This is a genomic window from Streptomyces sp. NPDC107498 (genome assembly GCF_055582805.1).
Genome location: NZ_JBVJPE010000016.1, coordinates 1 through 53245, shown reverse-complemented (window position 1 = coordinate 53245; position 53245 = coordinate 1). Strand labels below are relative to the sequence as shown.

At 74.1% G+C, this 53245-nt stretch carries 56 protein-coding genes, 2 pseudogenes and 1 riboswitch (1 of these 59 cut by a window edge); of the genes and pseudogenes, 25 read left to right on the top strand and 33 right to left on the bottom strand.

The features are described 5' to 3' along the window. From ACZ66Z_RS25785 to ACZ66Z_RS25775, 3 genes are all read left to right on the top strand, one after another. Window positions 1-1200, top strand: the 3' portion of a protein-coding gene (locus ACZ66Z_RS25785) for an ATP-dependent DNA ligase (protein ID WP_469937739.1). Its footprint begins 348 nt before the window's first position; the window shows 1200 of its 1548 coding nt (coding positions 349-1548); its start codon lies beyond the left edge, outside the window; its stop codon occupies window positions 1198-1200. Between the two features lie 51 nt (window positions 1201-1251). After that, the gene (locus tag ACZ66Z_RS25780) at window positions 1252-1695 is read left to right on the top strand and encodes a hypothetical protein (protein ID WP_469937738.1); all 444 of its coding nucleotides are present in this window, start codon (window positions 1252-1254) and stop codon (window positions 1693-1695) included. A gap of 192 nt (window positions 1696-1887) precedes the next feature. Continuing rightward, entirely contained in the window at window positions 1888-2673 is a 786-nt protein-coding gene (locus tag ACZ66Z_RS25775; protein WP_469937737.1) for a polysaccharide deacetylase family protein, read from the top strand. A gap of 240 nt (window positions 2674-2913) precedes the next feature. Here ACZ66Z_RS25775 and ACZ66Z_RS25770 read toward each other — a convergent pair whose 3' ends face one another. From ACZ66Z_RS25770 to ACZ66Z_RS25755, 4 genes are all read right to left on the bottom strand, one after another. Further along, the gene (locus ACZ66Z_RS25770) at window positions 2914-4101 is read right to left on the bottom strand and encodes a globin domain-containing protein (RefSeq protein ID WP_469937736.1); all 1188 of its coding nucleotides are present in this window, start codon (window positions 4099-4101) and stop codon (window positions 2914-2916) included. 73 nt (window positions 4102-4174) lie between these two features. After that, window positions 4175-4624 (bottom strand): RrF2 family transcriptional regulator, encoded by a 450-nt coding sequence (locus ACZ66Z_RS25765; protein ID WP_469937735.1) that lies wholly within the window; start codon window positions 4622-4624, stop codon window positions 4175-4177. Between the two features lie 218 nt (window positions 4625-4842). Next, window positions 4843-5292 (bottom strand): peroxiredoxin, encoded by a 450-nt coding sequence (locus ACZ66Z_RS25760; RefSeq protein ID WP_469937734.1) that lies wholly within the window; start codon window positions 5290-5292, stop codon window positions 4843-4845. Between the two features lie 62 nt (window positions 5293-5354). Further along, window positions 5355-5957 carry a PadR family transcriptional regulator gene (locus ACZ66Z_RS25755; RefSeq protein ID WP_469937733.1) on the bottom strand — a complete coding sequence of 201 codons (603 nt, stop codon included), beginning with the start codon at window positions 5955-5957 and terminating at the stop codon, window positions 5355-5357. A 159-nt stretch (window positions 5958-6116) separates the two neighbouring features. Here ACZ66Z_RS25755 and ACZ66Z_RS25750 point away from each other — a divergent pair, with 159 nt between their 5' ends. Together ACZ66Z_RS25750 and ACZ66Z_RS25745 are read left to right on the top strand one after the other, a co-directional pair. Further along, the gene (locus ACZ66Z_RS25750; RefSeq protein ID WP_469937732.1) at window positions 6117-6602 is read left to right on the top strand and encodes an SRPBCC family protein; all 486 of its coding nucleotides are present in this window, start codon (window positions 6117-6119) and stop codon (window positions 6600-6602) included. Between the two features lie 135 nt (window positions 6603-6737). After that, the gene (locus ACZ66Z_RS25745) at window positions 6738-8090 is read left to right on the top strand and encodes a L,D-transpeptidase (RefSeq protein WP_469937731.1); all 1353 of its coding nucleotides are present in this window, start codon (window positions 6738-6740) and stop codon (window positions 8088-8090) included. 48 nt (window positions 8091-8138) lie between these two features. On the opposite strand, the gene ACZ66Z_RS25740 is transcribed toward ACZ66Z_RS25745, so the two are convergent. The 4 genes from ACZ66Z_RS25740 to ACZ66Z_RS25725 are packed head-to-tail and all read right to left on the bottom strand — an operon-like array spanning window position 8139 to window position 12201. After that, window positions 8139-8954, bottom strand: coding sequence for an ABC transporter permease (locus ACZ66Z_RS25740; RefSeq protein WP_469937730.1), 816 nt, complete (start codon window positions 8952-8954; stop codon window positions 8139-8141). 22 nt (window positions 8955-8976) lie between these two features. Further along, window positions 8977-9900 carry an ABC transporter permease gene (locus ACZ66Z_RS25735; protein ID WP_469937729.1) on the bottom strand — a complete coding sequence of 308 codons (924 nt, stop codon included), beginning with the start codon at window positions 9898-9900 and terminating at the stop codon, window positions 8977-8979. Window positions 9901-9910: 10 nt separating this feature from the next. Beyond that, complete coding sequence (locus ACZ66Z_RS25730; RefSeq protein WP_469937728.1) at window positions 9911-11110, bottom strand: ABC transporter substrate-binding protein; 1200 nt, start codon at window positions 11108-11110, stop codon at window positions 9911-9913. A gap of 53 nt (window positions 11111-11163) precedes the next feature. Beyond that, window positions 11164-12201: an ABC transporter ATP-binding protein gene (locus tag ACZ66Z_RS25725; RefSeq protein ID WP_469937727.1), complete on the bottom strand. Its 1038-nt coding sequence runs from the start codon at window positions 12199-12201 to the stop codon at window positions 11164-11166. Window positions 12202-12332: 131 nt separating this feature from the next. Here ACZ66Z_RS25725 and ACZ66Z_RS25720 point away from each other — a divergent pair, with 131 nt between their 5' ends. Both ACZ66Z_RS25720 and ACZ66Z_RS25715 read left to right on the top strand, forming a co-directional pair. Continuing rightward, complete coding sequence (locus ACZ66Z_RS25720; RefSeq protein ID WP_469937726.1) at window positions 12333-13184, top strand: FadR/GntR family transcriptional regulator; 852 nt, start codon at window positions 12333-12335, stop codon at window positions 13182-13184. After that, window positions 13138-13923, top strand: coding sequence for a cache domain-containing protein (locus ACZ66Z_RS25715; protein ID WP_469937725.1), 786 nt, complete (start codon window positions 13138-13140; stop codon window positions 13921-13923). The genes ACZ66Z_RS25720 and ACZ66Z_RS25715 overlap by 47 nt, the downstream gene beginning before the upstream one ends. 72 nt (window positions 13924-13995) lie before the next feature. On the opposite strand, the gene ACZ66Z_RS25710 is transcribed toward ACZ66Z_RS25715, so the two are convergent. The 3 genes from ACZ66Z_RS25710 to ACZ66Z_RS25700 all read right to left on the bottom strand — a co-directional run bounded on the left by ACZ66Z_RS25710 (window position 13996) and on the right by ACZ66Z_RS25700 (window position 16290). Further along, window positions 13996-14652 carry a TOPRIM nucleotidyl transferase/hydrolase domain-containing protein gene (locus ACZ66Z_RS25710; RefSeq protein ID WP_469937724.1) on the bottom strand — a complete coding sequence of 219 codons (657 nt, stop codon included), beginning with the start codon at window positions 14650-14652 and terminating at the stop codon, window positions 13996-13998. Between the two features lie 61 nt (window positions 14653-14713). Further along, window positions 14714-15031, bottom strand: coding sequence for a cupin domain-containing protein (locus ACZ66Z_RS25705; protein ID WP_469937843.1), 318 nt, complete (start codon window positions 15029-15031; stop codon window positions 14714-14716). Then, the gene (locus tag ACZ66Z_RS25700) at window positions 15031-16290 is read right to left on the bottom strand and encodes an MFS transporter (RefSeq protein ID WP_469937723.1); all 1260 of its coding nucleotides are present in this window, start codon (window positions 16288-16290) and stop codon (window positions 15031-15033) included. The genes ACZ66Z_RS25705 and ACZ66Z_RS25700 overlap by 1 nt, the downstream gene beginning before the upstream one ends. 130 nt (window positions 16291-16420) lie before the next feature. Here ACZ66Z_RS25700 and ACZ66Z_RS25695 point away from each other — a divergent pair, with 130 nt between their 5' ends. After that, entirely contained in the window at window positions 16421-17320 is a 900-nt protein-coding gene (locus tag ACZ66Z_RS25695; RefSeq protein WP_469937722.1) for a LysR family transcriptional regulator, read from the top strand. On the opposite strand, the gene ACZ66Z_RS25690 is transcribed toward ACZ66Z_RS25695, so the two are convergent. The 4 genes from ACZ66Z_RS25690 to ACZ66Z_RS25675 form a co-directional block, all read right to left on the bottom strand. Further along, window positions 17268-18611: a M20 metallopeptidase family protein gene (locus ACZ66Z_RS25690; protein WP_469937721.1), complete on the bottom strand. Its 1344-nt coding sequence runs from the start codon at window positions 18609-18611 to the stop codon at window positions 17268-17270. The genes ACZ66Z_RS25695 and ACZ66Z_RS25690 overlap by 53 nt on opposite strands. Before the next feature lie 155 nt (window positions 18612-18766). After that, window positions 18767-20425, bottom strand: a complete 1659-nt coding sequence (locus ACZ66Z_RS25685; protein WP_469937720.1) for an acyl-CoA dehydrogenase family protein — start codon at window positions 20423-20425, stop codon at window positions 18767-18769. After that, window positions 20409-21026, bottom strand: a complete 618-nt coding sequence (locus tag ACZ66Z_RS25680; RefSeq protein ID WP_469937719.1) for a TetR/AcrR family transcriptional regulator — start codon at window positions 21024-21026, stop codon at window positions 20409-20411. The genes ACZ66Z_RS25685 and ACZ66Z_RS25680 overlap by 17 nt, the downstream gene beginning before the upstream one ends. Window positions 21027-21245: 219 nt before the next feature. Next, complete coding sequence (locus tag ACZ66Z_RS25675) at window positions 21246-21827, bottom strand: TMEM165/GDT1 family protein (RefSeq protein WP_376590590.1); 582 nt, start codon at window positions 21825-21827, stop codon at window positions 21246-21248. 297 nt (window positions 21828-22124) lie between these two features. On the opposite strand from ACZ66Z_RS25675, the gene ACZ66Z_RS25670 reads away from it, so the two are divergent. The 3 genes from ACZ66Z_RS25670 to ACZ66Z_RS25660 are packed head-to-tail and all read left to right on the top strand — an operon-like array spanning window position 22125 to window position 25286. Further along, entirely contained in the window at window positions 22125-22712 is a 588-nt protein-coding gene (locus ACZ66Z_RS25670) for a TetR/AcrR family transcriptional regulator (protein ID WP_469937718.1), read from the top strand. Further along, window positions 22709-24172 carry an MFS transporter gene (locus tag ACZ66Z_RS25665; RefSeq protein ID WP_469937717.1) on the top strand — a complete coding sequence of 488 codons (1464 nt, stop codon included), beginning with the start codon at window positions 22709-22711 and terminating at the stop codon, window positions 24170-24172. Before ACZ66Z_RS25670 ends, ACZ66Z_RS25665 begins: the two co-directional genes overlap by 4 nt. 1 nt (window position 24173) lies before the next feature. Further along, window positions 24174-25286 (top strand): PP2C family protein-serine/threonine phosphatase, encoded by a 1113-nt coding sequence (locus tag ACZ66Z_RS25660; protein WP_469937716.1) that lies wholly within the window; start codon window positions 24174-24176, stop codon window positions 25284-25286. On the opposite strand, the gene ACZ66Z_RS25655 is transcribed toward ACZ66Z_RS25660, so the two are convergent. Genes ACZ66Z_RS25655 through ACZ66Z_RS25645 form a run of 3 tightly spaced genes read right to left on the bottom strand, consistent with a single transcriptional unit; the run spans window position 25217 to window position 28048 of the window. Beyond that, complete coding sequence (locus tag ACZ66Z_RS25655) at window positions 25217-25540, bottom strand: hypothetical protein (RefSeq protein WP_469937714.1); 324 nt, start codon at window positions 25538-25540, stop codon at window positions 25217-25219. The two genes, ACZ66Z_RS25660 and ACZ66Z_RS25655, sit on opposite strands and share 70 nt — an antisense overlap. A gap of 13 nt (window positions 25541-25553) precedes the next feature. Continuing rightward, window positions 25554-26918 carry an NtaA/DmoA family FMN-dependent monooxygenase gene (locus ACZ66Z_RS25650; protein ID WP_469937712.1) on the bottom strand — a complete coding sequence of 455 codons (1365 nt, stop codon included), beginning with the start codon at window positions 26916-26918 and terminating at the stop codon, window positions 25554-25556. Then, window positions 26915-28048, bottom strand: a complete 1134-nt coding sequence (locus ACZ66Z_RS25645) for an LLM class flavin-dependent oxidoreductase (protein WP_469937710.1) — start codon at window positions 28046-28048, stop codon at window positions 26915-26917. The genes ACZ66Z_RS25650 and ACZ66Z_RS25645 overlap by 4 nt, the downstream gene beginning before the upstream one ends. A 570-nt stretch (window positions 28049-28618) precedes the next feature. Here ACZ66Z_RS25645 and ACZ66Z_RS25640 point away from each other — a divergent pair. After that, the gene (locus tag ACZ66Z_RS25640) at window positions 28619-29842 is read left to right on the top strand and encodes an alpha/beta hydrolase family protein (RefSeq protein ID WP_469937708.1); all 1224 of its coding nucleotides are present in this window, start codon (window positions 28619-28621) and stop codon (window positions 29840-29842) included. An 18-nt stretch (window positions 29843-29860) separates the two neighbouring features. Here the strand turns inward: ACZ66Z_RS25640 and ACZ66Z_RS25635 are convergent, their stop codons facing one another. From ACZ66Z_RS25635 to ACZ66Z_RS25620, 4 genes are all read right to left on the bottom strand, one after another. Further along, window positions 29861-30445 (bottom strand): nucleosidase, encoded by a 585-nt coding sequence (locus ACZ66Z_RS25635; protein WP_469937706.1) that lies wholly within the window; start codon window positions 30443-30445, stop codon window positions 29861-29863. Between the two features lie 49 nt (window positions 30446-30494). After that, window positions 30495-30704, bottom strand: a complete 210-nt coding sequence (locus tag ACZ66Z_RS25630; RefSeq protein ID WP_469937704.1) for a helix-hairpin-helix domain-containing protein — start codon at window positions 30702-30704, stop codon at window positions 30495-30497. A gap of 77 nt (window positions 30705-30781) precedes the next feature. Beyond that, window positions 30782-32176 (bottom strand): VWA domain-containing protein, encoded by a 1395-nt coding sequence (locus tag ACZ66Z_RS25625; protein ID WP_469937702.1) that lies wholly within the window; start codon window positions 32174-32176, stop codon window positions 30782-30784. Beyond that, entirely contained in the window at window positions 32173-33042 is an 870-nt protein-coding gene (locus ACZ66Z_RS25620; protein ID WP_469937700.1) for an AAA family ATPase, read from the bottom strand. Before ACZ66Z_RS25620 ends, ACZ66Z_RS25625 begins: the two co-directional genes overlap by 4 nt. Window positions 33043-33222: 180 nt before the next feature. Here ACZ66Z_RS25620 and ACZ66Z_RS25615 point away from each other — a divergent pair, with 180 nt between their 5' ends. Next, window positions 33223-34500: a PP2C family protein-serine/threonine phosphatase gene (locus ACZ66Z_RS25615; protein ID WP_469937698.1), complete on the top strand. Its 1278-nt coding sequence runs from the start codon at window positions 33223-33225 to the stop codon at window positions 34498-34500. Window positions 34501-34636: 136 nt separating this feature from the next. Next, window positions 34637-35002, top strand: coding sequence for a luciferase domain-containing protein (locus ACZ66Z_RS25610; protein WP_469937696.1), 366 nt, complete (start codon window positions 34637-34639; stop codon window positions 35000-35002). A gap of 19 nt (window positions 35003-35021) precedes the next feature. On the opposite strand, the gene ACZ66Z_RS25605 is transcribed toward ACZ66Z_RS25610, so the two are convergent. Then, the gene (locus ACZ66Z_RS25605) at window positions 35022-35513 is read right to left on the bottom strand and encodes a PaaI family thioesterase (RefSeq protein WP_469937694.1); all 492 of its coding nucleotides are present in this window, start codon (window positions 35511-35513) and stop codon (window positions 35022-35024) included. A 97-nt stretch (window positions 35514-35610) separates the two neighbouring features. On the opposite strand from ACZ66Z_RS25605, the gene ACZ66Z_RS25600 reads away from it, so the two are divergent. Continuing rightward, window positions 35611-36087: a winged helix-turn-helix transcriptional regulator gene (locus tag ACZ66Z_RS25600; RefSeq protein ID WP_469937692.1), complete on the top strand. Its 477-nt coding sequence runs from the start codon at window positions 35611-35613 to the stop codon at window positions 36085-36087. A gap of 75 nt (window positions 36088-36162) precedes the next feature. Continuing rightward, a complete protein-coding gene (locus ACZ66Z_RS25595) occupies window positions 36163-37020 on the top strand; it encodes a YhjD/YihY/BrkB family envelope integrity protein (RefSeq protein WP_469937690.1) in 858 nt (285 codons plus the stop codon). A gap of 3 nt (window positions 37021-37023) precedes the next feature. On the opposite strand, the gene ACZ66Z_RS25590 is transcribed toward ACZ66Z_RS25595, so the two are convergent. The 3 genes and pseudogenes from ACZ66Z_RS25590 to ACZ66Z_RS25580 form a co-directional block, all read right to left on the bottom strand. Continuing rightward, window positions 37024-37536 carry a hypothetical protein gene (locus ACZ66Z_RS25590; protein WP_469937688.1) on the bottom strand — a complete coding sequence of 171 codons (513 nt, stop codon included), beginning with the start codon at window positions 37534-37536 and terminating at the stop codon, window positions 37024-37026. Beyond that, the gene (locus ACZ66Z_RS25585) at window positions 37533-37865 is read right to left on the bottom strand and encodes a hypothetical protein (RefSeq protein WP_469937686.1); all 333 of its coding nucleotides are present in this window, start codon (window positions 37863-37865) and stop codon (window positions 37533-37535) included. Before ACZ66Z_RS25585 ends, ACZ66Z_RS25590 begins: the two co-directional genes overlap by 4 nt. Continuing rightward, window positions 37862-38419, bottom strand: a pseudogene (locus ACZ66Z_RS25580) (AAA family ATPase); the annotation flags it as partial. The gene ACZ66Z_RS25585 and the pseudogene ACZ66Z_RS25580, both read right to left, overlap by 4 nt. Here ACZ66Z_RS25580 and ACZ66Z_RS25575 point away from each other — a divergent pair. Further along, window positions 38420-38629: pseudogene (locus tag ACZ66Z_RS25575) on the top strand (response regulator transcription factor); the annotation flags it as partial. Window positions 38630-38741: 112 nt separating this feature from the next. Continuing rightward, on the top strand, window positions 38742-39245 hold the full coding sequence (locus ACZ66Z_RS25570; RefSeq protein WP_469937684.1) for an NUDIX domain-containing protein: 504 nt from the start codon (window positions 38742-38744) through the stop codon (window positions 39243-39245). A 41-nt stretch (window positions 39246-39286) separates the two neighbouring features. On the opposite strand, the gene ACZ66Z_RS25565 is transcribed toward ACZ66Z_RS25570, so the two are convergent. Then, a complete protein-coding gene (locus ACZ66Z_RS25565) occupies window positions 39287-39811 on the bottom strand; it encodes an AMIN-like domain-containing (lipo)protein (RefSeq protein WP_469937683.1) in 525 nt (174 codons plus the stop codon). A gap of 109 nt (window positions 39812-39920) precedes the next feature. On the opposite strand from ACZ66Z_RS25565, the gene ACZ66Z_RS25560 reads away from it, so the two are divergent. The 3 genes from ACZ66Z_RS25560 to ACZ66Z_RS25550 all read left to right on the top strand — a co-directional run bounded on the left by ACZ66Z_RS25560 (window position 39921) and on the right by ACZ66Z_RS25550 (window position 41436). After that, window positions 39921-40568 (top strand): DUF6629 family protein, encoded by a 648-nt coding sequence (locus ACZ66Z_RS25560; RefSeq protein WP_469937681.1) that lies wholly within the window; start codon window positions 39921-39923, stop codon window positions 40566-40568. Window positions 40569-40598: 30 nt separating this feature from the next. Next, the gene (locus ACZ66Z_RS25555) at window positions 40599-40811 is read left to right on the top strand and encodes a hypothetical protein (protein ID WP_469937679.1); all 213 of its coding nucleotides are present in this window, start codon (window positions 40599-40601) and stop codon (window positions 40809-40811) included. Between the two features lie 124 nt (window positions 40812-40935). Continuing rightward, on the top strand, window positions 40936-41436 hold the full coding sequence (locus ACZ66Z_RS25550; protein ID WP_469937677.1) for a peptidylprolyl isomerase: 501 nt from the start codon (window positions 40936-40938) through the stop codon (window positions 41434-41436). 242 nt (window positions 41437-41678) lie between these two features. Here ACZ66Z_RS25550 and ACZ66Z_RS25545 read toward each other — a convergent pair whose 3' ends face one another. The 4 genes from ACZ66Z_RS25545 to ACZ66Z_RS25530 form a co-directional block, all read right to left on the bottom strand. After that, a complete protein-coding gene (locus ACZ66Z_RS25545; protein WP_469937675.1) occupies window positions 41679-41918 on the bottom strand; it encodes a hypothetical protein in 240 nt (79 codons plus the stop codon). Window positions 41919-41922: 4 nt separating this feature from the next. After that, the gene (locus tag ACZ66Z_RS25540; protein ID WP_469937673.1) at window positions 41923-42096 is read right to left on the bottom strand and encodes a hypothetical protein; all 174 of its coding nucleotides are present in this window, start codon (window positions 42094-42096) and stop codon (window positions 41923-41925) included. A 162-nt stretch (window positions 42097-42258) separates the two neighbouring features. Further along, a complete protein-coding gene (locus tag ACZ66Z_RS25535) occupies window positions 42259-42507 on the bottom strand; it encodes a type B 50S ribosomal protein L31 (protein ID WP_469937671.1) in 249 nt (82 codons plus the stop codon). A gap of 123 nt (window positions 42508-42630) precedes the next feature. Beyond that, complete coding sequence (locus ACZ66Z_RS25530) at window positions 42631-45279, bottom strand: SpoIIE family protein phosphatase (protein ID WP_469937669.1); 2649 nt, start codon at window positions 45277-45279, stop codon at window positions 42631-42633. A gap of 259 nt (window positions 45280-45538) precedes the next feature. Between ACZ66Z_RS25530 and ACZ66Z_RS25525 the strand changes: the two genes are divergently transcribed. From ACZ66Z_RS25525 to ACZ66Z_RS25515, 3 genes are all read left to right on the top strand, one after another. After that, complete coding sequence (locus tag ACZ66Z_RS25525) at window positions 45539-46303, top strand: alpha/beta fold hydrolase (protein ID WP_469937667.1); 765 nt, start codon at window positions 45539-45541, stop codon at window positions 46301-46303. Window positions 46304-46550: 247 nt separating this feature from the next. After that, entirely contained in the window at window positions 46551-47147 is a 597-nt protein-coding gene (locus ACZ66Z_RS25520) for an LURP-one-related family protein (protein WP_469937665.1), read from the top strand. Between the two features lie 159 nt (window positions 47148-47306). Then, on the top strand, window positions 47307-48614 hold the full coding sequence (locus tag ACZ66Z_RS25515) for a phosphoribosyltransferase family protein (protein WP_469937663.1): 1308 nt from the start codon (window positions 47307-47309) through the stop codon (window positions 48612-48614). Here ACZ66Z_RS25515 and ACZ66Z_RS25510 read toward each other — a convergent pair. Then, window positions 48598-49488, bottom strand: a complete 891-nt coding sequence (locus ACZ66Z_RS25510) for a LysM peptidoglycan-binding domain-containing protein (RefSeq protein ID WP_469937661.1) — start codon at window positions 49486-49488, stop codon at window positions 48598-48600. The two genes, ACZ66Z_RS25515 and ACZ66Z_RS25510, sit on opposite strands and share 17 nt — an antisense overlap. A 2-nt stretch (window positions 49489-49490) precedes the next feature. After that, a riboswitch (cyclic di-AMP (ydaO/yuaA leader) is annotated at window positions 49491-49649 on the bottom strand. Window positions 49650-50056: 407 nt separating this feature from the next. Between ACZ66Z_RS25510 and ACZ66Z_RS25505 the strand changes: the two genes are divergently transcribed. Continuing rightward, window positions 50057-50659 (top strand): DUF6197 family protein, encoded by a 603-nt coding sequence (locus tag ACZ66Z_RS25505; RefSeq protein WP_469937659.1) that lies wholly within the window; start codon window positions 50057-50059, stop codon window positions 50657-50659. A gap of 71 nt (window positions 50660-50730) precedes the next feature. Here the strand turns inward: ACZ66Z_RS25505 and ACZ66Z_RS25500 are convergent, their stop codons facing one another. Next, entirely contained in the window at window positions 50731-52755 is a 2025-nt protein-coding gene (locus ACZ66Z_RS25500; protein ID WP_469937657.1) for a phosphocholine-specific phospholipase C, read from the bottom strand. Window positions 52756-53245: the final 490 nt, after the last annotated feature.

Sequence of the window (53245 nt, the reverse complement as noted above, 5' to 3'; positions counted from 1 at the left end):
CAGGAACTCCTGGTGCGGTTGCTGACGGGAGAGGTGCGGCAGGGGGCCCTCGGCGCCATCGCCCTGGAAGGGGTCGCGCGGGCCGCCGGGGTGCCCGCCCTCGAACTGCGGCGTGCCGTGATGCTCGAGGGCTCGCTGCCGCCGGTCGCCCAGGCCGTGCTGGCCGAAGGGGCCTCCGCGCTGGAGCGGTTCACCCTGCGGGTCGGCGGTCCCGTGCAGCCCATGCTCGCCCACACCGCCGCTTCCGTCGCCGGGGCGATCGCGGCCCTGGGGTCGTGCGCGGTCGAGGAGAAGCTCGACGGGATCCGCATCCAGGTGCATCGGCGCGGCGACGACGTCCGGGTGTACACCCGTTCGCTCGACGACATCACCGACCGTCTCCCCGAGGTGGTCGCGACGGCCCGCGCGGTCGCCGCCGACGGGTTCGTCCTGGACGGCGAGGTGATCGCACTCGATGCCGGGAGCGGGAGACCCATGTCCTTCCAGACGATCTCCGCCCGGGTCGGCTCCCGGATCGACGTGGCCGGTGCGCGTGCCGCCCTTCCCCTCACGGCGGTCTTCTTCGACGTCCTGGCGGTGGAGGGGAAGGAGCTGATCGACCGGCCGGGTCTGGAGCGGCACGCCGTCCTCGCCGGTCTGCTGCCGGAGTCGCACCGGGTCCGCCGCACCGTCGTCACCGATCCGGCCGACCCCGCGCAGACCGGAGCCGCCGAGCGGTTCTACGCGGACACCCTGGCCCGGGGACACGAGGGCGTGCTCGTCAAGGCGTTGGAGGCGCCCTACGTGGCCGGTCGCCGGGGGCGTACCTGGCTGAAGGTGAAGCCCGTCCACACCGTCGACCTCGTCGTGCTCGCCGCGGAGTGGGGGCACGGCCGCAGGACCGGGCTGCTCTCCAACCTCCACCTCGGCGCGCGGACGGCCGACGGCGACTTCGTCATGCTCGGGAAGACCTTCAAGGGGCTCACCGACGAGATGCTGCGCCGACAGACCGAGCGGCTGCGGGAACTCGCCGTGTCGGACGACGGCTTCACCGTGCGCGTGCGGCCCGAGCTCGTCGTGGAGATCGCGTACGACGGACTCCAGGTCTCGACGCGCTATCCGGCGGGCGTCACGCTCCGCTTCGCCCGGGTCGTACGGTACCGGCCCGACAAACGCGCCTCGGAGGCCGACACCGTCGAGAGCGTCGTCGAGGGCCGCTGACCGAGGGCGACGGCCCTCGCGGGGCGGCCGCCCGAGAGGGATGCTGGAGGCGTGGCACGACGAGTGCCCGGCACGAGGAGCGCGTGGGACCCCGACAGGCCGGCGGGCCGCGAGGAGATGAGCGACGTGTACGACTTGCACATCGACACCGACGTCACCGTGCAGCTCAACGACTGCTGCAAGGAGGACGCCCAGGCCGTGTTCGACGTCCTCGACCGGGTGTATCGGCTGGAGGACACGACGACACCGAACCCCCAGGCGGCCACGGGACCGGCTCCCACTGTCTGGACCGCCACGTTCGACACGGCCGGCGGACGGTACGAGGAAGTGGGTCCCGTCCATCTGACCGCCCCGGTCGGGGTCACGCTCACCGGCGGCTACCGAGCCGTCGACGAGGTCGAGAAGGTGCTCGCCACCGGCTTCGACATCCAGTCCCTGCAGGCCGTCTCCGGTGACCAGGAGACCGAGGCCCGGCTGTTGCTCGCGTCCCGCTGAGAGCGGGACGCGCGGATGCTCCGGGCGGCGCGGACGGGCGCCGCCCGGGGTTCTCGTGTGCCCGTGAACGGTCGGCGGACCCCGCCGACATCCCCGGTATACACCGTGTGTAGAGTGCCTCCCGGCCGCGCGCACCGCCCTGACCAGCGGTGACGGCCACATCGAAGGCACTACGGGGAAAGCGGGTCCACCATGTTCCGATCCAGGCCTGGCCGCGGCAAAGCGGTGAGCACGGCACTGCTCGCCGCGGTGTCGCTGATGCTGACGCTGAGCGCCTGCGGAGTCGACCCGGTCACCCCGCAGGACGCCCGCCGGGAGGGCGGAACGGACGACAAGGCGGGGGGCGCGCCCCGCCGCGTCGACTGCGCCGAGGTCGCGTGCATAGCCCTGACCTTCGATGCGGGACCGGGGAAGGACACCCCCCACCTCCTCGACGTCCTCAAGGAGAAGCAGGTGCCCGCCACCTTCTTCCTCCTCGGCAGCAAGCACGTCGACCGCTACCCCGACGTGGTCAGGCGCATCGCCGACGAGGGCCACGAGGTCGCCAACCACACCTGGTCGCACCGGATCCTCACCGACCTCGACGAGTCCGAGATCCGCGAAGAGCTCTCGCGCACCCAGGACGCCATAGAGAAGATCACCGGCCGGAAGCCGACCCTCATGCGCCCGCCGCAGGGCCGCACCGACGGCACGGTGTCCGACGTCGGTCGGGACCTCGGACTCGCCCAGGTCCTGTGGAGCGTCACGGCCAAGGACTACTCCACCACCGACTCGGCGCTCATACGGCAACGCGTGCTCGAGAACGCGCACCGCGACGGGATCATCCTCCTCCACGACATCTACGACGGGACGGTGCCGGCCGTGCCCTCGATCATCGACGAGCTGAAGCGGCGAGGTTTCACGTTCGTGACGGTGCCGGAGCTCCTCGCGCCCGGAAGGGCCGAGCCCGGCACCGTCTACCGCCCCGAGAAGGACTGACGTACCCGGCGAAAACGGGTGAGGTGACTCACATCGCCCACCTGGGGCGCCCCGGAACATTCGGGAAAGGTTTACCGTTCATATGTACGTGACGGCGAAGGGGTCCGGTCCCCAAGGTCCCCCCCCCGAGAGGTGACCGCTCTTCGCCCCGTCACGGCGATCGGCCCCGGTTGGAATCCCCCGTCCAACCGGGGCTTCGTCGTTCCCCGCGCCCGTCCGTCAGTCGACCGGGAGGGCGGGTCAGCCCTCGGTGCCGAGCCACAGGTCGGGACCGAACACCTCGTAGTGGATGTCCGCCGCCGCGACGCCCCGGCCGAGGAGGTCGCCGCGCACCGCACGCAGGAAGGGCAGCGGCCCGCACAGGTACGCGGTGGTGCCCGCCGGAAGGTCGAGGAGCGTGACGTCCGCCCGGCCCGTCCGGGCGTCGGACCCGTCCGGGACCTCGTACCAGAGGTGCAGCGTCCCCTGCGGCAGCGCGTCCACGAGTCGTCGCAGCTCGTCGGCGTGCGCGTGGGAGGCGGGGGCGCGGTCGGCGTGCGCCACGACGACCGGACGGTTCGACCCCGTGGCGACCAGGTGGTCGAGCATCGCCAGCATCGGGGTGCTGCCGATTCCGGCGGAGGCGAGCAGCAGGGGGCCCTCGCCCTCGGGCAGGACCAGGTCGCCGAAGGGGGCCGAGACCTCGACGGTGTCACCCGCGCCGGCGCGGGCGTGCAGCCAGGAGGAGACCTCGCCCGCCGGATCGCCGTCGACCCGCTTCACGGTGATCCGCCACCGCGGGTGTCCGGGTGCGGAGGACAGGCTGTACTGGCGGATCTGCCGGGCGCCGTCGGGCAGGGTGACCCGGACGCTCACGTACTGGCCGGGCCGGAAGGGGGTCGTGGGGGTCCCGTCGGCGGGCCGCAGGACGAAGGACGCCGTGTCGGCCGTCTCCTCCCGCCGCTCGGCGATCTCCATGGACCGCCAGACCTGGCCCCCGGCGACACCGGCCTCCCGGTAGAGGCGGGCCTCCACGGCGACGAGCGCGTTCGCCATCAGCCAGTACACCTCGTCCCAGGCCTGTGCGACCTCGGAGGTCACCGCGTCGCCGAGGACCTCCACGATCGCGGCGAAGAGGTGTTCGTGCACGACCTTGTACTGCTCGGAGGTGACGCCGAGCGAGGCGTGCTTGTGCGCGATCCGGGCCAGCACGGCGTCGGGGCGGCCGTCCGGGTTCTCCAGCAGGGCGCCGGCGAAGGCGGCGATGGAGCCGGCGAGCGCCTTCCGCTGGTCGCCGTTGGCCTGGTTGCCCCGGTTGAACAGATCGCGCAGGAGCTCGGGGCGGGCGGCGAAGAGGCGCCCGTAGAAGCGCTCGGTGATCTCGTCGAGCGCGCCTCCGACGGCGGGCAGGGTGGCACGGACGACCGGGACGGCCTGCTCGGACAGCATGAGGACTCGCAATCTGGTAGATGATCTACGTATTAAAGGGCGTGCGCGTGCTCCCCGGAGGGGGCGGACGCCGTCAGGGCGATCGCACGGGGCGCGGGCCGAGGGTCAGCAGCAGCGGACCGGTCGGCGACTCCACGAGTTCCGTCACGGTCAAGGGATCCAGGGCGCGGTAGAAGGCCTCCTGCGCCTCGCGCAGCGCTCCGCGCAGCCGACAGGCGGTGCGCAGCGGGCACGGCGGATCGCCCTCGCAGGCGACGACCTCCTCCTCGCCCTCCAGGGTCCGGGTCAGCCAGCCCACCGAGGAGCGCCGCCCCCGTTCCGTCAGGGCCAGGCCACCGCCACGGCCGCGCCGCGCCTCGACCACGCCGAGGTGCTGGAGCCGGGTGACCACCTTCGCCATGTGGGCGTAGGGCACGTCCATCGCCTCCGCGACCTCGCGGGTGGCGACGGGCTCCGCGGGTGCGGCGACCGCCAGGTGCATCACGGCGCGGAGCGCCAGGTCGGTGAACTTCGTCAGCCTCACGGCCCGACCGTATCAAACCGGTATTTCATATTCGCATTAAGGGGGTGGTCCGGACCGCCGAGGTGTCTCCGTGCGCCTCTTGCGGGGCGAGCGGTCCGCCGCCTGCTCCGCCCCGAGGCGGGCGCGGTGCGAACCGAGCCCGTTCCGGTCACGCCCCGCGCGGGAAGCGAGGCGGCACCCTGCGGCAGGCGGCAGGCGGCAGGCGGCAGGCGGCAGGCTCAGGCGTCGCGCAGGGCGGCCAGGGCGCGGTCCGCGTGCGCGCTCATCCGCAGTTCGCTGCGGACGACCTCCCGGATCCGCCGGTCCTGGCCGATCACGAAGGTGACCCGCTTCGTCGGGGCGAGGGAGAACCCGCGCTTCACGCCGAACCGTTCCCGTACGGCGCCGTCCGCGTCGGACAGCAGGGGGTAGCCGAGCGAGTGCCGCTCGGCGAACTCCTGCTGCCGCTCCACCCCGTCGGAGCTGATGCCGACGGGCAGGGCGCCGACGGCGCGGAACTCGGACGCGAGGTCACGGAAGTGACAGGCCTCGGCGGTGCAGCCCGGCGTGAGGGCCGCCGGGTAGAAGAAGAGGACGACCGGGCCTTCGGCCAGCAGGCCGGTCAGCGAGCGCGGAGCGCCCGTCTCGTCCGGAAGGCTGAAGTCCTCGACGAGGTCACCGACGTTCATTGCAGGCCCGCCCGATCCGTCCCTGTGTCGCCTCCGGTGCCTCCGGCGGCCGGGCGGTGACGTTACCGCAGAGTAGAAGCGGCGTCATCCCTCCGCGGGACCGCGTCCCGCGCGGCGGCACGCCGGTCGAGCACGGCGAGGGCGCGCTCGCCCCAGCGCAGGTTCTCCTCCTCGAAGAAGCGTCCGCGCATCAGCGTGAGGTACGGGCCGATCCGCTCCGCCTCACCCAGATAGGCGTCCTCGTCCCGGCCGTCGAGCATCCGCTCCCGCAGCCGGTCGTAGCGGGCCAGCTTCGCCCGGGCCGTCTCCATCCGCCGGGCCACGAACTCGCGGACGGCCGCGGTGTCGCCCTCGTCGCAGGCCTGCACCTGCACCAGCAGTTCGTCGCGGACGGCGCTCGGACGCGGCGGCGCCGTCGTGTAGGCGGCCAGATCCCGTCTGCCGGGCTCCGTGAGGCTGAACATCCGCTTGTTGGGACGACGCTCCTGCTCCACCACGCGGGCCGCGATCAGACCGGCCTCGGCGAGCCGCTCCAGCTCGCGGTAGAGCTGCTGCGGAGTGGCGGCCCAGAAGTTGGCGACGGACACGTCGAAGATCTTCGCCAGATCGTATCCGGAGGCCTCGCCCTCCAGGAGAGCTGCGAGGACGGCGTGCTTGAGGGACATCCGGACACGCTAGCAGCACGTTGAATAGTTTCCTCCGCACCTAATCAACCGACGGAGCACCTCCCGCCGGACGGGGGACCTTCGCTGGCACGTCCGTTCGGCGCCTGCCTAGGGTGGAGGGGGGCAGGCCACGGGGGAGCAGATCCGAGGGGCAGCGCGATGGACAGCGACTCGTTCGTCTACACCACCTACATCCGGACCACCCCCGAGGAGCTCTGGCAGGCGCTCACCGACCCGGAGCTCACGCGCCGCTACTGGGGCGTGGCCTTCGAGTCGGAGTGGACCCCGGGCGCGCCGATGGTCTGGGACGAGAACGGCCGCAGGACCGAGGACCCCGAGCAGGTCGTCCTCGAGGCCGTGCCCGGTCGCCTCCTCTCGTACACCTGGCACACCTTCACCCCGGCCTGGGCGGAGGCGGTCCGCCTCGAACAGGAGGCGTACGAGCGCCTCGCCCGTGAGCGCAGGTCCCGGGTCACCTTCGTGATCGAGCCGTCCGGCGACATGGTCAAGCTCACGGTCACCCATGGGGACCTGGAGCCCGACGGCACCATCAAGGGACTGATCGGCGAGGGCTGGCCCGCGCTCGTCTCCAGCCTCAAGTCCCTTCTGGAGACCGGCGAAGAGCTTCCGGAACCGGCCCGCTGACCCATTCGAGTCGTCTCGCCCCCGACTCCGCCGCCACGCCCGGTGCCTTGATCATCTTTTTCTCCTTCCATCCGCTTTGATGCTGCGGTCGGCACCGTCCGCCGACGCCACCGGATGAAGGAGAGGGTGTCCGACGTGTCGTCACGCCGATACGCACGGGGATGGGGAGCCCTCTCCCTCGCCGTCGGAGCCGTCCTCGTCGGCACGGCGGCCCAGGCGCCGGGCCGGAACTCCGGAGGTGAGCAGGGGGCCGCCGCTTCCCGCGGCGCCACCGCCGTCGTCGCGGTGGACGGCTGCGCCGCGGACGCGGGCCTGTGCTCCGACCCGGGCCGCTCGGTCGTCCTCGGCGGCGACCGCGTCCTCACGGGCCGCCCGTTCATGCTCGGCACGACGGCCACCGGGTCCGTGGAGCTCGCGCTCCGCACCCCCGGAGTGCTGGCCGACGTCACCGTCACCGACCGGCGCGGGCGCCGGATCGCCGGAGCGCAGAGCGCGGACCACACCCGGTGGACCAGCGCCGCGCCCCTGCCGGCCGGAGCCCGCTACGCCGCCCGGCTCGTCGTCGACGGGACGGGGGCCGGCGGCGCGCACCGCGCCCGCCTCGACTTCCGGACCGCCCCGATGCCCGCCGGGGAGCGGCTGACCGTCGCCTTCGGGCCCGAGGACGGCGGCACGTACGGAGTGGGCCGGCCGGTCACCGCCGAGCTCAGCCGGCCCGTACCGGAGGACGCCCCCGAGACCCGCCGCGCCGTGGAACGGGCCCTCGACGTACGGTCCGAACCCCACGTCGAAGGAGCCTGGCACTGGGTCGGACCCACCACCCTCCACTACCGGCCCCGCACGTACTGGCCCGCCCACGCCACGGTCCGCGTCCACAGCGGACTCGACGGGGCCCGCATCGGCGGCGGCCTCTACGGCGGCCCCTCGCGCCCCCTCACGTTCACCACGGGCGCCCGGATCGAGGCCGTCACCGACGTCTCCGCCCACGCGATGGCCGTCTTCCGCGACGGGGAACTCCTGCGCACCCTCCCGGTCACCACCGGCAAGGCCGGCTACCGCACCCGGGGCGGCATCAAGGTGGTCCTCGGCAAGGAGCCCCTCGTCCGCATGCGCGGCGACACCATCGGCATCACCCGCGGCAGCACCGACTTCTACGACCTCGAGGTCCACTGGGCCACCCGGGTGACCTGGAGCGGCGAGTACCTGCACGCCGCGCCCTGGTCGCTCGACGCCCAGGGCAGCGAGGACGTCAGCCACGGCTGCACGGGCATGAGCACCGAGGACGCCGCCTGGCTCTTCCATACGGTGCGCGAGGGGGATCTCGTACGGGTCGTCAACGGGTACGGGAAGCCCATGACGCCCTTCGACAACGGCTTCGGCGACTGGAATCTCAGCTGGCCCGAGTGGCTCCGGGGCAGCGCCCTCGCCACGGGCGCCGCCGACGCCGTCCCCGGGTCGCCCGCGGGCGCGCTGAGCCCGAGGCTCTGAACGAACCGGTCCGCCACCCGGTGACGGACCGGGACCGGGGCCGTCCCCTCACACCCGTCCGCCGCCCGGTGTGTCCGAGGAGAGCCGCTGCGCCGCGTAGATCGGGACCACCGAGAGCAGCACGAGTGCCGCCGCCACCACGTTCACCACCGGGGCCTGCTGAGGGCGGGTCATGTTGTTGAAGATCCACACCGGCAGGGTCTGCACCCCGGGCCCCGCCGTGAACGTCGTCACCACGATCTCGTCGAAGGACAGCGCGAAGGCGAGCAGTCCGCCCGCGAGCAGCGCCGAGCGCAGCAGCGGGAAGGTGACGTCCCGGAAGACGCGGAACGTGTGCGCCCCCAGGTCCATCGCCGCCTCCTCGTACGAGCCGGGAAGCCGCCGCAGCCGCGCCACCACGTTGTTGAAGACGACCACGATGCAGAAGGTGGCGTGGCCCACGACCACCGTGAACATCCCGAGGCCGACGCCGAGGGGTTCCAGGACCGTGCCGAAGGCCGAGTTGAGCGCGATGCCCGTGACGATGCCGGGCAGCGCGATGGGCAGCACCACCGCGAAGGAGACGGCCTCCCGCCCGAAGAAGGCGTGGCGCTGCACCGCGAAGGCGATGAGCGTGCCGAGCACCAGGGCCACCGCCGTCGCCGCGAGCCCGGCCCGGACCGAGGTCCACAGCGCCTCGCGGGCGCCCTCGTTGTCCCAGGCCGCCGCCCACCAGTCGAGCGTGAGGCCGGGCGGCGGCCAGCTCGCCGAGCGGTCCGGGTTGAGCGAGCCGAGCAGGACGAGCAGCAGCGGCAGGTAGATCGCCGCGAAGCCGAGGCCGGCCGCGGTGCGCAGCGCGATCCGCGCGGGACGGGAGAGGTTCATCGGTCGCGGTCCTTCCGGCCGGTCACAGGCTGCGCAGCGCACCGGAGCGCCGCACCGCGAGGAGGTACACCACGATGACGGCGACCGGCACGGTGCCGAGCGCGGCCGCCAGCGGCAGGTTCAGGGTGACGTTGGAGTAGACGAGGTTGCCGATCAGCTGGGTCTTGCCGCCGACGATCTGCACGGTGATGTAGTCGCCGAGGCTCAGGGAGAAGGTGAAGACGGACCCGGCCGCCACCGCCGGCCACACCAGCGGCAGCACCACCGAGACGAAGGTCCGCCAGGTCCTCGCCCCGAGGTCCGCCGAGGCGTTCAGGAGGTTGTCGGGGAGCTGGACGAGCGCGGTGTGGATCGGCAGCGCCATGTACGGCAGCCAGAGGTACGTCAGGACGAGCACCGTGGCCGTGAGCCCGTACCCCGGGCCGCTCAGGCCGAACGGCCGCAGCGCCCAGTCGAGCGGCCCCCCTTCGGAGAGGATGAGCCGCCACGCGTACACCTTCACGAGGTAGCCAGCCCACAGCGGCATGAGCAGCGCCACCACGAACAGCGGGCGGCGGCGCGGGTGCGCGACGCGCGCCGTGTAGAAGGCGAGCGGGAAGGCGATGACGGCGCAGAGCGCGGTCACGGCCAGGGCGACGCCGACGGTGCGCAGGGCGACCGTGCGGTAGACGGGGGAGCTGACGAGTTCCTCGAAGTTCTGCGAGGTCCAGATCCGGACGACCTCGGAGGTGAAGGTGTCGGTCGACCAGAAGGCGGAGAGGAACAGGGCCGCGAGGGAGCCGAGGTAGGCGAGGACCAGCCAGAGCAGCGGGGCGGTGAGCAGGACGGCGAGGCGCAGCCGGGGCCGCCGGTGCAGGGCCCCGGCGAGCCGTCGGACGGCGCCGCGGCCGGGGCCGGCGGCCCGCGTCGCGGACTCGGGGGAGAGCCCGGGGGAGAGTGCGGTCATGGCGCCGGGGTCAGCCCTTGATCTCGGTCCAGGCCTGGACCCACCGGGCGTACGGCACGCAGCGGACGTCCGTCCGGCCGTCCAGGCACTGCTCGATGGGGGTGGTCCAGAAGTGGACCCGCTTCCAGTACGCCTCGTCGGTGGCGTGGAAGACGGCGCAGTGGTTCTTGTCGGCGGTCTCGGCGCACGACTTCGCGTTGGCCGGGGCCTCGCCGAAGTACTCGGCGACCTGCGCGTTGGTCTTCGGCGAGATGATCCAGTCGAGCCACTTGTAGGCGCAGGTGGGGTGCTTGGCCCTGGCGGAGACCATCCAGGTGTCCGACCAGCCGGTGGAGCCCTCCTTCGGCAGGACCGCGTCGATCTTCGCGCCCTCGGACCTGGCGAGGTTGGCGATCACCTGCCAGCTGGTGCCGACGACCGAGTCGCCGCTCTTGAAGGCGGAGATCTCCTTGAGGTAGTCGCTCCAGTACTCGCCGACGTGCGCGTTCTGCTCCTTGAGCAGGGCCACGGCCGCGTCGAACTGCTTCTGGTCGAGGGCGTACGGGTTCTTGATGCCCAGCTCGGGCTCGGTCGCCTTGAGGTACAGGGCGGCGTCGGCGAGGTAGATGGGGGAGTCGTAGGCGGTGACCTTGCCGCTGTGCGCCGAGGCCTCGTCGAAGACGGCGGACCAGGAGTCGGGGGCCGGCCGGACCTTCTCCGTGTCGTACATGAGGAGGTTGGCGCCGCGGCCGTGCGGGACGCCGTAGGCGACGCCCTCGACGGAGTTCCACTCCTTGCCCTTGAGCCCGGCGAAGACGTCGGCGTAGTGGGGCACGAGCGCGGTGTTCACGGGGGCGGCGTCGCCGGAGGCGATCAGGCGGAGGGAGGCGTCGCCGGAGGCGGAGACGGCGTCGTACGCGCCGGTCTTCATCAGCGAGACCATCTCGTCGGAGGTGGCGGCGGTCCTGGTGTTGACCCGGCAGCCGGTCTGCTTCTCGAAGGCGCTGACCCAGTCGACCTTCGGGTCGTTCGAGCCGTCCTCGACGTATCCGGCCCAGGCGATCAGGTTGACCTCGCCCTCGGCCTTGCCGAGTGCCGTCGGCGCCTTCAGGTCGGGCGGGTTGAGGCCGCCGGACTTCCCGGACCCCGCAGGATCGGCCGATCCGCAGGCGGTGACGAGGAGCAGCCCGGAGAGGGCGGCTGCGGTCAGGAGGAAGCGGTGCGGGCGCACGTGGTTCTCCGTTGCGTGAGGGGGACGGGGGCGTGGGGCGCGGTGCGAGGGGGCTACGGGGTCTCCGGGACGCGCACGGCGTGGTCCTGGTGCCACTGGAGGCCGACCCGGGCGCCCCGGAAGGCGGCGAGGTCGGCGGAGGAGGTCTCCAGGTTCTGCTGGAGGACGGTGAGCCGGCCGCCGCCGTCGAGGTCGACCAGGAAGCGGGTGGAGTCGCCGAGGTAGACGACCTCCGCGACGGTGCCGGCGGCGGTGGCGTGCCCGGGGTCGCCGGGCGCCTTGGGGTCGGGGAGGATCCGGATCTTCTCCGGGCGGATGCTGTACGTGCCCGGCGCCCCGACCACCTGACGGGCGGTCTCCCCTGCCAGCAGGTTGGAGGTGCCGACGAAACCGGCGACGAAGGGGGTCGCGGGCCGTTCGTAGATCTCGGCGGGCGCGGCGACCTGTTCGATCCGGCCCCGGTGGAAGACGGCGATCCGGTCGCTCATCGTCAGGGCCTCCTCCTGGTCGTGGGTGACGAAGACGAAGGTGATGCCGACCTCCCGCTGGATCGCCTTGAGCTCGACCTGCATCCGCTCGCGGAGCTTGAGGTCGAGCGCGCCGAGGGGTTCGTCGAGCAGCAGCACGCGGGGGCGGCCGACGAGCGCGCGGGCCAGGGCGACCCGCTGGCGCTGGCCCCCGGAGAGCTCGGCGGGCCGGCGCCTGCCGAGGCCTTCGAGGCCGACCTGTGCGAGGGCGGCCCGGGCGCGCACCAGACGTTCGGCGCGGGCCACGCCGCGGACCTTGAGGCCGTAGGCGACGTTCTGTTCGACCGTCATGTGCGGGAAGAGCGCGTAGTCCTGGAAGACGGTGTGCACGTCCCGCTCGAAGGGGGCCAGTCGGGTGACGTCGCGGCCGGCCAGTTCGACGGCCCCGGCGGTCGGCGTCTCGAAACCGGCGATCATCCGCAGCACGGTCGTCTTCCCGGAGCCGGAGGGGCCGAGCATCGAGAAGAACTCGCCGTCCGCGATCTCCAGGTCCACCCCGGCCACGGCCTCGGTCCGGCCGTAGGTCTTGCGCAGTCCCGTCAGCCGGATCGCCATTCCCTCCATGGGCGGGAACCTTTCTGGTGCGGTGGAGCGTTGCTCGGGCGTGGGCGTAAACATATGAAGTCATAGTTCAAATCTCAAGACCCCTTTAAGGTAAAGCCTGAGTCAACGCCCGACGCGCGAGGTGGTTAACCGTGAGACCGAACGGCAGGCCGGACGAGGCAGGCGGCGCGGCCGGGACCGGCGCGGCCCGCAGGGCCGTCTTCGCCCCCGTCGACACCCGGGCCCGGGTCGACACCGTCGTCCGCCGCATCGGCGACGCCATCGAGCTCGGACTCCTCGCCGACGGGGAGCAGTTGCCCGGCGAGACCGAACTCGCCGGACAGCTCGGCGTCTCCACCGTCACCCTGCGCGAAGCCCTCATGGCCCTGCGGCAGCAAGGCCTCGTCACCACCCGCAGGGGCCGCGGCGGCGGCAGCTTCGTCACCCTGCCCGACCACCCGCCGCAGGAGCGGCTGCGCGCCCGCCTCGCCGACTGGTCCACCGAGGAACTCCGCGACCTCGGCGACCACTGGGCCGCCGTCTCCGGCGCCGCCGCCCTGCTCGCCGCCCGTCGCACCCAGCCCGGAGATCTGCGCCCCCTCACCCGTACGGTCGAGGAACTCGCCGCCGCCGGGGACCCGGCGACCCGCAGCAGGCTCTACGGCCGCTTCCACGTCGAACTCGCCGCCGCCGCCCAGTCCGCCCGCCTCACCCGCGAGGAGATCGCCCTCCAGACGGACCTGGGCGCGCTGCTCTGCCTCGTCCTCGACGACCCCGTCCATCTCGGCAATGTGTCGGATCGTCACCGCGCCGTGATCTCCGCCGTGCAGGATGAGGCCGACGAGCGGGCCAGAACGCTCGCCGAGACGTGCGTACGGGAGTCGGTGGGGCGGCTGATCGCGCTGCGCCTCGGCACCTCCGGCCGCGCAACCGAGCCTCGTCCCGAGGAGGACACGCATGGGCAGGAGCACCGGGCTCGCGGGCCCCGTGGGGGCCGTCGCTGACACCGACCCGGTCGACGCGGTCGTCGACCGCGTCGAGGACACCCTCGAAGAGGTCTTCGCCGCCGTCGCCGGGACCGGCGCCGACACGGGCGCCCTGCTCGCCGGGGCGACCGGAGCGGGCCGCGGGCCCGTCGCCGCCGACCTGACGGGCCTGCGCCCCGGACTGCACGCCCGGCTCGCGGCCCATCCGCTGGTCTCGGGCGTCGGCTTCGTCGCCGCTCCCGGACTCCTCACCGACGCACCGGGCTGGCTGGAGTGGTGGCAGCGCGGCCCCGGCGGAGCCGTCCGCCCGCTCCTCCTCGACCTCGACCCGGAGCACTCCGCCTACTCCGACTACACCCACTGGGACTGGTACACCCTGCCCCGCGAGACCGGACGCCGGGCCGTCGCCGGGCCCTACGTGGACTACCTGTGCTCCGACGAGTACAGCCTCACGCTCTCCGCGCCGGTCGCCCTCGACGGCCGGTTCGTGGGCGTGGCCGCCGCCGACGTCTACCTGCGCGACTTCGAGGCGGCCGTGCTCCCCGTGCTCCAGCGGCTGCCCGCGCCGGCCCGGCTCGTCAACGCGCGGGGCCGGGTCGCCGCCTCCACCGACCCGGCCCACCTCGCCGGATCTCTCACCAAGGGCCCCGACTTCGCCGCCGTCCTCGCGGGCCCGCCGGCCGAACACCGCACCGCGGGACTGCGCCTGCTGCCCTGCGGGGGCACGCCGCTCGTCCTGGTCACGACGGACGACTGAGCGCGCGCCGCGGGAACGGGGCCGGACGGAACCCGCGCCCCGGTCGGCGGCCCGGCGGCGCGCCCTCGGGGGTCACGCACCCGCCAGGAGGCCGTCGAGCGGCGCCGGCACCCGGTCGGCCTCCAGGGCCTCCACCAGGAGGGCGCCGTAGCGGATCTTGCGGCCCTTCTTCGTGCCGAGGAAGCGCCGCAGCTGCTGGTGCCGGGTCCGGCCGTGCTGGGCGGGCTGGGACAGGAAGGTCTGCCAGGGGCGCAGGTCGCCCTCCGTCCGGATGATCTCCTCGACCCCCGCCGGGCCCAGCGCGCGGATGAGCTCGTCCTCCAGGTCCGCCACGCAGACGAAGAAGTCCCGGGGCGGTGCTCCGGCCCGCAGCAGACCGCGCTCGTAGAAGCCCCGCTCGCGCTCGTCGCACAACCCCGTCAGGCGCAGGCCGAGTCCGGGCGGTCCGAGGAGTTCGGCGTAGCGGGCGATGTTCGTCGCGCCGCCCATGGACACCACGCACACGCCCTCCGCGGCGAGGTCCCGGCCGCGCCGCGCGGCCAGCGCCCCGACGGCCGCGAAGTCGCTCGGGCCCTCCAGGAGCACCGCCGTGCGCAGCCCCAGGCCCACGGCCAGGGCCCGCGCCGCCTCCCCGTCGGAACCGCCGGCCGCCCAGCGGCCCACCTCGTCCCGGAACGCCCCCGTGTCCGCCAACGCCCCCGTGCCCGCCCGCGCCCTCGTGTCCGCCATGGGGGCGAGTCTGCCCGCCCACCGGGCGGGGCGCAGCGAATATTCGACCGGGCCCGGTCCCTCAGTCGTTCACGGCCGTCAGGAGCACCACCGCGTCCTCCAGCGCCGTCAGCCCGTGCCGTTCCTTGGGGATCATCCGCAGTGTGCCGGCCCGCAGCTCCTCCGCGCGTCCGGCCGCCGTCAGGCTCACCCGGCCCCGCAGCACCTGGAGGCTCGCGGCCGGCGGCGCGTTGTGCTCGTCCAGGGAGGTGCCCGAGGTCAGGGCGATGACGGTCTGCCGCAGCACCCCGTCGTGCACCACCAGATGGGCGCTGCGCCCGTGCGGCGCCGTACGGGCCGCGGACAGGTGCTCGTCGGCGAGGGTGACGAGGTCCAGCATCATGACTCTCCCTGCGGGATGCGCGGACGGATACCCCCAGCCTCCCGTGTGACGTCCCGGACGCAACTCGGGACCGCCGGTCGCGCGGAGGCCGCCACGAGCCCGCCGGCGGCGACGCACGCCCCCGCCGCGAGCAGAGCGGCCGACCAGCCGTGCGCCGCGTACAGCCAGGACCCGGCGAGGGAGCCGAGCGCCCCGCCGCCGAACGTGGCCAGCATGAAGACCGTGTTGACCCGCGCCGCCACCGCCCGACCGATCCCGAAGATCCGGGCCTGGCCGGCCACCTGACACGAGCTGACCCCGACCACCAGCAGGTTCGCCCCGGCCACCAGGGCCACGGGGGAGTACGGGCCGAGTCCGGCCACCGCGAGACCGAGCCCCGCGCACCCCAGCCCCCCGGCGGTCACCGCCGAGGCGCCGTACCGGTCGGCCAGCGGCCCGGCCGCCGCCGAGAGCAACGCCGCCGGCAGGGTCAGCACCCCGAAGAGGCCCACCGCCCCCGGCCCGTACCCGAGCGGCGGGGCCGCCAGGTGGAAGGCGAGCACGGACCAGAAGACGCTGAACGCCGCGAAGACGCACGCCCCGAGCGGCGCCGAGACCCGCAGCTCCCGGTGGACCGCGAGGAGCCGCGGAAGCCCGGCCAGGAGCCCGGCGTACGAGGCGTCCCCCCGCGACCCCAACCGTTCGGGCAGTCGGCGGGGGAGTACGGGCAGCAGCGCCGCCGTCGCCACGGCCGCCACCACGTAGGCCACCCGCCAGCTGCCGCTCGCGTCGGCCACGGCACCCGAGACCGTGCGGGAGAGCGTCGAGCCCAGCGTCAGGCCCAGGCCCACCAGACCCACGACCCGGCCCTGCCGTCCGGGACCGGCGAGCACCGCCGCCACCGGGGTGAGGATCTGCGGCAGCACCGTCGTGGTGGAGAGGGCGAGGGTCGCGAGCGTGAGGGTGACCACGTCGGGCGCCGCCGCCGCGACGAGCAGGGCGGCGGCGGTCAGGGCGAGCAGCACCGAGGTGAGGCGACGCAGCCGCGCGGAGTCGGCGAGCGGCACGAGCAGCAGGATGCCGAGCGCGTACCCGATCTGGGCGGCCGAGGCGACCGCCCCCGCCGTCCGCTCCGACACGTCGAGGCCGCGCGCCACGGCGGCGAGCAGCGGCTGCGGGAAGTAGATGTTGGCCACGGCGACCGCTCCCGCCACGGCGAGGAGCAGGACGTTCACGCGCGGGGCGGAGACGGCGGGGGTGGAGGTGCGCGGGACCACGGAGGCCCTTCCGTACGGGGGAGGGGGACGCCTCCAGGCTCCCGGCCGCCACCCCGGCCGATCAAGGTGCCATCATGAAAACGGCGTTGAGCCACACTCAACGATCGACGGACGTCAAGGGGTGGGGCCGGTGCTCGAACGGTACGAACTGGAGGCGTTCCTCACGCTCGCCGAGGAACTCCACTTCGGGCGCACCGCCGAGCGCCTCGGCGTCTCCACCGGCCGGATCAGCCAGACCGTCAAGAAACTGGAGCGCCGCGTCGGCACCCCGCTCTTCGCCCGCACCAGCCGCAGCGTCCGGCTCACCCCCGTCGGCCGCACCCTGTACGAGGACCTCCTGCCCGCCCACCGGCGGATCCGGGCCGCCCTCGAACGCGCCACCGCCGCCGGGCGCGGCGTCCACGGCAGGCTGCGCGTCGGCTTCGGCACCCCCTGGGGCGGCGAGCTGCTCACCGCCGCCGCCGAGGCCGTGACCGCCCTCCACCCGGGCTGCGAGATCACCGTCCACGAGGTCCCCCTCGACGGCGGGGTCCGCCCGCTCCAGGACGGGACGCTGGACGTCCAGTGCGCCGCCTTCCCCGTCCGCGAACCGGACCTCACCACCGGCCCCGTCGTCGTCGCCGACGAGCGGGTGCTCCTCCTGCCCGTCGGCCACCCCCTGGCGGGCCGCGCGTCCCTCGGCCCGGAGGACCTCGCGGGCCTCGACCTGATCGCCCCCGGCGGCTCCCTCCCCCGCTACTGGACCGACCACCACTACCCGCGCAGCACGCCGTCCGGCGCGCCCGTCGGCCGGGGCCCGGCCGCCGCCACCTGGCAGGAGGTCCTCTCCCACGTGACCGCGGGCCGGGGCGCGTCCCCCGGCGCGGCCCGGGGCGCCCGGTACCACCCGCGCCCCGGCATCGCCTACGTCCCGGTGCGCGACGTCCCGCCCCTGGAGTACGGCCTGGTGTGGCCGACCGCCTCCGACTCGGCTCTGCTCAGGGCCTTCGTGGCGGCGGTCGGCGCGGGCCCTGGCCTTCCGGCCGCGTGACGAGAGCGCCCGTCAGATGGTCGTACGCCACGTGCGCGTGGAGACGGACGCCGGTGACGAGGGTGTCGTCGTCCGCGTAGAAGTGCGGGTTGTGGTTGGTGACGAGGCCCCGCCCGCCCTCCACCGGGACCGGCCTGCCGGAGGCGTCCAGCGTGGCGTCCTGGACGCCGAGCATCACGTACAGACCGCCGAACCGGCCGACGAACTCGGAGACGTCGTCGTACCCGAGCGTCGCCCCCGTCTCCACCACGCGTTCCCCGCCGGCCACCCGGCGGAGGGTCGGCAACCCGGCCTCCACCCACGGCCCGTCGTTGTGCACGGGCGGCACGGACTGCAGGTACTCCACCGAGGCCGTCGCGCCGTACGCCGCCGCGGAGTGCTCGGCCAGCACGGTCAGCCGGCGCTTGACCTCCGCCATGTCGGACTCCACGGCGCAGCGGACCGTGCCCCACAGGGTCACGGTCTGGCCGATGATGTTGAAGCGGCCCACGTCCTCGACGTGCCCGATCGTCACCGTCACCGCGTCGAAGGCCGAGACCTGCCGGTAGAGCTGACCGATGCCCGTCAGGACCGCGCCGGCCGCCGGCATCGGGTCCACGCCCTCCCAGGGCGTGGAGCCGTGCACCTGCTTTCCGGTGACGACGACGCGGACCAGGGCGGACGCGCCGTACTGGTTGCCGATCCTGTATCCCACGTACCCCTTCGGATACGGCGTCACGTGCATGCCGAAGACCATCGTCGGCACCGGGTCGGCGAAGGCGCCCGCCTCGACCATCGCCCGCGCCCCGCCCTCCTCCGTCACCGGCGGACCCTCCTCGGCGGGCTGGAACACGAAGAGGACCGTGCCGGGAAGCCGCTCGCGGACTCCCGCCAGCACCGTCGCCGCCCCCATCAGCATCGCCGTGTGGCAGTCGTGCCCACACGCGTGCGAGACGGGGAACGGGCCGCCCGGGTAGGCGGCGTCCACCGCCTCGGAGGCGAAGTCCGCCCCGCACAGGTCCTTCACCGGCAGGGCGTCCATGTCCGCCCGCAGCGCCACGACCCGCCCGCCGCCCGGCGCCGCTCCCGGGGCGGGCCCGCGCAGGACGCCCACGACCCCGTGGCCCGCGATGCCGGTCCGCACCTCGTCGAGGCCCAGGGCGCGCAGGTGGTCCGCCACCAGACGGGCCGTGTTCACCTCCCGGTTGGACAGCTCGGGGTGCCGGTGCAGATGGCGCCGCCAGGCCACCACCTGATCGGCCGTGTCGACCGCCCGCCCGTCCAGTTCGTCGTGGATCGCCTCGCTGCCCAACGGGGACTCCCTCTCGTACCGGCCGACGCCGCGGCCCGGGAACCGTGCGCCACCAGCCTGCCACCCGGGAGGCGCCGGGACGGGGCACGGGCCGGGCGGGCCGCGGCCGTGCCCGCGCGGGTCAGCCGTTCGGGCCATGGACGGCGCGGCACCGGTCAGACCGGCACGCCCACCGCGCCCGGGCCGCTCCGCGCGATGACGGCCGCCGTGTCCACGCCCGCCGGCAGCGTCCCGAAGGCGAGGCCCCGGTCGCCGTCGAGGCGGGAGGCGCAGAACGCGTCCGCGACCGCCGGATGGCCGTGCCGGACGAGCAGGGACCCCTGGAGGACCAGGGCGAGGCGCTCGACGAGGCGTCGCGCCCCGTACGCCGCCGCGTCCGGGTCGCCGAGCCCCGCGAGGTCCTTGCGGAGGCCCGCGACCGCCGCGTCGAGACGCCGGTCGGCGCCCGCGCCCCGGTCGACCTCCGCGAAGTACGCCTCCACCGCCTCCGGCTGACGGGACATCGCCCGCAGCACGTCGAGCGCGGCGACGTTCCCGGAACCCTCCCAGATCGACGGCAGCGGCGACTCCCGGTAGAGCCTCGGCAGGCCCGAGTCCTCGACGTAGCCGTTGCCCCCGAGGCATTCGAGGGCCTCGGCCGCGTGCGCGGGGGCCCGCTTGCACACCCAGTACTTGGTGACCGCGAGACCGAGCCGGCGCAGCTGCTCCTCCTCGGCGTCACCGCGGGCCGCCCGGTCCACCGCCCCGGCGAGCCGCAGTGCCGCGACCGTCGCGGCCTCCGCCTCCACCGCCAGGTCCGCGAGCACGTTCCGCATCAGCGGCTGGTCCACCAGGCGCGCCCCGAACGCCGTGCGGTGCGTGGCGTGGTGCACGGCCTGCACGAGCCCGAGGCGCATGCCGGAGGCGGAGCTGACGGCGCAGTCGAGCCGCGTCATGTTGACCATCCGGATGATGGTGGCCACCCCGCGGCCCTCCTCGCCGACCAGCCGGCCGAGGGCGCCCTCGTACTCGATCTCGGAGGAGGCGTTGGACCGGTTGCCCAGCTTGTCCTTGAGGCGCTGGAGCCGGATCGCGTTGCGACCGCCGTCGGGCAGCACCCGGGGCACCAGGAAGCAGGACAGACCGCCGGGGGCCTGCGCCAGGGTGAGGAAGACGTCCGACATCGGCGCCGACGTGAACCACTTGTGACCGGTCAGCGCGTACTGCCCGGGCTCTCCCGTCGGCACGGCACGGGTCGTGTTCGCCCGGACGTCCGAGCCGCCCTGCTTCTCGGTCATCGACATCCCGGCGATGATCCCGCGCTTCTCCGTCGGCACCCGCAGCCCGAAGTCGTACGCGGAGGAGGTGAGCAGCGGCTCGTACACCTCGGCCAGCTCGGGCTGGACGCGCAGCGCGGGCACCGCCGCGTACGTCATGGAGACCGGGCACAGGTGCCCCGCGTCGGCCTGCCCCCACACGAACACCTTGGCCGCGCGCGCCACGTGCGCGCCCGGCCGCCCGTCGCGCCAGGGAGCGGCGCCCAGCCCGTGCCGCACGGCCACGTCCATCAGCTCGTGCCAGTACGGATGGAACTCGACCTCGTCGATCCGGTGCCCGTACCGGTCGTGGGTGTGCAGCACGGGGGAGTGGCGCTCGGCGAGCCGCCCCCACTCCTGGGCCTCCTCGCCCCCGGCCTTCGCCCCGAGCTCGCGGACCTCGGCCTCGGCCCAGCCCGCGCCCTCCCGGCGCAGCGCCTCCAGGAGGGCGGGGTCGGCGGAGACGTCGTGACCGGTCAGCGGTGGTACCTGGTTGGTGACCTCATGCGTGGTCGGCATCGGGAACTCCCAGAGCTCGCAGGGTGAACGTGACGAGTGCGGGTACGGTCTCGGGGCCCACGGACCCCTCCGCCAGCGGTCCCACGAGCGCCTCCGCCCCCGCACCGACCAGCGCGGAGGCCGTCAGGACCGCGTCCTGGGGCGGCAGCTCGCCCGAGCGCACGCCCTCCTGGACGCGCGCGGCGAACACGTCCCGGAACGCGCGCCGGAAGACGAGCCGCTCCGCGTCCACGGCCGGGTCGACCGGTTCGGCGAGCAGCGCGTAGGCGAGGCGCGGCGACTTCAGGGCCCGCTGGGCGAAGGTCTCGATCACGGCGACCACCCGCTCGGCCGCCGAACCGTGCCCGGGGCGACCGGCCGCCTCCGAGACGGCCGCCACTTCCCGGCTCACCACCGACCTGAACAGTTCGACGGCGAGCTCGGCCTTGCTCGGGAAGTGGCGGTAGACGCTCCCGGTGGCGATCCCGGCGCGCGCGGCGACGGCGGCCATCGTGCAGCCCGCGTACCCCTGCTCGGCGAGCAGCTCGAGGGCCGCGTCGACGACCGAGGCACGCTGGGCGTCGAGCCGGGCCTGGACGGCGGGGGTGCGTCGGTAGGGCATGGAAGGAGTGAAGCAGTGATTCACTGCTTCATCAAGAGGTCGGACGCCGAAGCCCGGTGGGCCGAGGCCGGTCGTCGGTCGGGTCGGGGTTCTGTCGTCGGCGGGCCGGTCATGGCCCGGTCGTCGGCGGTGGCCGTGGGCGCGTGTTCCCGGCGGACGCAGGACGGCGCACGCCCCTTCCCCGAGGGGGGAAGGGGCGTGCGCCGGAGCCGGGCGTGCTCAGCCGGTGAAGACCTCGGTCAGCGACCAGATCGCGAGCCCCGCCATGCAGACGCCGCCGATGCGCTGCACGGTCTTGAGGGGAACGCGCTTGGCGATGAAGCGGCCGGCGACCAGGGCGAGGGCGGAGACCGTCGTCAGGGCGGCGAACGAGCCGATCGCCGTCGACCAGGTGCCGTTGGTGGCGGCCAGGTTCGCGGTGGTGATCTGGGTCAGGTCGCCCCACTCGCTGATGAAGACGGCCATGAACGCGGTCGAGAAGACGGGCCAGAAGCCGCTGACCGTCCGGCCGCCCTCGTCGGCCTCGTCGTCGCCCCCGCCCCGCAGCAGCATGAAGGCGCCGAAGCCGAACATCAGGGCCGAGACCAGTTTGACGGTCCAGCCCGGGAGCAGCCCGAGCAGGCTGCCGGCGCCCACCGCGATGGCGACGTGGGCCAGGAAGGCGGTGGAGGTGCCGATCCACACGTACAGCGGACGCATGCGCGTGCCCATGGCGAGGGACGCGAACATCGTCTTGTCGGGAAGCTCGGCGAGGAAGATCAGCCCGAAGGCGGTGAGGATCGCCAAGGGGTCGAGGTGCATACCGGGGCTCTCTGCTCGGTCCGGGCCCCGTGGCTCCGGGCGACGCCTCGGTGGGCGACGGGGGACCACTCGGCCCGGCATGACGGACCACGCCCACGGGAACGCGGACGCGGTTGTTGCCTGGCCGAAGGTCTCGCCCGTCCGCGTGATCCGCGGACCCGGTCACCGGGAACCCGGGGGTTCCAGTGTGTCGACGACCGGTTCGCAGGGCTACTCCCCTTCGCTGTCGGCCAGTGTAACGGACGAGAGCGCGCAGGTGGGTAGACACTGTCTACTCGGTCTTGGTAGACAGTGTCCATGTCACTGAAAGAGCATGAGGACGGGCTGCGCGACCGGCTCGTCCGGGTCGGCGTCGAGCTGGTGAACGCCGAGGGAGTCCAAGCCCTCTCGCTCCGCGAGATCGCCCGCCGCGCCGGCGTCTCCCACGGAGCCCCGCGGCGGTACTTCCCCAGCCACCTGGAACTGCTCTCCGCCATCGCCCGCCAGGGCTTCGCCGAACTGGCCGCCCGCGTCGCCGAGGAGGACCCCGAGGAGGCCACGGCCCGCGAGCGGATCGGGGTGCTCGCCCGCGTCTACCTCGACTACGCCGACACCCGGCGCGGCATGTACGAGCTGATGTTCCGGCACGACCTGCTGGAGAGCGGACGGCTCGGGCTGCGCGAGACCAGCCTGCCGCTCTTCGTCCACCTCGCCGGGCTCGTCGCCCGCGCCCGCCCGGCGGCCGACCCCGCCCTCCTCGCCGGCGTCCTCTGGGCCAACCTGCACGGCCTCGCCCAGCTCTGGCACTGGGGCAGCCTCCGCCTCGCCACCGGCGGCGACGACCCGGGCCCCCTCCTGGCCGCCGCGCTCGACGCCCACCTCGGCCCCGTGGAGCCCGCCCCGTGAACCGCACCCTCGCCTGCAGCGTCGTCGGCGCCGCCGTCGTCGCCCTCGACGGCACGGTCCTGACCGTCGCCCAGCCCGCCCTCCAGCACGACCTGGGCGCCGAGGTCGGGCAGGTCCAGTGGACCAGCACCGGCTACCTCGTCGCCGTGGCGGGCCTCCTCGTCCTCGCGGGCCGCCTCGGCGACCGGTACGGCCACCACCGGGTCTTCGCCGTCGGCGCCCTCGGCTTCGCCGCCGCCTCCACCGGGATCGCCCTGGCCCCCGGCATCGGCACCGTGATCGCGCTCCGCGTGCTCCAGGGCGTCTGCGGGGCGCTCCTCCAGCCCGCCACCCTCGGCATGCTGCGCACCGCCTTCCCGCCGGAGCGGCTGGCGACCCCGATCGCCGTGCGGACCGCCGCCATCGGCCTCGCCGCCGCGACCGGGCCCCTCGTCGGCGGCGCGCTGGTCTCCGCGTACGGCTGGCGCGCGGTCTTCCTCCTCGGGGTGCCCCCGACCCTCGCCATCGGCCTGCTCGCCCTGCGCCCGCCGGCCCGCCGACGCCCGAACCCTCCCGACCGCGCGACGCCCGACCCGCTCGGTGCCCCGGCCCTGCCGAGGCGCCGTCCGGCGGCCGGCCCCGGCGGGCTCGACCTGCTCGGGGCCCTGCTGCTCGCCGTCGCGCTCGGGCTGCTCGTCCGGGCGCTCGACGAGACGTCCCGTCCCGGTGGCATCGCTGCCGCCGCCCTCACCGGGGGTGCGGCCCTCGGCGCCGGAACGGCCTTCGCGCGGCACGAGCGGCGCGCCACGGACCCCCTGCTGCCCCCGGCGCTGCTCCGGAGCGTGCCGGTCGTCGCGGGCCTCGCCGTGCTCCTCGCGGCCTCCGCGGCCCTCTTCGGCGCGCTCTTCGTGACGACGTACTTCCTCCAGGACGTCCAGGGGCTCGACCCCCTCGACTGCGCGCTGCGCGTCCTGCCCCTCGCCGTCCTCATGGTCCTCGGCGCACCGCTCTGCCCGCCGCTCCAGCGCCGCTTCGGCCCCCGGCGCACCGCCACCACCGGGGCCGCGCTGCTCACGCTCGGCGTCCTGCTGCTCTCCCGGCTCGACGCGACCGCCGGCGCGGCCCCCGTCGGCGTCGCCTCCGCGCTCCTGGGCGCCGGGTTCGTCACGCTCATGGTCACCGCGACCTCCGTCGTCGTGCACCGCGCCCCCGAGGCCCATGCCGGGGTCGCCGGCGGCCTCCAGCAGACCGCGATGAACATCGGCCCGGCGCTCGGCGTCGCCACCGCGACCCTCCTCCTCGCCCTCGTCCCCGACGCCGGCTTCGTACCGGCCCGGGGTGCCGCCCTCCCGGCCCTGGCGGCGATCGCCGCGCTCGCCCTCCCGGCCGCCCTGGCCCTGCCCGGCCGGGCCGACCGCCCGGGGACACGCCCGGACCCGACGGCACCCCGGCCCGGCGGGCGACCCTGCGTACGATCATGAGATGCCCGCAGCCGGTCACCGCCGTCCCTCCGGCGCGGCGGCGCGCACCCAGTTCAACCTCGGTCGCGCGCTGCCCTTCCTGGTCCTGGTCCTGACGGTCGTCGCCGATCTCCTCGCCCCCGACCGGGAGCGTTTCGACCGACTCCTCGTCGCCGCGCCCGCGCTCGCCGCCGTCACCTGGAGCGTGCGCGGGACCGTCGGCATCGGACTGCTGGCCATGGTCATCCGCGTGCTCCTCAGCCCGGCGCAGGAGGTGGCGTCCGCCACCGAGCTCCTCGCCAGCGAGACGGTGCTCGCGGTGGCGACCGCCATCGCGGCCTGGATCAGCCGGGTCCGCACCCGCTACGAGCGGGACCTGCGGGAGGTGACCGCCGTCGCCGAGGTCGTCCAGCGGGTCGTCCTGCGCCCGCTGCCCGAGCGCCTCGGCCGCTTCGACCTGCACCTGCTGTACGTCGCGGCCGCGGCCAAGGCGAGGATCGGCGGCGACTTCTACGAGGCCGTCAGGATCCCCGGCGCGGTGCGCGTCATGCTCGGCGACGTCCAGGGCAAGGGCCTCGGCGCCGTCGAGACCGCCTCCGTCCTGCTCGGCTCCTTCCGCGCCGCCGTCAACGAGGCCCGCGACCTCGCGGACCTCGCGGACCGGCTCGACGAGGGCCTCGCCCGCTACGGCGCCTGGGACCCGGACTCCGACGCCGCCGAACGCTTCGCCACCGTCGTCCTGGTGGAGCTCCCCGACGGCCGTGACGTCGCACGGCTCCTCAGCTGCGGCCACCCCGCCCCGCTGCTCCAGCGGGCGACCGGCGTCGAACCCGTGCACTTCGCCGACCCCTCGCTGCCCGTCAACCTCTCCGGTCTCGCCGACAACCACCACCGGATCGAGGAGGTGCCCTTCGGGCCGGGGGACCGGCTGCTCCTCTACACCGACGGCGTCAGCGAGACCCGGGACCGGACCGGCACCTTCTACCCGCTGGAGCTGCGGCTGCGGGGCTGGGCCCGGGAACCGGCCGCGGAGCTGCCCGCGCTGCTCCACCGGGACCTCGCGGCCTACGGGGCGGACGGCCTCGACGACGACGTGGCCGCCGTGCTCGTGGTCCGCCCGTCGGCGGCCCCCTGACGGAGCCGCGCCGCCCGGTCGCGCGTCGGCACGGGCCGGAACGTGCCCCCGTACACGGGCAGCTCGATCCGGTCGCCGTAGCGGGCGAGCCGGTCCCAGGGCCGGTTGATGCCGGCGGAGCCGTACGCACGGACGCGGGTGACGGCGTCGAGGTCGAGGACGTCGACGAGGACCCCCTCGCCGGTGCCCGCCTGCTGGCGGACGATTCCCTCCGGGCCGACGGCGGCGCTGCGGGTGCCCGGTCCCCCGGACACCCGCAGCGAGGCGTCACACCGCCGGCGCGAGCCCCAGGTGCTCCCGCAGCGTCGTCCCCGTGTACGCCGTCCGGTACACGCCCCGCTCCTGGAGCTCCGGCACGAGCAGCTCGACGATGTCGTCGAGTCCGTCCGGCACCAGGTACGGCGAGACGTTGAAGCCGTCGACGGCCCCGTGCCGGGCGAACCGGGCGAACCTCTCCGCGAGCCCGGCCGGGGTGCCGACGTGCCCGCGCTGCGGACCGAGTTCGATGACCGTCTCGCGCAGCGACCAGCCGTTGGCGTCGGCCTTCGCCCGCCACTCGGCCACCACCTCCAGGGTTTCGCCCAGCCGGCGGGTACCGAACTTCCCGTCGTACTCGGCGACCACCGGATCCTCGGCGGGCAGCGGCCCGTCCGCGTCCCGCCCGGACAGGTCGACGCCCCACAGCCTGCTCGCGATGCCCAGGGCGACGGCGGGCGTGACCTGTTCGAGGCGCACCCAGCGGGCCTTCTCCTCCGCCTCCTTCTCGGTGGCCCCGATGACGATCTCCGTGCCCGGCAGGATCCGCAGGGCGTCCTCCGGTCGTCCGGCCGCCCGCAGCCGCCGCCGGATGTCCTCGGCGAAGGCCAGCGCGTCGTCGAAGTCCGTACCGTGCGCGGAGAAGATCACGTCCGCGTTGCGGGCCGCGAAGTCCCGCCCCTCGCCGGAGTCGCCGGCCTGGAAGATCACCGGATGCCCCTGCGCGCTGCGCGGCAGCGTCGGCGCCAGGTCGACGTCGAAGTGGTCGGTCCGCGACCGTACGCGTCCCACCGCACCCGGCACCGACCAGGACCGGGCGTCGACGGAGCCGGCGACCGCGCCCTCCGCCCAGCTGTTCCACACGGCGCGCGCGACGGAGAGGAACTCCTCGGCGCGCCGGTAGCGGTCGGCGTGGTCGAGGAAGCCGCCGCGTCGGAAGTTCTCGCCGGTCCAGGCGTTGTGGGTGGTCACCACGTTCCAGCCGGCCCGGCCGCCGGAGAGCAGGTCGAGCCCCGCGAGCCGCCGGGCGAGGTCGCCGGGCTCGTTGAAGGTGGTGTTGGACGTGGAGACGAGTCCGATCCGCTCGGTCGCGGCGGCGAGCGCCGACAGCTGGGTGATCGAGTCCGGGCGTCCGGCGACGTCCAGCTCGTGGATGCCGCCCTCCGACTCGCGCAGCCGCAGGCCGTCGCCGAGGAAGAACGCGTCGAAGAGCCCGCGTTCGGCGGTCCTGGCCACCCGCAGGAAGGACGCCGGATCGATCTGGGAACCGCTGGACGGGTCCGACCAGATCGTCCAGTGGTTGACGCCCTGGAAGAACACCCCGAAGTGCAACCGGGCGTCGGGGCGGGGGACGTCGTTCGCGTCGGCGCGGGTCATCGGGTCTCCTCCCGGACGAGCGCGGCGGCGCCGTCGGTCGTGAAGCGGCTGAGGGGCCGGGGGAGGCCCAGGGAGGTGCGCAGGGTGGTGCCGGGCAGCGGGCGCGCGGCGATCCGTCGCACGAACAGCTCAGGCAGGACGAGCCGGGACAGCACCGCCAGGTCCTCGTCGAGCACGAGCGGACGCAGCCGCACCCCGTCGACGTGGCCGCCGAGTTCCGTCAGGAGGTCCACGAGACCGGCCGCGGAACCGGCGTACCGCAGCCGGTCCGGGCCGGCTTCCCACGGGGAGTACCGCTCCAGGTCGGCGATCCGCTCCCGGGCCGTCTCGCCCGGAGTGTCCAGGGCGACCTCCAGCTCGGCGAAGGCGAGCGGCGCGCCGCCGGCCGCCGCCGCCCCGCCCGCCTCGGCGGGCGTCGCCCCGCCGACGAGGGCCACGTCGGCGAGACCGGCCGGGACGAGACCGGGGCGGGCGAGGACCACGGGCCGCCCCTGCGGCGGGCGCGGCACGATCGACGGGCCCCTCACGGAGTACGTCTCCCCCGTGAAGTCGATGGCGTGGAGCCGCGACCGGTCCAGGTAGCGGCTGGTGGCCACCGACCGGATCACCGCGTCGTCCTCCCACGAGTCCCACAGGTCCCGTACGACGCGGAGGCCGTCGTGCGCCTCACGGGCGAGTGCGTCGGCGCCCTCGACGACCGGCCGCCCCCAGGCACGCGCGGCGGACGGGTCCTCCTCGACCCCCACCACCCAGCCGGCCCGGCCGGCCGAGACGTGGTCGAGCGAGGCGAGCTGTGAGGAGACGTGGAACGGCTCGGCGTACGTGGTCGCCACGACCGGCGCCACACCGAGGACGCTCGTCGACGCCGCCACGAACGCGGCCCGCTCCACGGCGCCGATCCGGCCCACGGGACCGGGGTCGTTCCCGGGGCCGTTCCCGGAGTCGGGCGGCAGGATCGAGTCCTCCAGGGTGACCAGGGTGAAGCCGGCGTTCTCGGCGACGGCCGCGACCCGGGCGAGCCGACGCGGGGTCAGCAGCTCGCCGGGGGAGTGGGCGGCACGGCGCCACGCGGCGGGATGGGCACCGTCGCCGTCGATCTCGACGGCCAGGTGCAGGGCGGGGCGGGGCATGGGAGTCCTTCCGAACGACAGGGACGCGCGACGGCACGGCAGCGGTGCGGGGCACGGCTGCACGGGGCCGGGCGACGGGACGTCACGGGACGCGCGGACCCACGCGAGGCGGGGTCAGGCGCGAGGGGAAGGACAGATGGCCGAGGAGGTGCGGCAGAAGTCGACGTGCCGACGGCAGACCAGACGGGCACGCGAACGGGCGGGGACGTGCGCCACGGCGATGACTGCGAGCACGTGCGCCTCCCCCCGGTTCCGGTCCCGTCCGGACGGGTGGACGGGGACGCCTCACCATAGGCAGGCCGCCTTCCGCACTGTCAAGGCCGTTCCGGCCGACGGGACGTCAGGACGGCGGAAAGGGAAGGGAGTCGACCCGGCGGCCCCGACCCGGTTCCGCCGGTCCGGGCCCGATCCGTCGCTCCCGGCCCGGCCCGGTTCCGTCGGCCCCGGCCCGGGCCGGGGCCGCGCCCTCCTCCTCCTCCTCGCGCCGGATCCCGTGTCAGACCCCGGGTTGACCGAAGGCGGGCCCGGGGTCTGACGCGCGGGCCCGGCGCCGGCGCCTAGCGTGCCCGCATGATCCGATTCACCCGGGCGGCCGCGGCCGCCGTTCTCGTCTGCTCCCTCGCCTTACCGGCCGGCGTCGCCACGGCGGCCGGTCGTCCGACCGGTCCGACCGGTTCGACCGGTTCGACCGGTCCGACCGGTTCGGCGGTCGGCGCTCCGGCCGGCGCCGGTACGGCACGGGCGGCCCGGGCCGCCACGCTGCCGGCGCCCACCGGGCCGTACGCCGTCGGCAGCACGGTCCTGCCGCTCGTCGACCGCTCCCGTACCGACCCCTGGGTGCCCACCGCCGACGGCCGTGCGCTCATGGTCACGCTGCACTACCCGGCCGCCCACCCCGGCGGCGGCCGCCCCGCCCCGTACGCCACCCGGGAGGAGGCGAAGCTGCTCGCCGAGCAGCTCGGGCCCGACGTCCCCGGCGACGTGCTCGCCCGCACCCGCACCCACAGCAGGACCGGCACCCCGCCCGCGCCCGGCCGGCACCCCCTGGTGCTGCTCTCGCCGGGCTTCAGCGTCTCCCGCTGGACGCTCACCCATCTCGCCGAGGACCTCGCCTCGCGGGGTTACGTCGTGGCCTCGGTCGACCACGCCTACGAGTCGTTCGGGACCAGCCTTCCCGGCGGCCGCACCCTCACCTGCGTCGCCTGTGCGGCCCTCGAGGGCGGGGTGCACGGCAGCGTCGTCACCTCCACGCGCGCCGCGGACATGCGGTACGTCCTGGACCGGCTGACCGGACCGAAGCCCGTCCGGCGGTACGCGGACGTGATCGACCCGCGTCGCGTCGGCATGGCCGGGCACTCCATCGGCGGGGCGAGCGCGGCCACCGCCATGGTGGCCGATCCGCGCATAGACGCCGGGATCGACATGGACGGCTCCTTCTGGCAGGACCTCCCCGCGGAGGGCCTGCGGGGCCGCCCGTTCCTGATGCTCGGGACCCACGACGGCACGCACCTGCCCGGCGGGCAGGACACCAGCTGGGACCGGACGTGGACCGCGCTCGACGGCTGGAAGCGCTGGATCACGGTCGCCGGGTCCGAGCACTTCACCTTCTCCGACGGCCCCGTGATCTCACGCCACTTCGGCCTTCCCCAGCCGGAACTGCCCAGCGACCGGGCCGTCGCCGTCACCCGGACCTACGTCGCGGCCTTCTTCGACCAGCACCTGCGCGGACTCCCGCGGCCGGTCCTCGACGGCCCGACGCCCGAGAACCCGGAGGTCCACTTCCAGCACCGCTGAGCCGCTCCCGGGCGGGACTCAGGAGGGGTACGGGGTGTTCGCCGCCGCCCAGTCGGCCAGCGCCCGCGCGCACTCGGCGACCGACTCCCGCCAGGTGCGCGCGGCACCCTCGCCGGCCTCGTCGCTGACGTGCTTCACGATGCGCAGCGGTACCCCGGCGAGCGCGGCCGCCGCGGCGAGCGCGTACCCCTCCATGTCGACCAGCGGCGCCCGCTCGGCGAGCCGGGCGCGGGCCGCCTCGTCCGAGACGAACGTGTCGCCGGTGGCGAGGACCACGTCACCACCGTCCGGCAGTGCCAGCGGAGAGCCGTACGTCTCGCCGGTCAGGGTGGCGAGCAGCTCGCCGTCGAGGTCGTGCTGCACCACCGTGCCGACGACGTGCGTCCCGGTCCAGCCCGGCCGCAGGGCCCCGGCCGTCCCGAGGTTCACGATCCCGGACGGCCGCGGGCCCCGGCCGAGGACGGTGGCGAGCGCGGTCGCCGCGTTCACCTTGCCCATGCCGGTGAGCAGGACGGGCAGCTCCGTGTCGAGGAACTGCGCCTCCTCCTTGACGGCGAGGACGAACAGGGGGCGGCCGGCCGTGATCTCTCCCGAGAGTTCCATGGGGGCCACGCTAGTTCGGGGGCCCGCCCGCCGTACAACCGGGCGGTCCTCAGCCCAGGGAAAGGCCCTGCTCCGCGAGGGCCTCGCCCAGTACGCGCAGGGCCTTCGGCCCCACGCCGTGCAGCGCGGCCAGCTCGGCGGCGGGCACGCCGCCGAGCTGTGCGAGCCGGGTGTACCCGGCCGCGACGAGCGCGCGGGTCGCGGGCGCGCCGATCCCACGAGGGAGGCCGGTCTCGGGCCGGTCGGATCCGTTCGTCATGGAGCGATCGTGCCACGGGGGCGGAGCGGCGGGCGGCGGTTCGGCCCGCGGCGGGGTCCGGGGGACGGGCCCCGTCGTCACACCGGGAGCAGCCGGCCGATCAGCTCCCCCAGCTGGCGGGCGTTGCGACAGGGGCGCATCTCCACGAGCTCGGCGTAGGCCGGGGCCACCGAGTCGCCCGTGCCCCACAGCGAGGGCTGCTCGGGGTTGAGCCAGTGGACCCGGCGCGCGCGGCGCGCGATGAGCCGGAGCGCCGCCAGGTTCGGGTCGGCGCCGTTGGTGCGGGCGTCGCCGAGGACGAAGAGGACCGTGCGCGGGCCGACCGCCTCCGCGTACCGCTCGGCGAACTCCCCGAGCGCCGTCCCGTAGTCGCTCTGTCCGTGCCACCCCGTGAGCTCCGCCTCCGCGAGGATGCGGTCGCCGAGCCCCGCCGGGTCGGCCGCGCCCCGCGCGATCAGCCCGGTCACCTCGTCCACCCGGTTGACGAAGGCGAAGACCCGCACGCGGCTGAACTGGTCGTGCAGGGCCTGCACGAGCAGCATCGTGAACTGCGCGAAACCGGCCACCGAGCCCGACACGTCGCACAGCAGGACCAGCTCGGGACGTCGGGGAGGGCGTCGTCGCAGGACCGGGCGCACCGGCACGCCCCCGGTCGACAGCGAGCCGCGCAGGGTCCGCCGCAGATCGATCTCCCCGCGCGCCGCCCGGCGCCGCCGCGCCGCGAGCCGGGTGGCCAGCTTCCGCGCCAGCGGCCGTACCGTACGCCGCAGCTCGTCCAGCTGCGCCCGCCCGGCCAGCAGGAAGTCCACGCCGTCCGCCGTCCCCGCGACCGCCCGCCGCGCGACCCGGTCACGGCCCTGCCGCTCGGCGACGCGCCGCCGGGCCTCGGTCCGCACGCGCTCCCGGAAGGCCTCGATGCGCCGCCGGATCTCGTCGTCGAGCAGCCGCTCGGTGAACTCGGGGCCCTCGGCCGCGGCCGGCGCGCGCAGCCGCTCGCGCACCCGGGCGAGCAGCGTCTCGGGGCGCAGCCGGGAGAGCGCCTGGTACGAGGACCAGCCGTCCGACTCCGGGCCGGAGCCGTAGCCGCCGAACCCGCCCACCGCCTCGGCGGCCAGCCGGTCGAGTGCGGCGCCGTCCCCGGCGGCGAGGGCCTCGGCGAGCCGGTCCCGCAGTGCGGCGAGGCCCTCGGGCGTGTTCTCGTACGCCTCGGCCGGGCCGGGAGCGGCACCGAGCGGGAAGTAGAGGTCGAAGACCTGGTCGAACACCCTCCGCCGGCCCTCTCCGTGGAGCAGCGTCGCCGCCAGCGCCTCCCGGACCCGCTCCCGGTCGGCGAAGCCGACGGCTTCGAGGGCCAGTCCCGCGTCCACGGTCTCCCCGGTCCCGATCCCGAACCCGTGTGCGCGCAGCGCCGCGACGAGCCCGGTGAGCCGCACCACGGCACCCGCCGGACCGTTGCCGTCCGCCGGGCTCACACCGTGTCCAGGTCGAGCTCGGCCGCCGCCCTCACGATGTCCTCCCGGTGCTTGAGGAGGACGCCGAGGGTCTCCCGTACGACCCGTTCGTCCAGCCGGTCCGCGCCGAGCGCGAGCAGCGTGCGGGCCCAGTCGATCGTCTCCGACACGGACGGCACCTTCCGCAGGTCCATCGCCCGCAGCGCCCCGACGACCCGCACGACGGACGCGGCGAGTGCGGCGTCGAGGCCGGGGACCTTGAGGGTCACGATCCTGCGCTCCAGCTCCTCCTCGGGGAAACCGATGTGCAGGAAGAGGCAGCGGCGGCGCAGCGCCTCGGACAGCTCGCGGCTCGCGTTCGAGGTGAGCACGGTGAACGGCCGCCGCGTCGCCGTGATCGTGCCGAGTTCGGGCACGGTCACCTGGAAGTCGCCCAGCACCTCCAGGAGCAGGCCCTCCACCTCGACGTCGGCCTTGTCGGTCTCGTCGACGAGCAGCACCGTCGGCTTCTGGGAGCGGATCGCGGTGAGCAGCGGCCGGGGGAGCAGGAACTCCTCGCCGAAGATGTCCGTCCGCGTCTCGTCCCAGGACTCGCCCCGCCCGGCCGTGATGCGCAGCAGCTGCTTGGCGTGGTTCCACTCGTACAGCGCGCGGGCCTCGTCCACGCCCTCGTAGCACTGGAGCCGGACCAGGCGCGCCCCCGTGGCCTCGGTGACGGCCTGGGCGAGCTGCGTCTTGCCGACGCCGGCCGGGCCCTCGACGAGCAGCGGCTTGCCCAGCCGGTCGGCGAGGAAGACGGTGGTGGCGACGGCCGGCGACGCCAGGTAGCCGGTCGTGGCGAGCCGCTCGGCGACGTCGTCGACGGAGGTGAAGAATCCGGTCGTCATGGCTGTCCCCCGGGAAGCGGAATCTCTTACTGGCCAGTAGCCTCAGCTGTACTTGATCAGATCGGGGACCACCGCACAACCGTCCGCGTGCGCTCCGCGACGGGCACGGGGCGGTCGCGCGGTGGTGCAATGGGGGGACCGGGCACGTGACCCGGAGGCCCGCACGGCGGTGGAGGTGTCGTGACGGAACGGGACGAGGCCCTCCTGGCCAGGACGCGGGCCCTGGAGGAGGCGATCGGCGAGATCGGCACGACGCTCGACGAGACGACCACCTGCCGCGAGCTCGCGGCCTTCCTCGCCCGTCACCTCCACGGCTCCGTCACGGTCGACCTGCTCGACGAACCGGGTGCCCCGGTCCGCCGCGCGGCATCGGCCGGTCCGCCGTCCCCGGGACCCTCCGCCGCGGGTCCGGGGACCCCGGCCGCGGGGCCGACCGCCTCCGTCGCAGGCCCGGCCGCTTCCCGGGCCTCCCGCGCGGGATCGACCGTTCCCGGAGCCTCTGCCGCGATGCCGGCCGTCTCCGGAGCCTCCGCCGCGATCCCGGCCGTCCCCGAATCCTCCGTCGCGCTCCCTGGCGCCCCCGGTCTCGCCGTGTCCCTCGCCGTGCACGACGAGGAACCCGTCGGGACCGTGGCCGTCACGCGCGCGGGCCCCGATTTCTCGGCCGACGAGATCACGGTCCTCCGGCAGGCGGCCCGGCTGGCCGCCCGGCACCTCGGCCACGCCCGCCGCCTCGTCGCCACCGAGGACACCGCACTCCACCTCCAGCGCGCCCTCGTCGCCGAACCGGGCCGGCCGCACCCCAACCTGGAGATCGCGGGCGGCTACCTCCCGGCGGGCCCCCGCGCCCTCGTGGGCGGCGACTGGTTCGAGACCGTGCGCCTCCACTTCGGCCGCAGCCTCCTCGTCGTCGGCGACGTGATGGGCCACGGGCTCGACGCGGCCGTCGACATGAACGCCTACCGCACGGCGCTCCGCGAGACCGCCGCGACCGACCTGCCGCCGCACCGGGTGCTGCGCCACCTCGACTCGATGGTCGCCCAGGACGACGCCCGCCGCCCCGCCACCTGCCTGCTCGTCCGGGTGGACCCGGCCCGTGGCACCGCGACCTTCGCCAGCGCCGGCCATCTGCCGCCCGCCGTGTTCGGCCCGGACGGCTCCGCCGAGCTCGTCGACCTCCCGGTGGGGCCACCGCTGGGCACCGGCGTCGGCGGTTACGAACCCACCACGCGCCCGCTCGCCCCGGGCGAGACCCTGCTGATCTTCACCGACGGCCTCGTCGAGCGGCGCGGGGAGGACATCGACCTGTCGCTCGCCCGCCTCGCCGCCCTCCGGCTCCCCGTCGGCTCCGGCCCCGAGCAGGTCGTCGAAGAGGTGCTCCACCGCCTCGACGCGCATCACGCGGAGGACGACGTGGCCGTCCTCGCCGTCCGCGTCCGCGCCCGTCCCGCACCGTGACGCGGAGTCACCCCGTCTCCACGCGCAGCCGTGACGCACGGTCACACCGTCCCCGTCGAGGGTCTGTTTCGCGCCGCGGCGGGATTGTTGCGGCAGGACGCTTGTGCACGGCCCCGGGGCCCGGCACGCTCCTCGTATGAACACGGCCAGGCATGCCAGTGAACGTCTGATGAGCTGGCCCTCGCTGACCCCCGGCCGCGCCCATTGCGGCGCGGAGCTCGGGCTGGGCACCGGGACGCAGGAGATCGTCCACTTCCACGGCGAACACGAGGCGGACGTCCACCTCACGCGCGCCATGGTCGCGAAGCTGCGCCCGGCCCTCCTCGGATCGAGCGCGGTCCGGCTGCGGGCCGGATCGGGCTGGGTGACGGTCCGTCTGGACATGGGATCGGACATCGACCTGCTCGCCACCCTGGTGAGCGCCGCCCTCCAGGGCAACGGCGTCCCCGACGTCGCCCCGGACGGCTGCACCCGCACCCTCCCGGTCCCCGGCGCCCGCTGAACCTCCCCGGGTCCGAAGGCTACGAGGGAACCGGGAAGAGCATGCACGTGCTCGTCGCGTGGGCGAGGAGCCGGTCCTCCGCGTCGTACAGGCGCGCCTCCGCCAGTGCCGTGCGGCGCCCCTGCGACAGCACCGCGCCGACGGCCCGGACCTTGCCCGTGTCCATCGTGACCGGACGGAGGAAGCGGGTCGACAGGTCGAGCGAGGTGTACGCCGTGCCCCGCGGGAGCGTGCTGTGCACCGCGCAGCCGGCGGCCGAGTCGAGCAGGGTCGCGTAGACCCCGCCGTGCACGCTTCCGATCGGGTTGTAGTGCTCCTCGCCCGGTTCGAGCACGAACACCGCGTGTCCCGGCTCGACCTCCTCCAGGGTGAAGCCGAGCAGGGCGGCGATCGGCGGTCCGGGCAGTCGGCCCGCCACCATCTCCCGCAGGAAGTCGATGCCCGCCATCGACATCCCGGCACGCGCCGTGGCCCCGGCGTCCTCCCACTCGACCGTGCGTGAACGCCCCATCACCACTCCACTCGCTCACCGTCTGACTTTGTATGCCGAAGCTAGCTTCCGTGCCGGCTGACTGTCAACGACAGAGTCAGATGGTTAGAGTGGGCGGATGAACTGGCTGGAGACGGATACGGAGAACTGCCCGGTCCGCCGCGCCCTGGACGTCGTGGGCGAGAAATGGAGCCTGCTCATCCTGCGCGAGGCCTTCAACGGCGTCCGCCGGTACGACGAGTTCCGCCACCACCTCGGCCTCTCGGAAGCCGTCCTCGCCGACCGCCTCCGCAAGCTCGTCGCCGCCGGGGTCCTGCGCAGCGAGCCCTACCGCGACCCCGGCGCCCGCACCCGCCACGAGTACCGGCTCACCCGCAAGGGCGTCGATCTCTGGCCCGTGCTCCTCGCCCTCAAGCAGTGGGGCGACACCCATGCCCCCGACCCCGAGGGACCGGTCCTCGACGTCCGTCACACCGACTGCGGCGCCCCCGTCCGCGTCGTCGTCCAGTGCGAGGGCGAGGAACGGGCCGTGCTCACCGCCCGCGAGGTCACCGCCCGCCCCGGCCCCGGCGCCCGCCCGCTCCGGGCCCGGTGAGCCGGGCCGGGGCCGCCCACCCGTTCGGCCCCACCCCTGAGATGTCCCGGCGCCCCGCCGGGTACCTCACCAGGCATGCCCCCCACACCCGGTCCGCCGCGCGACGGTGCCCCCGCCGAACACGGCCACTGGTTCGCACGGCTCCACGCGCGCGTCCTCACCTCCTCGGTCGGCCTCGCCTGGAACCGCGGCCGGGCCATGGAACTCATGCACCGCGCCATGGGCTTCGCGGCGCTCAGCCTGCTCACCCTCGTCCCCCTGCTCATCGTCATCGCCGCGGCCGACCTCGCCAGCGGCCACGGCTTCGCCCGCTGGCTCGTCCAGGGCCTCGGCGTCACCGAGGTCTCCCAGGAGGAGGTCGAGCAGCTCTTCGGCCAGCCCGGACAGGCCCTGCAGCGCACCACCGCCTTCGGCCTCGCCGCCCTCGCCGCCTTCGGCGTCACCTTCGGATCCGCCGTACAGACCGGGTACGAGCGGGTCTGGGACCTCCCCACCGCCCGCTGGCACACCATGTGGCGGCACGTCGTCTGGCTCGCCGTCCTCGTCGCGTCCCTGCTGCTCTTCGTCGCCTTCCCCGCACCCGAGAACGCGCCGGTGGGCGTCACCGCCCTCGTCGCCCTCGGCGACCTCCTCGGCACCTTCCTCTTCTTCTGGTGGTCCCAGCGCTTCCTGCTCTGCGGCCGCATCCGCTGGCGCGCCCTCGCCCCCGGCGCCGTGCTCACCGCCCTCGGACTGCTCGGGCTGCGGGTCTTCTCGCAGCTCGTCTTCTCCCCGCTGATCGCCTCGAACGCCGTGACCTACGGCCAGTTCGGCACCGTCCTCGTCCTCCAGTCCTGGCTCGTCGGCGTCGGCTTCGTCGTGTACGGAGGCGCCCTCGTCGGGCGCCTGGTCCACGAGCACCTCGTCCGCCGCCGGCTGCGGCGCCCCCGGTGACCCCTACTGGTCCCGGCCCCGCACCGCGAGGACCGTCACCGCCGTTCCGCCCAGCGCCCACAGCACGAGCACCAGCCACGCACCGCCCGCCGACCAGGGGAACAGTCCCCCGGCGGGCGGTCCCGCGTCCGCGAGCCGCTGCCAGGCGTGCAGCGGCGTCGCGTGCGCGAGCACCGCCGTCAGGTGACGCCGGTCCGAGAGCACCGCGGGCAGCAGCAGGAGCAGGACCACCGCGCCGACGATCGAGACCGCGGCCCTCCGCAGCAGCGCGCCGACCGCCATCCCGGCCACCGCGCACACGGGGGCGAGGAGAGCCGAGGCCACGACGATGCGCGACGCCCCCGGATGGGTGATCGGCAGCCCGATGCCCCGGGTCGACAGCATCGCCTGCGTCGACCAGAACGAACCGAGGGCGGCCACCGCTCCGAACACGGTCTGCGCCACCGCCACGACCAGCACCTTCGCCGCCATGAGCGCACCCCGTGCCGGTACCGCCGTGAACGTCGTACGGATCATCCCGCTGCCGTACTCGCCGACCACCGCGACCGTCCCATGGCGGCCGAGGCGAGGACCAGGACCAGCGCCGCGTTGTACGTGAAGGCGTCCCACAGCGCCATGTCGTTCGCCACGAACGCGGCCCGGCTCCCCTCGTCGTACTGGAACCAGTAGCGGTAGTGGTCCCAGGCGGTGCCGAAGTTGAAGGCGACCACGACGAGCGCGCCGAGCAGCAGCGACCAGCCCGTCGAGCGCAGCGACCACAGCTTCAGCCACTCCGACCCCACCAGGTCGCGGAAACGGGCACGGGGCTCCGGCACGGGGGCCACGGGAACATCGAGGGTCGTCATCGGGCGTCTCCTGCCGGGTACTCGACGCTGTCGGCGGTCAGTTCCATGAACGCCTCCTCCAAGGAGGCCGTACGGGGGGCGAGCCGGTCGAGCAGCACCCGGTGCTCCAGGGCCAGTTCGCCGACGCGGGTCGCCGAGATCCCGGTCACCGTCAGCAGACCGGCCTCCTCCTCGACCTCCGCGCCCTCCCCGAGCAGCAGCGCCGTCAGGCGCGCCCGTTCCGGCGTGCCCACCGTCACGCTCGGGCGCCTGCCCCGCGCGGCGAACCCGGACAGGCTCTCCGCCGCGATCAGCACGCCCCGGCCGATGACCACCAACTCGTCCGCCGTGTGCTCCGTCTCCGTCATCAGGTGACTCGACACGAAGACCGTGCGGCCCTCCGCCGCCAGCCGCCGGAACACCCCGCGCACCCACTTCACGCCCTCCGGATCGAGGCCGTTCAGCGGCTCGTCGAACAACAGCACCGGCGGGTCGCCGAGCAGCGCCCCGGCGATGCCGAGCCGCTGCCGCATGCCCAGCGAGTACCCGCCGATCCGGCGCCCGGCCGCCCCCGCCGCGGCACGGAGGGGATCACCGACCGCGAGCGCGAGGTCCTCACCCTCGTCGGACGCGGCCTCTCCAACACCGAGATCGCCGGGACGCTGCACATCAGCGTCGCCACCGCGAAGACCTACGTCACCCGGCTGCTCGCCAAGCTGGACGCCCGCGACCGCGTACAGCTCGTGATCATCGCGTACGAGGCGGGCCTGGTCTCCGCCGTCTGACGGCCCGGCGGTGCTCACACGATCCGGTGATCCACTCGTGAGGCGCCGGCCGGCCCGTCCCGCACCGCTTGGATGGAGGCGACCCATCCGGTCCGTCGAGAGAGAGCCGCCCATGGCGAACACCTGGCTGCCGCCCGCCGAGTACGTCGACACGCTGCCGAGAGCGACGGCGTACGCCTGCCTCTACTTCACCGACACCGCCGGCCGCCCCTTCCAGCTGCGGGCCGCCTACCAGACCGAGCCGTGGCAGTGGCCCGGCGGCAACATGGACCCGGGGGAGACCCCCTGGGAGACCGCCGTGCGCGAGTGCCACGAGGAGACCGGGATCGTCTTCACCGGCGAGCCGCGCCTCCTCGCCGCCCACTTCGTCACGGACCGGGGCGCGGACTGGCCGGCCAACCACATCGGCTTCATCTTCGACGGGGGCGAGCTGACGGACGAACAGATCGACGCCGTCGTCCTCGACCCCGAGGAACACAGCGAGTACCGGCTGCGGACCCTGGACGAGTGGGAGCGGGAGATGAACCCGCGCGAGTTCGCCCGTCTCGCCGAGATCGACCGGGCGCGAAGGACCGGGCCCACCGTGTACGTGGAGAGCGGACCCACCGGGACGTGAGCACGGGGCCCGTCCACCGGGACGGGCCCCGACCCGTGCGCTCAGGCCCGGCAGCCCACCGTCGGGTGGGCGACGTCGACGACGAAGCGCTCCGGCGAGTGCAGCCGGAAGGTCTTGTACCCGGGCTTGCTGTCGAAGGCGGCTCCGATGCCGACCACGCCCTCGAAGTCGCCGGTCAGCGCGACCCCCTTGAGCGCGGGGAGGTGGATCTTCAGCAGCCGGGGTCCCCGGTACACGGACCGTCCGGCGTCGTCGTGGGCGGCCGCGGGGGAGAGCTTGATCTCCAGGAAGTACTTCCCCGCGAGCGGGACCCTGTTTCCCGATCCGTCGTAGTGGAGCGAACGGGCCTGGTGGACGGTGACCGGGGGCATGGCGCCCCGTACGTCGATCACGAGCCGGTCGAAGGCGGCGTGGCAGCCCCAGCGGGCGTTGACGACCAGGGCCGTGGCCGGGGTCGAGGCGCTCGGGTGCGGGGCGGCGGCCGCGCCCGCCGGGACCGTGGCGCCGATTCCGGCGGTCAGCAGGATTCCCGCGGCGACGGCCGCGAGGGTGTGGCGGTGATGCATGACGTCCCCCAATTTCCGCTGTTCCGGGGACAGTGGTGTCACTGGCAGAGACACCCACCCCAACGATACGGTTCCACCCGTTTCGCCGTATATGGGGTAAAAATTCTCCATGTGCTGGAGCGCGACCGCCGACCTCTGGGCGGGCCTCGGGATCGGTGCCGTCGGCGTCGCCTCCCTGGCCTCCGTACGCCGCCCCGGGGACGCGCCGCTCGCCGCCCTGCCCCTCCTCCTCGGCGCCCACCAGGCCCTGGAGGCCGCCGTCTGGCACGCCGGTGGCGGAACCGGGACCGCCACCCTCGTCTGGGCCGTGATCGCCCTCCCCCTGCTGGCCCTCTGGGTGCCCCTCGGGGTCCTCGCCGCGGCCCGTCCCGCCGACCGGCCGCCCCTGTTCGTGCCGCTCGCCGCCGGCCTCGTGACCGCCTCCGTCCTCGCGCACCGCCTCGCCGTCCGCCCCGTCTCGGCCGAGATCCGGGGCCACACCCTCGGCTACGCCGTCGACCTGCCGCACGCGCCGCTGGTCCTCGCCGGATACCTGCTCGCCACCGTCGGGGCGTTGCTCCTCGCCCGCGACCGGCTCCTGCGGGTCCTGGGCCTCCTCACCGGCCTCGGAGCGGCCGTCTGCGCCCTCCTGTGGCGCACCGAGTTCGTCTCCACCTGGTGCGCCCTCGCGGCGGCCGCCTCGTTGCTGCTGCTCGTCTGGGCCCGTCGGCGGCGGCCGGTGACGTCCGCGGACGAATCCGAGCCCGGCCGGCCGTAACCCGACGCCCTCTCGGCAGTTGACCAGGGCATGAAGAAGCGCAGCATGCTCGCCATCGCCTCCCTCGCCGCAGGCGTCGTCACCGCCCTCGTCACCCCGCCGCCGCAGGCCAGCGCCGCCGACACCCCCCTCGCCGGCACGACGGGCCTCCTCCAGGACGACCAGACCGCCACCGTCCTCCACGAGACCGTCCAGGGCGCCGAGGGCGCCCTCCAGAACCAGCAGGGCGGCGGGCTGCTCTGACGCCGCGTCCCAGGTGGCGGCCGGTGCCCCGCGTTCCCGACGGAGCGCGGGGCACCGGCGCGCCGTGACCCGGGAGGAGGCGGCCCGTGCGCGCGCCGTGCGTGAGTAATGACAGGATGTCCCCATGAGCAACGAGAACGTTTACTTCGAGATCAACATCGACGGCAAGCCCGCGGGCCGCATCACCTTCAAGCTGTTCGACGACGTCGTTCCCAAGACGGCGGAGAACTTCCGCACGCTCGCCACCGGCGAGAAGGGCTTCGGCTACGCGGGCTCCCCGTTCCACCGCGTCATCCCGAACTTCATGCTGCAGGGCGGCGACTTCACCAACGGCAACGGCACCGGTGGCAAGAGCATCTGGGGCGAGAAGTTCCCGGACGAGAACTTCAAGCTGAAGCACGACCGCCCGTTCCTGCTGTCGATGGCGAACGCGGGCAAGAACACCAACGGCTCGCAGTTCTTCATCACCACGATCGTCACCGACTGGCTCGACGGCAAGCACGTCGTCTTCGGCGAGGTCGTCGAGGGCCAGGACCTGGTCAAGAAGATCGAGTCCCTCGGCTCGGGCTCCGGCGCCACCAAGGCCAAGATCGAGGTCGCCGAGTCCGGCATCGTGAAGGCCTGATCGCCTCTCCGGCCGAACCACCCCTGTGGGCCGAAGCGCCCCTCCGGGCGGAGCAGAGGGCCCGGTGCCCTCGCTCGCCCACCCGGTCGGGCGGGGAACGCGCTCCCCCGGACGCGTGTCCCCGCCCCGCCGTGGCTCCTGAGCCCGCCGTGGTCCCTGAGGCCGCCGTGGCTCCTGAGCTCCTTGTGGCCTCTGAGTCCCGGTGCCTCCTGAGCTCGCCGTGCCTCCTGAATCCCGGTGCCTCAGGCGGAGCCAGGCGCGTTCCGCACCGCCCACGCCGAGAAGGGCCGGGGCGCCCGCCCGAGCACCCGCTCCACGTCGGGGCTCACCCGCCCCTCGTCCGCGCGGGGTTCGCCCGTCACCGACAGCATCCCGTCGACGGTCTCCTCCGGCAGGAACCGCACCGACTGCGACCGGGCCTCGTCCGCGCTCTGCGCCACGAACTCCACCGGCACGTCCAGCGCTTCGGCCGGCGCCCGCACCTGTTCACGCGGCGAGACCGCGACCGGCCCCGTCAGGATCGGCCGGATCGCCCTGCCGGTGCGTCACACCGGCGGGCAGCCCCTCGGTCGGACGGCGGCTCACCGCCGTGACCTCCCCGTCGGCCGCGGCCGGCGTCTCCACCAGCGGTCGTCCGACGTTTCCGGTCACGACGATCACAGCTGTCCCCCCCAGGGAGCCCGTGGCGGAGCGCGCGTGCCCCACCGTCTTCGTGACCTCAGCCTGGAGGGCGAACCGGCCGTCTCCTGAACGGTTTCACGGACGGACTCCCCACGGCCCGCTCTGGGGCGGCTTCGGGGCGGCCTCACTTTCCGGACGGCCTCACTTCCCCTCGCCGTAGCGGCGCTCGAACTGGGAGATCCGGCCCTCGGAGTCCACGGTCCGCGCCTTGCCCGTGTAGAAGGGATGGCTCTCGGACGAGATCTCGACGTCGATCACGGGATACGTCTCGCCGTCGTCCCACTCGATGGTCCGGTCGCTGGTCGCGGTGGACCGGGTCAGAAACGCGTACCCCGCCGAGCGGTCACGGAACACCACGGGGCGGTAGTCGGGCTGCTTGTCCTGCTGCACGTGTCCTCCTCGGGCTGCTGCCCTGACTCGTCCGGCCTGATCGGCACGGCACCCCCAGCCTCCCCGGCCGCACGGCCCCCGACCAGCGCCACGGGCCCGACCGGGTGACGCCCCGCGCCCGGCTCAACCGCTGTCCGTCCACCGTGCCGCGAGCAGCAGCGCGATGTCGTCCGGGCGGGACGTGGCGGCCCTGGCCTCCCGGATCAGCCGGTCGGCCGTCTCCGTGAGCGGCAGCGCGCCCGTCGCGGCGAAGGCACGGGCCAGCCGCCCGATCCCCTCGTCGATGTCCTGGCCCGGCCGCTCCACCAGGCCGTCCGTGAACAGCGCGAGGACCGCCCCCGGAGCCAGCCGGAACCGCGTCACCGGATACGACGCCCGGGCGTCGACCCCCAGGACCATCCCGCCCGCCAGCTCCACCGGCCGCGCCGTGCCGTCCGGCATCCGCAGAAGCGGCTGCGGATGCCCCGCCCGCACCGCCCGCACGTCACCCGTCTCCGGATCGAGCAGTACGTAGCAGCAGCTCGCGAACTGCCCCGGATCCAGATCGATCAGGAGCCGGTTGGTGCCGCGCATCACGTCCTGCGGCCGATGTCCCCCCAGCGCGAACGCCCGGACGGCACTGCGCAGCTGCCCCATGGTGGCCGCTGCCGCCACACCGTGCCCCTGCACGTCGCCGATGACCAGCGCGAGCCGCCCCTGTTCGGTCTCGATCACGTCGTACCAGTCGCCGCCCACCTCCATGCCCTGCGTCCCCGGCAGATAACGGCCCACCGTCTCCACCCCCTCCCGCACCGGCAGCCGGTGCGGGAGCAGCGCGTCCTGCAGCCCCCGCGCGACCGCCGCCTCCGTGTCGTACCGCTGCGCCCGCTCCAGGGCCTGCGCGATCAGCCCCGCCAGCGCCGTGAGGACGGTCCGTTCCTCCGGACCGAAGCCGCGGGGCGAGTCGAAACCGAGGATGCAGGAGCCCACCGGCCGGCCCGAGGCGATCAGGGGGAGGAAGGCCCGCGCGCCCGAGTGCGCGTCCATCGGGAGGTCCGGATAAGCGCGGCCCAGCTGCTCCATGGACTCGAAGAAGAGCGGTCGGCCGGTCGTCAGGGTCTCCACACCCGGCACCCGGGAGTCCAGGGCCACGCCGTCGAAGGGTTCGAGGAAACCCGGCGGAAAACCCGTCTCCCAGGCCAGGTAGAGCCGTCGGTCGCTCAGCAGGTAGATCGCCAGCTGCCGTCCGCCGAAGGCCGGCAGCAGCTCCTCCGTCACCACCGCCGACACCTGGCGCGCCGTCACCGCCCCGGAGAGCGCGATCGCCAGGGCCACCGGCCGGTACAGCATCGCCGCCCGGTCGCCCGGCGCCGACAGGACGTCGTCCGTCCGCCGTCCGTCCGTCCGCCCCGCGCTCGCCTGGTGCTCGTCCGCCTGCTGCTCGTCCGTCTGCTGCTCGTCCGTCTGCTGCTCGTCCGTCTGCCGCTCGTCCGCCTGCCGCTCGTCCGTTCGCCGCTCGCTCGCCGCCGGAGCGAGGAGCGCCGGGTCCTCCTGAGGGGTCAGCACCATCGTCACCCCGTCCCGGCCCGGGTGGAGCGACACCGACAGCCACCGGCCCCGCTCCGGACGGGCCAGGAAGCGCACCGGTTCGCCGGACAGCAGGGCGGAGCGCAACTGCTCCTCGTGGAAGGGATGATCGAACCAGGGCAGCGCCTCCCACAACGGCCGCCCCGCCAGCACCCCCCGCGGCCGGCCCAGCAGATGCTCCGTCTGCTCGTTGAGGTAGGTGACGCGGCCGAGCCGGTCGACGGCCAGGATGGCCCGAGGCAGCCGGTCCGTGGCGTCCGAGCCGATCAGCCCCGTACCGAGGTCCACGAGCGTCCCCTCCAGCCGGCCGCCGCCGGTGGCTCCCGCCCCCGGCGCGGCCCGCCGCGCACGCGCGGACACCTCGAGGAGGTGGAGACCGCCGTCCGGCCCCCTCAGCCGGATCCTGCGGACCGACGGCCGCCCGCCCGTCCCCGTCGCCTGCCGGGCCGCCGCCCACAGCGCGTACCCGTCCTCGGGGTCGAGGAGGGACGTCAGCACCTCGATCGAGCAGGGCGAGGACACGCCCGCGCCGAGGACGGCGAGGAGTCCTTCGTCCAGCGCGACCGTGCCCGTGTCCAGGTCCCAGGTGAAGGAACCGAACCGGACCGGCGGTCCCGAACCGGTGGGCAGCTGCACGCACACCGGATCCCCGGGCCACTCGACCTCCGTCCCCCGCCCGGCCAGCTCGGCCAGGGCCTCACCGAGGCGGAGCGCAGACCCGGTCATCCGTCTCCGGTCCCGCGCGTCCACCGGAACCCCCGGGCTCGGCGCCCGCAGCGCCACGAGCACGCCGAAGCGCTCACGGCCCGCGACCACCGGCGCGTACAGCGAGGCGAACGGGAACGGCAGGCTCGCCACCAGCTGGGGGAAGCGTCGCATGGCCTCCTCGACGTCGGCGAGGTGGACGGGCTGGCCCGAGCGGTGCACCTCCGCCACGGGGAACGGCCGGTTCGCGTGCATCCGCCACCACGGCCGGAACAGCGGCCCCGGCAGTCCCACCAGGACCGCGAGTCGCAGCAGCCCCGGGGTCCCGGAGCGCAGGTACACCCCGCCCGCGTAGCCGCCGACCTCCTCCACCGCCGCGAGGGCCGCCTCCGAGAGGGCCCATGTGAGCGCACGGGAGGCGGGCCCGTTGTCGGCTCCGTTCCCGGACGGACTCCCGGTGCCGCCCGCCGGGCCGGGGCCGGACGTGCCGTGCGAGGTCACACAGCCAGCATCCCCCCGTTCCCGGAGGGACGCGAAAGCACCCGCGGCCCGCCCGCCGGACGGACGTGAAGACCCCGCGGCCCGGTCCCAGGGAGCCGCCTCCCCACCCCGGACCGCCGTGGTGTCCTCCCGCCCCGGAGTCGGCGCGCTCCCGCGCGCCCCGCCCGATGGTGTTGACCCGTTGCGTCCGCGCCGTCACACTCGGTCGTCGACCGCCGCCGTCGGCGCGCGGCGCACGACCTCGCGAGCAGGGGGCACGATGACGGGGCAGGTTCTTCCGTACGACGTACACGGCGAGGGCCCCGGGAGGGCCCTCGTGCTGCACAACTGGTTCGGCGACCGCACCAGCTTCGCCCCGTTGCGCGCCCACCTGGACGCCGCCCTCGGCACGTACGCCTTCGTCGACTGCCGGGGCTACGGCGACGCCCTCGACCACGCGGGCGAGTACACGATGGAGGAGGTCGCGGCCGACGCCCTCGCGGTCGCCGACGACCTCGGCTGGGACTCGTTCTCCGTCATCGGACACTCGATGGGCGGCAAGGCGGCCCAGCTGATGCTGCTCGACGCCCCTGACCGGATCAGCTCGATCATCGGCGTCTCCCCGGTCTCCGCCGCCGGCTTCCCGCTCGACGGGGAGACCTGGGAGCTCTTCGCCGGGGCCGCCGACGAACCGGCCCACCGGCGGGCGATCATCGACAACACCACCGGCGGGCGCTACGACGACGCGTGGCTGAGCGCACTCGTCGACCGTTCCGTCACCCGCTCCTCCGCGACGGCCTTCCGCGCCTACCTGGACTCCTGGTCCCGCACCGACTTCCACGAGCGGGTCCGCGACAACCCCACGCCCGTCCTGCTCGTCGTCGGCGCCCACGACCCCGCGCTCGGGTCCGAGGCGATGGAGGCCACGTGGCTGCGCTGGTATCCCCACGCCCGCCTCGAAGTCCTCAAGGACGCCGGTCACCACGCTCCCGAGGAGACCCCACAGGCCCTCGCCGAGGCCATCGAGGCCTTCCTCGGCGCCTGAGCTCCTCGGCCCCGATCCCGATCCCGATCTCGGCCTCGTCCTCGGCTCCCTCCTCGACCCCTTTCCCGCCTTCGGGTTCCGGCCTCGTCCGCAGGCTGTCCGCAGGCCGTCCGGGGGTCATCCGAAGGTCGACGGAGCCGACGACTTTGGAGGACAGCGGCGGGGCCCCTCGGCAACGGATCATCGTGCTCACGACCTCAGGGGGCGGTCTTCCAGGGACCGTCCACGACCGGCAGGAGCACGACCGATGGGCCTCGCACAGTCGCAACACCGCTTCCTCGTCCGGCAGAAGGTGACGCCCATGGCCAACCGCTACCTGGTGCACACCGCCGGACCGGACGGCAAGGAGGGCGAACTCGTCGCCTTCGCCCACCAGAAGAGGATGGCGCTCAAGGAGCGCATCACCTTCTACACCGACGAGTCCCGGCGCCAGGTCCTCTTCACCTTCAAGGCCCGTCAGATCGTCGACCTCGGCGCGACGTACGACGTGGTCGGCGCGTCCGGCACCCGACTGGGCGGCTTCCGGAAGGACTTCGGCGCGTCCCTGCTGCGGAGCACCTGGCACCTGAGCCGGGAGGGGGAGGAGCGGGAGGCGACCGGGCAGGAGCGGAACCGGGCGGTGGCGCTGCTGAGGCGGGCCTGGGACTTCCTGCCCTTCGTCGACCTCGTCCCGTTCGTCGTGCCGTACCACTTCGACTTCGTCGAGGACGGGCGGACCGTCATGTCCGTCGACAAGCTCTTCGACATCCGGGACCGGTACGTGCTCGACATAGCCGACCCGGAGCTCGACCGCCGGCTCGCCATAGCCCAGACCGTGGCCCTCGACGCCCTGCAGTCCCGCTGACCGAGCGGGCCCGTCGTCCGGGCGGGAGCGCCGTCCGGGCCTCCGTCGGCGACGCCTGTCGACCGGGGCGGGCCGTCTACCCTGGAAGGACGGGCAGGGGACGGGGCACTCCGTTCCTCCCCGCGCCCGAGCCGCGCACCGGCGGAAGGGCGGCGGACCATGTTCTTCAGCGATCGCACCGACGCGGGGCGACAGCTCGCCGCCCGGCTCGACCACCTCAAGGGCCATGACGTCGTGGTCCTCGGGCTTCCACGGGGCGGCGTGCCGGTGGCCGCGGAGGTCGCCGACGCCCTCGACGCGCCACTCGACATCTGTCTGGTACGGAAGCTCGGCGTGCCGAACCAGCCGGAACTCGCGATGGGGGCGCTCGGGGAGGGAGGCGTACGGGTGCTCAACGAGCGGGTGCTCCGCGAGACCCGTGTGGGCGGCCGCGACCTCGCCGCGGTGGAGGAGCGCGAGCACGCCGAGCTCGACCAGCGCGCCCGGCGCTACCGGGGCAGCCGGTCCACCGTGCCCCTCGACGGGCGGACGGTCGTGGTGGTCGACGACGGGCTGGCGACGGGGGCCACGGCGCTGGCGGCCTGCCGGGTGGTCCGGGCCCGGGGCGCCGCCCGGATCGTCCTCGCCGTCCCGGTGGCACCGCGGGGCTGGACGGCCCGTGTCGGCGGCGAGGCCGACGAGACCGTCAGTGTGCACGCGCCGGATCTCTTCTTCGCGATCGGTCAGTTCTACGGGGACTTCTCACAGACCCCGGACGCCGAGGTCATCGCCTGCCTGGACCGGAGCAGGGCCGCCCGGGACCCCGTCGTGCAGGACACGGAGGTGCGGATCACGGTCTCCGGGGGCGTCACCCTCGGCGGACGGCTCGCGGTGCCCGAGGACGCCGGCGGCATCGTCCTGTTCGCCCACGGCAGTGGCAGCAGCCGCCACAGTCCCCGGAACCGGGCGGTCGCCGGGGTGCTCAACCGGGCGGGTCTCGGGGCGCTCCTCTTCGACCTGCTGACCGAGACGGAGGCGGAGGACCGGGAGCACGTCTTCGACGCCCCGCTCCTCGCCGGGCGGCTCGCCGGGGCCACGGAGTGGCTGGCCGGGAGGCCCGGGAGCGCGGGGCTCCCGCTCGGGTACTTCGGCGCGAGCACGGGCGCGGCCGCCGCGCTGTGGGCGGCCGCCGACCCCGCCTCCCCGGTGGGCGCCGTCGTCTCGCGGGGCGGCCGGCCGGACCTCGCGGCCGAGCACCTGGCACGGGTGCGCGCCCCGACGCTCCTGGTGGTGGGCGGCGCGGACGCGGTGGTCCTGGACCTCAACCGACGGGCCCTGGCCCTGCTGCGCTGCGAGAACCGGCTCGCCGTGGTGGGCGGCGCCGGCCACCTCTTCGAGGAGCCGGGCGCCCTGGAGGAGGTGGCGGACCTCGCCACCTCCTGGTTCGCCGAGCACTTCCGGCGGCAGGGGGTCAGTACGCCGAGTTGACGTTGTCGATGGAGCCGTAGCGGTCGGCCGCGTAGTTGCAGGCGGCGGTGATGTTGGCGACCGGGTCGAACAGGTCCATGGACGTGCCGGGCACGTGGTAGGCGAGGAAGGTCGGCTCGATGACCTGGAGCAGGCCCTTGGAGGGGGTGCCGGCGACCGCGTTGGAGTCCCAGAGGTTGATGGCCTGGGGGTTTCCGGACGACTCGCGCATGACGTTGCGGAGGATCCCGTCGTAGGAGCCGGGGATGCCGTGCTGGCCCATGATGGCCAGGGACTCCCGGATCCAGCCGTCGAGGTTGTCGGCGTAGTTCGTGGCGGCGGCGGGGGCCGCCTTGCCGGCGGAGGGGGCGGCGGCGACGGCCGGGACGGCCTGCGCGGCGGAGGCGCCCGTGCCGGTGGCGACGGCGGGAGCGGCCGACCGGCGCTCGGAGCGGCTCGCCCGTTCGGTCGTGGCGGACTTCTTCGCCTTCGGCTGGGCGGGGGCGGCCTTGGCGGAATCCCGACGAATCGTCAGTTCGAGACCGGGGTGAATGAGTGACGGGTCGTCACCCACGACGCTCTTGTTGGCGCTGTAAAGGCTCTTCCAGCCCCCCCGAATTCCCTTCTTGCGGGCGATCAGGGAAAGCGAGTCACCACTCACGACGGTGTACGTGCGCACGGTGGCCGGGGCGGCGGGGGCCTTGGCGGCGGTCTGCGCGGCGGGAGCGGCGAGGGACTGGGCGGCGATCTCCGGGGCGCCGGACACGGGCGCGGCGCCGGCGACGGCCGGGGCGATGAGCGGCAGGGTGAGTGCGGCGCCACCCGTACCGACCAGGGCGAGGCCCCGGGAGACGGGGCTGCGGCGGGGGCGGCGGTGCTTACCGTGAGCAGGCATGACGGTTTCCTCTCCGGCGCCTGCGGGGTGAGCTGTCGGGTTCGGACGGGAGATGTCCGGCCGCGCGCACGCGGCTTCACCCCGAGCCGTTCCGGATTCCGGACCGGCGTATTCGTGGGTCCCCCGCTCCTGCCGTCGGGTGAAAAGGGAGTTTTACCGAGCGGCGGCAGGATTGGGCGTTCCGCTCGAATGGAGGTGACCGTAGGCCAGTAATGCGACGGATAACAAGGGGAGAGGGTCCCGGGTATGCGGAAATGGATCACGGAATTCGGATGATTCAAGATCGACGCCGTCCGGTGGGCGTCGAACTTCCTTGCCCGGTACGGGGCGGGGGAGAAGGCCGCAGAATCGTCGAGCCGTGCGAGTGAGTCGCGTCACGCGAAGCGGAATGTCCTATTTGGTATGTAGTTCCTTTCATGGGTGAATGGGGTGATAATTCATGTGATGAGTTGTTCGCCGAGAAGGCGAGGGGTGTCGCGAGGTCGACGACTCTCCGCGTGAGGGTGAAAGCGGCAAAACCGACATTCCATCTTGAAGGATGGGGGGAGTCGACCCAGGAGACATCCCCATGCCGCCCTCCGCCTCCCTGCTCAGCCCCGACGCCCTCGACCGCGAGGCGGCCGCCCTCTTCGAGAGCGCCACCTGGCAGCGGATCGTCACGGACTGGACCGCCCCCCAGGAGTCGCCGCCGGTCGAGGAGGGCTGGCGGGCCCTGCTCAGCGTGCCGGTGGACCGGCTCGTGGCCGACGCCCTGGCCGCCCTGCCCCCGGAGCTCCCCGTCGAGCGCCGCATCCCGGGACGGCTCGGCGCCGTGCTGCCGGACCGGCTGCACACCTGGCGCCGCATCGGACAGGCCGAGCTCCGCCCCTCGGTCCACCTCGGCTACGCGCGCCTGGTGCTGACGGAATGGGGCTGGCAGAACGCCCCGTACAAGCTGCGGGACGCACGCGGCGCCCGGTGCGTCTGCGGGGCCCTCCTCGCCGCCCACCGGCTCGGCTACGGCAGCGCCGACACCATGAACGAGGCGGCCGCCTGGGTCATGACCGAGCTGCGGTCACGCGGGTGGCAGGGGCTGATCGGGCCGTGGAACCGGGCCCCCGGCCGCACCGGGGCCGACGCGGTGGCCCTCCTCGACGCCACGGTCCGCCGCGCCGCGCACGCCGGGCGCTGATGCCGTGCCGCCCGGTGCCGGGCGGCAGCGGTGACCGGAAGGCCGCTGCCGCCCGGCGCGCGGGGGAGGGGTCAGCCGCTGACGCTCGGGGCTCCGGTCTCGATGTGGCCGGTGTACCGGCGCGACCAGCTCCCGTCGATGTCGGCGGTGATCGTGAAGTCGTACCAGCCGCCGTTGTACGCCACCGCGTTGAAGAAGTCCTCGCGACGGGAGTTCGCCGGAACCGTGTACGTCCACGGGCCGTCCGAGCGGTAGGCGTTCGAGCGGATCGTGAAGGTGACGGGCCCGGCCGAGGAGTTGGTCATCGTGAACCACAGGGCCGTCCTGCCCGTTCCCGACTCGGGTGCGAACCGGGCCGCCACCTCGACGGCCTTGCCCGCCTTGGAGGCGTCCCCGATGAAGCGGCGCAGGAAGCGGTTCGGGCCCATCATCGAGATGTCGTACTTCCCGGACCCCGAGCCGAGCCCGATGTTGAAGTAGTCGGTGGCCGTGCCGCCGGGATCGACGGTGTACTGCCAGGCGGCGGTGTCCCGGTACTGGTGCGGGTGGATCGAGAAGTGCGCCGACCGCTTGGCCTCCGCGCCCCGGTTGGTCATGGAGAACCAGGCGAGGATCTTGCCCGCGGCGCCGAACTCGAAGCGGTCGAGGTTGCCGTTCACCTGGTACGGCAGGGCGCGCGCGGGGCGGGTGCCGGACTCCTGGGCGGGCAGCGCGTTGTTCTGCGGCGCCGGGTTCGGCAGCGGGCCGCAGGTGGCCTGCCCGATCACCTTCGCCGTGGACGGAAGGCCGGCGGGCACTCCGTACACCGGGTGGGCGAAGTCGAAGACCCCGGTCAGGTCGCCGGTGACCTTCCGCCGCCAGGCGCTGATGTTCGGACAGGTGGCCGGGGTGCCGAGCGCCGCCGTCCAGCTCTCCAGGAAGCGCAGCACCGACGTGTGGTCGAAGACCTCGGAGCTCACCCATCCGCCCCGGGTCCACGGGGACATGACGATCATCGGGACGCGGAAGCCCAGGCCGATCGGCACGCCGTCGAGGTACTCGCCCGCCGTGCCCGGAGGGGCGACCGGCGGCGGCACGTGGTCGAAGAAGCCGTCGTTCTCGTCGTAGTTGAGGAACAGCACCGTGGAGTCGAACACCTCGGCATCGGCGGCCAGGGCACGGTAGACGAGGTCGACGAAGTGGGCTCCGTCCCCCGGAGGGGCGTAAGGGTGCTCCGAGAAGGCCTCGTTCGCGACCACCCACGACACCTGCGGCAGGGTCCCCGCGACGACATCGGCGCGGATCGCCGCGGCGATGTCGTCCGGCGTCGAGCCCGTCACCTTCGGAACCGAGCCCATGCCCCGGTCGTACAGCGGATCGCCGGGCCGTGCGTCGGTGAACTTCTTGAAGTACGCGAGGCCGTTGTCGCCGTAGTTGTCCTGGGCGTTCTGGTAGACCTTCCAGCTCACGCCGGCGCGCTGGAGCGCCTCGGCGTACGTCTCCCAGGTGAGGCCCGACTCGTCGCCGCCGTCCTTGCTGGAGGCGTCGACCTTCCCGCTCCACAGGAACGTGCGGTTGGGGCCCGTGGCGCTCAGCGTCGAGCAGAAGTACGCGTCGCAGATCGTGTAGTGGTCGGCGAGCGCGTAGTGGAACGGGATGTCCCCGCGGTCGAGGTGACCGAGCGTCCGGGTGTTGCCCACGCCCGTGACCCAGTTGTCGAGGCGCCCCTTGTTCCAGGCGGCGTGCTGAGAGGTCCAGCTGTGCGGCAGGTCGCCGTTGCACTGTGCGAGGGTCTCGCCGTCCACGCCGCCGGCCGGTGGCGTGGCGCTGAGCTTCCAGGGGTACTGGCGGCCTCCCCAGTTGGGCTGGTTGAACGTGCCCCAACCGCCGGGCAGGTTGCCGGCGGCGCGGTCGCCGAAGCCCCGCACGCCCTTCAGGGTGCCGAAGTAGTGGTCGAAGCTGCGGTTCTCCTGCATGAGGATCACCACGTGCCGGACGTCGGCGAGGGTGCCGGTCGCGGCGCTCGCGGCGGCGGACGCCCGCGCCGACGGGAGCGCGGCCCCCGCCACGAGCCCCGCGCCGATCCCGACGAACCCCCTGCGGCTGATGGGAATCATGCCCCGCCTCTCCTGTCACGGTGTGCCCTGGTGGCACGTCGGAGACATGATGGGGGAGGAGAGCTTAAAGGTATACAGCTGTGCGGTAATTACTCGATGAATACATGCGGGACCTGAGAAGCCAAGCTCTGAATTGGTCCACGAAGAGACCAATGAATCGGCGTCAGATCGACGAGGCGGGCCCCGGGTGGCGGGTCGGACGTCGGGCGGCGGGGCCGCGAGTGGCTCCAGGAGGGTGTTCCGACGTCCGCGCGTGGGCATGATCCGTCCCTCCGCCGGGGTCACGACCGCACGGCCGCCCCGCTCGTGCACGCGGCCGGTCGGGGCCACCGGCGGGCGTGGGATCTGGAAAGGGGATGCATGTTTCTGCTTGAATGAATCCGTCTTCAAGCAACTTCCATCAATATCGCGCACTTTTCTTGCAAGGAGATCGGCATGACCACCACCCGCACCGCCGTGGAGATCGCCTCCCAGCCGGAGACCTGGCGCC

Excerpts from the sequence above, each read along its gene's own strand:
- ACZ66Z_RS25515 (WP_469937663.1), top strand. The coding sequence starts at position 47,307 with ATGTTCTTCAGCGATCGCACCGACGCGGGGCGACAGCTCGCCGCCCGG.
- ACZ66Z_RS25610 (WP_469937696.1), top strand. The coding sequence starts at position 34,637 with ATGAACACGGCCAGGCATGCCAGTGAACGTCTGATGAGCTGGCCCTCG.
- ACZ66Z_RS25500 (WP_469937657.1), bottom strand. The coding sequence starts at position 52,755 with ATGATTCCCATCAGCCGCAGGGGGTTCGTCGGGATCGGCGCGGGGCTC.
- ACZ66Z_RS25605 (WP_469937694.1), bottom strand. The coding sequence starts at position 35,513 with ATGGGGCGTTCACGCACGGTCGAGTGGGAGGACGCCGGGGCCACGGCG.
- ACZ66Z_RS25555 (WP_469937679.1), top strand. The coding sequence starts at position 40,599 with ATGAAGAAGCGCAGCATGCTCGCCATCGCCTCCCTCGCCGCAGGCGTC.
- ACZ66Z_RS25715 (WP_469937725.1), top strand. The coding sequence starts at position 13,138 with ATGGGCAGGAGCACCGGGCTCGCGGGCCCCGTGGGGGCCGTCGCTGAC.
- ACZ66Z_RS25550 (WP_469937677.1), top strand. The coding sequence starts at position 40,936 with ATGAGCAACGAGAACGTTTACTTCGAGATCAACATCGACGGCAAGCCC.
- ACZ66Z_RS25740 (WP_469937730.1), bottom strand. The coding sequence starts at position 8,954 with ATGAACCTCTCCCGTCCCGCGCGGATCGCGCTGCGCACCGCGGCCGGC.
- ACZ66Z_RS25590 (WP_469937688.1), bottom strand. The coding sequence starts at position 37,536 with ATGATCCGTACGACGTTCACGGCGGTACCGGCACGGGGTGCGCTCATG.
- ACZ66Z_RS25735 (WP_469937729.1), bottom strand. The coding sequence starts at position 9,900 with ATGACCGCACTCTCCCCCGGGCTCTCCCCCGAGTCCGCGACGCGGGCC.
- ACZ66Z_RS25680 (WP_469937719.1), bottom strand. The coding sequence starts at position 21,026 with ATGCCCTACCGACGCACCCCCGCCGTCCAGGCCCGGCTCGACGCCCAG.
- ACZ66Z_RS25640 (WP_469937708.1), top strand. The coding sequence starts at position 28,619 with ATGATCCGATTCACCCGGGCGGCCGCGGCCGCCGTTCTCGTCTGCTCC.
- ACZ66Z_RS25635 (WP_469937706.1), bottom strand. The coding sequence starts at position 30,445 with ATGGAACTCTCGGGAGAGATCACGGCCGGCCGCCCCCTGTTCGTCCTC.
- ACZ66Z_RS25770 (WP_469937736.1), bottom strand. The coding sequence starts at position 4,101 with ATGCTGTCCGAGCAGGCCGTCCCGGTCGTCCGTGCCACCCTGCCCGCC.
- ACZ66Z_RS25585 (WP_469937686.1), bottom strand. The coding sequence starts at position 37,865 with ATGACGACCCTCGATGTTCCCGTGGCCCCCGTGCCGGAGCCCCGTGCC.
- ACZ66Z_RS25630 (WP_469937704.1), bottom strand. The coding sequence starts at position 30,704 with ATGACGAACGGATCCGACCGGCCCGAGACCGGCCTCCCTCGTGGGATC.
- ACZ66Z_RS25750 (WP_469937732.1), top strand. The coding sequence starts at position 6,117 with ATGGACAGCGACTCGTTCGTCTACACCACCTACATCCGGACCACCCCC.
- ACZ66Z_RS25600 (WP_469937692.1), top strand. The coding sequence starts at position 35,611 with ATGAACTGGCTGGAGACGGATACGGAGAACTGCCCGGTCCGCCGCGCC.
- ACZ66Z_RS25520 (WP_469937665.1), top strand. The coding sequence starts at position 46,551 with ATGGGCCTCGCACAGTCGCAACACCGCTTCCTCGTCCGGCAGAAGGTG.
- ACZ66Z_RS25595 (WP_469937690.1), top strand. The coding sequence starts at position 36,163 with ATGCCCCCCACACCCGGTCCGCCGCGCGACGGTGCCCCCGCCGAACAC.
- ACZ66Z_RS25685 (WP_469937720.1), bottom strand. The coding sequence starts at position 20,425 with ATGCCGACCACGCATGAGGTCACCAACCAGGTACCACCGCTGACCGGT.
- ACZ66Z_RS25670 (WP_469937718.1), top strand. The coding sequence starts at position 22,125 with ATGTCACTGAAAGAGCATGAGGACGGGCTGCGCGACCGGCTCGTCCGG.
- ACZ66Z_RS25710 (WP_469937724.1), bottom strand. The coding sequence starts at position 14,652 with ATGGCGGACACGAGGGCGCGGGCGGGCACGGGGGCGTTGGCGGACACG.
- ACZ66Z_RS25645 (WP_469937710.1), bottom strand. The coding sequence starts at position 28,048 with ATGCCCCGCCCCGCCCTGCACCTGGCCGTCGAGATCGACGGCGACGGT.
- ACZ66Z_RS25660 (WP_469937716.1), top strand. The coding sequence starts at position 24,174 with ATGCCCGCAGCCGGTCACCGCCGTCCCTCCGGCGCGGCGGCGCGCACC.
- ACZ66Z_RS25755 (WP_469937733.1), bottom strand. The coding sequence starts at position 5,957 with ATGTCCCTCAAGCACGCCGTCCTCGCAGCTCTCCTGGAGGGCGAGGCC.
- ACZ66Z_RS25775 (WP_469937737.1), top strand. The coding sequence starts at position 1,888 with ATGTTCCGATCCAGGCCTGGCCGCGGCAAAGCGGTGAGCACGGCACTG.
- ACZ66Z_RS25510 (WP_469937661.1), bottom strand. The coding sequence starts at position 49,488 with ATGCCTGCTCACGGTAAGCACCGCCGCCCCCGCCGCAGCCCCGTCTCC.
- ACZ66Z_RS25620 (WP_469937700.1), bottom strand. The coding sequence starts at position 33,042 with ATGACGACCGGATTCTTCACCTCCGTCGACGACGTCGCCGAGCGGCTC.
- ACZ66Z_RS25725 (WP_469937727.1), bottom strand. The coding sequence starts at position 12,201 with ATGGAGGGAATGGCGATCCGGCTGACGGGACTGCGCAAGACCTACGGC.
- ACZ66Z_RS25760 (WP_469937734.1), bottom strand. The coding sequence starts at position 5,292 with ATGAACGTCGGTGACCTCGTCGAGGACTTCAGCCTTCCGGACGAGACG.
- ACZ66Z_RS25505 (WP_469937659.1), top strand. The coding sequence starts at position 50,057 with ATGCCGCCCTCCGCCTCCCTGCTCAGCCCCGACGCCCTCGACCGCGAG.
- ACZ66Z_RS25705 (WP_469937843.1), bottom strand. The coding sequence starts at position 15,031 with ATGCTGGACCTCGTCACCCTCGCCGACGAGCACCTGTCCGCGGCCCGT.
- ACZ66Z_RS25650 (WP_469937712.1), bottom strand. The coding sequence starts at position 26,918 with ATGACCCGCGCCGACGCGAACGACGTCCCCCGCCCCGACGCCCGGTTG.
- ACZ66Z_RS25570 (WP_469937684.1), top strand. The coding sequence starts at position 38,742 with ATGGCGAACACCTGGCTGCCGCCCGCCGAGTACGTCGACACGCTGCCG.
- ACZ66Z_RS25560 (WP_469937681.1), top strand. The coding sequence starts at position 39,921 with ATGTGCTGGAGCGCGACCGCCGACCTCTGGGCGGGCCTCGGGATCGGT.
- ACZ66Z_RS25565 (WP_469937683.1), bottom strand. The coding sequence starts at position 39,811 with ATGCATCACCGCCACACCCTCGCGGCCGTCGCCGCGGGAATCCTGCTG.
- ACZ66Z_RS25675 (WP_376590590.1), bottom strand. The coding sequence starts at position 21,827 with ATGCACCTCGACCCCTTGGCGATCCTCACCGCCTTCGGGCTGATCTTC.
- ACZ66Z_RS25525 (WP_469937667.1), top strand. The coding sequence starts at position 45,539 with ATGACGGGGCAGGTTCTTCCGTACGACGTACACGGCGAGGGCCCCGGG.